Raw genomic sequence first — 54260 nt, forward strand, 5'->3', positions numbered from 1 at the left:
CGCTCGGCGGTCCGTTTCGCGGCGGTGATGCAGATCTTCTGCAACTCCGTGCCGCTGATCCGGGTCCGGTCGGCCTTCCACGCGGCTTTGCGCCGTGCGAGCGCGTCGTTCCACACCGCGCACACATCCGAACGTCCGCGCCAGCAGCTCCCGCTGGGGCGCGTCCGGGTACAGCCGGTAGTTGTAGCGCAGCTTCACCGAACACCACCCCCTCGCGACACGGGCGCCCCAGAACTCGAACAAGCTATCAACTGGCCTATGACACCGTCAGACGAATACCGGAACGGCAGGCACGTGGATTCCGTGATGCATGTCCATCTGGTGTTCGTGACCACGTATCGGCGGAACGTGTCCAATGACGAGAGGCTGCGCCGCTGCGAAAAGATCATGGTCGAGCTGTGCGACAGCTTCGAGGCCGAACTGCGCGAATTCAACGGAAAAGACGACCGCATCCACCCTCTCATCCCCTACCCGCCAAAGGTCGCGCTCTCCAGGCTCGTTGACTGGCTCAAGGGGCGTCTCCTCGCTCTACCTGCGCAAGGAATTCACCGGCCACGTCAACCGCGCCGTCATGCACGACCCTTTCTGGTCGCTACTTCGCCGCCTCCTGCGGCGAGCACCGCTGACCATCATCAACGTCCACATCGAACAACAGCGCCGACCAGTCTCTTTGTCAGCAGGCTCTTAGATTTACGCCATGGCTCGTGTCCGTGTCGTCGTGCCGGTGCTGGATGACTGCCCGCTGTTCGAGCTGGCCGTACAGTGCGAGGTGTTCGGCCATGACCGGCGCGACCTCAACCCTGACTGGTACGAGTTGACCGTCTCGGCCGACTCCTGGGGCGCGAGCAGGTGCCCGTGCCCGAGCCGCCCGAGCTACGGGGAGCGCCGCAGCAGGGCGAGGGATCGATCGTCGTCGTCATGCTGGCCGACGCCCACATCACCCCGCTGTTCGACGCCGTCGTCGAAGCCACCGAGAAAGCCACCGAGGAAACCATCGTGAACGCCCTCGTCGCCGCGGATACGATGACGGGCCGCGACGGAGTCACCACACATGGACTGGACGGCCGACGCCTCAGCGCGCCGCTGACCTGACCCGCATGCGCCGGTCAGCAGCCTGTCGCGACGTGGGCGACGGCGTCACGGTGGCGGCGGACGGGGCGGGAGCGGCGGCGCCGCGTCGGCCGCTCCCGCTGCGGCGGCTAGTCGCGCCTGGGCGGTCTGGGGCCGCCGTAGACCGGGTTCTTGGCCAGCCGCTTCTCCGTCACCAGCAGCTTGACCGCGTCGGGCGCCAGCACCTCGGCGTCCCACACGATCCAGTCGTCGCCGACCTTCTCGGGCTGCCTGTTAGGGTTGTAGCCGAATCCGCCGCCCTCGTTGGGCTCGATCATCCAGATCACCGTCTTGACCCCGCGCTCGGCGGCGGCCCGCCGTACCTCGCCGACCGTGCGCTCGTCCACCTTGACGCCGTGCAGCGACTCGCCCTTCTCGGTGGCCGAGGCCGCGTTCTCGTATCGCTCACCGGGCTTGGCGGGACGACCGAGGGAGATCACTCCCGTGCCCGTGAAGTCCACCGCCACGGTGACCGCCAGCGAGCACCCCGGCGAGCCCAGCTCGCAGCCGTCCGGCTCGACGCCGCCGCCGAGGCCGCCCTTGCTCGGGGTGGTCTTCCCGCTGAAGCCCATCCGCACGACGTTGCCGACGCCGCTCGGCGACGCCGGCAGCAGGTTGAGGCTGACGTCCAGGCCCACCGCCTTGAACGCCTCGCCGTACAGGGCGTGGTCGGCGTACGGGTCCTTGACCCTGGCCACCCACAGGTCGCCGCGCCGCTCGATCTCGATGGCGGAGTTGGCGTAGGAGGTGGCCACCCCCTTGCCGCCCTCGATCAGCCCCGGGCCGATCACCGCGGCCGCGGCCAGCGCCGACACCGCCACCGCGGCCACCGCCAGCCTGCGCACCGGACGGGCCGGGCCGCGCCGTACCGCGGGCTCGTGTACCTGCCCGGCTGCCATGATCGACTCCAGCAGGGTCCGCGCCCCCGCGCCGGACCCCCGCCCCGCCAGTTCCTCGTCCCTGACCCTGGCCAGGACGCCGACCTGCTCCTCGATGTTCTTCACTGCTGCCTCCCCACGAGAACGAGCTGATTGACCGGGATGCCCGCCGCCTGCAGCGCGCGGGCGAAACGCTTGCGTGCTCGATGCAGCCTGATCCGTACGGCGTTGCGCGAGCAGCCGAGCACGGCGGCTATCTCGCCGCGTTCCAGGCCCTCCCACGCGACCAGGCCGAGGAGTTCGCGGTCGTCGTCCTGAAGGTCCTGGAAGGCTCGGGCTATGGCACCGAACTCCACCGTGGAGTCGGGCGTGCTGGCGTAGAGGTCCGCCAGGTCGGCGTCGAGCTCGACCGTGCGGGCATGGTGCCTGGTGGTGCTTCTGCGGTGGTTGGCCAGCACGTTGCGGGCCACGCCGTACAGCCACAGGCGGGCCTCCGCGCCCTGCGGCAGCTGGTCGATCTTGCGCCAGGCGATGGCGAAGGTCTCCGCGACCACGTCAGCGGCGTCGTCGGGCGAGGGGCAACGGCGTACGGCGTAGCCGAGGATCTGTTCGTAGGTTCCGGCGTAGACGGCCTCGAACCTGGCCCTCCTGTGGTCAGCCACGGGCGGTCCCCATGGTCGGCCTCCTTGGTCGGGGATGTCGGACACCCTCTCCATGTCGGAAGTCGACCCAGCATTTCAAACCCTGGCCTGAGCGGCTGCGATCAGGGCGTTCGCGCCGGGCTGGGTCAGCTCGACGAGGTAGCGGGGTGACGGCCGCGTCGACGCACGACGAGATGCCGAAGCCGCAGAGGTGTGACCGAAGCCGTAGACCAGCCCCGCCTCGCCGGTGTCGCCCCCGGCCGTGGCGGCCATGGAGTCGTCGCAGGTCAGCAGCTGGGCGGATTCTTGTCAGCCCCTCGCACGAATAGGTCCTCGGCCCCCTCGCACGGGTAGTCCTCTGGCCCCCCGCACGGGAAAGGCCAGGGCGAGACGCCCTGCGGATCCCTCCCTGGGCGCGGCCCCGGTTCGGCACTCGTCGCGGCCAAGCCGGGAACCTGGGGTTGGTTTCCTGCCAGACAGGCAGTCCTGGCGGCTTCCGTCAGGCGGTGAGGAGGGCGGCGCTGCCGTACGAGCCGCCGAAGCCTGTCACCAGTGCGACCTCGGCGCCCGCCCGCACCTCGCGTACGGCCTGGGCGACGTTGTTGAGCCCGTGGACGTAGCCCTCCGACAGCAGTCCGCCGTGGGGGTTGACCCGCGCGTGTCCCCTCGCCAGCAGGTATGCGCCGAGGTCGGCTCGCGGGACCAGCCCGAAGTCCTCCAGTTGGCGCGGGATCAGCCACGAGTACGCGTCGTAGAGCAACGCCACCTGGACGTCGGTCGGCTGCATACGGGATACGGTCCACAGTATGGGGGCTACCTGCGACGAGAAGATGGACGTGACGTCCGGCGAGCGGTCCATCGTCGAGCATCCCGGCCCACCACCCCGCGCTACAGCGTGGATTCTGGGGCCTGGCAGGGAGCGGCTTACCACCAGCGCGCAGGCGCCGTCGGTCTCCTGACAACAGTCGACTGTACGCAGGGGACTGCATACAAAAGGCTTCTGCAGGTACTCGTCGAGCGGAAGCGGGTCGCGGCGCAACGCTCGCTCGTTGGTGGCGGCGTTCTCTCGGGACTGCGCGACGACGGCGTGGAGGTGCTCGGGGATGAGCCCCGTGTCGTACAGGTACCGGGTGGCGGCCATCGCGAACATCGGGATGGGGCCCGCCATGCCGTACGGGATCGTGAAACGCTCCTGGGGACCCGTCGAGACGGTGTTCATGCGCTTGCCGGAGCGGCCGTTGAGGGCGCGGTAGATGAGCACGTTGCGCGCGAGACCTGCCTCGATGAGCATCGCCGCGTCGCCGAGGATGGAGGCGGCCTGGGTGCCGCCGCCTGAGATGTCGTTGTGCCAGCCGAGCCTGTCGATCCGGAGTGCTCTGGCGACGTGGATGACGGGTGCGGAGTCGTTGAGGTGGTAGCTCAGGACGGCGTCGATCTCTCGGGGGTCCAGGCCCGCGTCGGCGCAGGCGAGCTGGGACGCCTCGACCGCCAACTCCAGTTCTGTTCTACCGGAGGCGCGGGTGAGGGGGGTCATTCCGATCCCGGCGATGGTGGCGCGCATGCTCCTCCCGAGCTACGGGGTGAGGGGGGGCCGTGGGCGGTGGGGCCGGTGGCGAGCGGTGGTGCGGGTGGGAGGTGGGGTCCGGGTGGCAGGGGGTGTGGGTGGCGAGGTGGGCGGGAGATCGCCCGCCCGTCACGGTAGTGCGGTGCCCGGCCTTGGGCAAGCGTTTGTTCGGGTAACTCGCCACCCCATGGCCGGTCGGCTGAGGATTGGGAGATGCTGGAGCGGGGCATCGTTCCCGTGCGCCCGCAGGTCCGGCTGAGCCCGCCGAGATGGCCAAGCCCCAAGCAGCATTGGGTAGTAGTACTATCCAATTATGCGCATGTCCCAGCTCAGCGCCGAGTCCGGCGTCGCCATCGCCACCATCAAGTACTACCTGCGAGAAGGCCTCCTCCACCAAGGCGAGCAGGTGGCGGCCACCCGCGCGGAGTACGACGAGTCGCACCTGCGAAGGCTCCGGCTGATCAGGGCGCTGCTGGAGGTCGGCCGCCTGCCGATCACCTCGATCAAGAAGGTCATCGAGGCGGTCGACGACGAGAGCCTGCCCGTGCACTTCATGCTCGGCACCGCCCACTACGCGATCAGTCCCGCCGTCGAGGCCGGCGAGGGCGAGGAGTGGACGGCGGCCCGCGCGCAGGCCGACCGCATGATCGACGACCTCGGCTGGCACGTCTCAGGGAGCGCCCCCGGCCGCGACGAGCTCGCCCAGACCCTCGTCAAGCTCCGCCAGCTCGGTCTGGAAACCGACCTGACCCCCTACGCCAAAGCCGCGCACCAGCTCGTCACCGAGGTCGAGATCGACACCATCCCGCTGGACGGCCCGCGTGACGCCGCCGTGGAGGCGCTGGTGCTCGGCACCGTCCTGTACGGCAGGGCGTTCGACTCGCTGCGCCGCCTGGCGCAGGAGTCGGAGTCGGCCCGCAAGCTGAAGGTCAGTCCCCCAGCACCAGAGGACGTTTGAGCAGCCAGAGCGCCGCCCGCTTGAGCAGCGCGCGATGCACCTCGTTGTCGTAGGCGCGGGTGTCGTGTCCGAGGGCGTCGTAGACGACGCGGCCCCGCCGTACCGGACGGGCCCAGAGCATGGGCTGGCCCTGCGCGGAGGCCAGCGGCCGCACGTCGGGCAGCACCTCCAGGTCGCTGTAGATCTCGTCCACCAGGTCGAAGTCCCGCAGCCCCTCGACGATCGGGTGGCCGCCGAGGACCCGGACGGTCGTCCAGCCCAGCTGCGGGTGGTGGGAGGTGCCCCGCACCCAGCGGCCGCCGAGGACGCGCGGCCAGCCCTGCCAGTCGTCGAAGCAGATCGCGGCGGCGTGCATGCACAGCAGGCCGCCGCCCTGCTCCAGGTGGTCGAGCAGCGTGGTGCGGGCCTGCGCCGGCAGCGTGAAGCCCTTGTCCTGCCTGCGCAGCGCGTTGACGGTGATGAGCTGGTACTCCGACGGCTCGCCGAGCGCTCCCGCGATGTCATCGGTGATCTCGGACTCCACCCCGACGTCGGCCAGCACCTCCGCGAGGGCCGCCGACGTGGCGTCGAAGTCGTGGAACAGGCCTCCTGAAAGAATCAGATTTCTCGCCACGTCACAACTTCATCACGAGTGACCCTGGAAAAGCCATGGCCATTCGCTGACCCGGCGCAGGGCACGATCCTTCGCATGAGAATCATCAAGATCGCGGCCCTGGCGACCGCGGCTTTCCTGTCCACGCCCGCGACCACCGTCTCAGCCGAGTCCGAGGCGTACTTCATGATCCAGGTCGTCGTTCCCGACGCCCGGTCGCGGGCGGTGAGCCTGACCTGCGCCCCCGACGGCGGCGCCCATCCGCGGCCCGCCGCCTCCTGCGCGCTACTGGAAAGCGTCGAAGGCGACATGTCGCGCTATCCGGGCGAGGTTGGCGCCTGCACCAGGGAGTACCAGCCGTACCGGGTCTCGTTGAGGGGGCAGTGGGCGGGCAGAGGGATCTCCTACTGGAGGACCTTCGCCAACCACTGCGAGATGCTCCGCGCCACCGGGCCGGTGTTCGACCTGCGGCCGGTGTGATCCGGTTCACTGTCACAGCGCGCGTGCCCGCCCCGTCCAGTCATCGTGAGAGTTCTCGTAGCAGGAGCATCCGGAGTCATCGGGCGGCAGCTGGTGCCGCTGCTCACCGCCGTCGGTCACGAGGTGACCGCGATGTCCAGGTCCACGGGCGGGCCCGACATGCTCGACCGCGCCGCCACCGTCGAGGCGGTACGGCGGGCCGCCCCCGACGTCGTCGTCAACATGCTCACCGCCATCCCGAAGACCCTGAACCCGCGCAGGATCGCCCAGGACTTCGAGCCGACCAACCGGCTGCGCACCGAGGGCACCCGCAACCTCATCGCCGCCGCCCCCGACGCCAGGCACATCGCGCAGAGCGTCGCCTTCGCGTACGCGCCCGGCGAGGGCCTGGCCGACGAGGACGCGCCGCTGTGGCTGGAGGCGCCCAGGCAGTTCACCCCGAACATGCGGGCGCTGGTGGACCTGGAGCGCATGACCATGGAGGCGGGCGGTCTGGTGCTGCGTTACGGCCACCTCACCGGGCCCGGCTCGATCTACGACCAGGACGGTTCGACCACCCAGGCGGTGCTGGCCGGGAAGATGCCGATCGTCGGCGGCGGCGGTTCGGTGTTCTCCTTCACCCACGCGCATGACGCGGCGACGGCCGTCGTGGCCGCCCTCGATCGGAACGTCACCGGTGCGCTCAACGTGGTCGACGACACCCCGATGGCGCTCAGTGACTGGCTGCCCGCCTTCGCGCGTAAGATCGGCGCCCCCGCGCCCAAACGCGTTCCCGCCTTCGCGGCGCGGCTGGCGGTGGGGGAATTCGGGGTGGCGTACATGACCAGGTTGCGCGGCGCCGACAACAGCAGGGCGCGGCTGCGGCTCAACTGGCGTCCCAGGCACGCGTCCTTCCTCGACGATGCCGAGTGACGGAACGGCGCGACATGATACGAACCGTGGATTTCCAGACCTACCGTCCCATGCTGCTCGGGCTGGCCTACCGTCTGCTCGGCAGCATGTGGGACGCCGAGGACGTCGTCCAGGAGGCGTGGCTGCGCTGGAGCGGCACCGACCAGGCCAAGGTCGCCGAGCCGCGCGCCTTCCTGGTCACCGTCGTGTCCCGCCTGGCGCTCGACCAGCTCAGGTCCGCCAGGGTCAAGCGGGAGGCCTACACCGGCCCCTGGCTGCCCGAGCCCGTCCCGACCGGCGAGGTGGGGCCGCTCGACACGGCCGAGCTGCGCGACACCCTGTCGTACGCCACCCTGCACCTGATGGAGCGGCTCTCGCCGCCCGAACGGGCGGTGTTCGTGCTCAGGGAGGCGTTCGACCTGCCCTACGAGGAGATCGCCGAGATCGTCGGCGCGAGCCTGGTCAACTGCCGGCAGATGCACCACCGAGCCTCCGTACGGCTGGCCGACGGCAGGGACCGCTTCCAGCCGAGCGCCGAGGAGCACTCCAGGCTGCTGCTGCGCTTCCTCGACGCCGCGCAGGGCGGCGACCTGGCGGCGTTCACCTCGATGCTCAGCGAGGACGTGGTCGCCTGGACCGACGGCGGCGGCAGGGTCAGGGCCGCGCTCAACCCGGTCCACGGCCGCGACAGGGTGCTCGCCTTCCTGTCCGGGCTCGCCAGGAAGTACACGTTCGGGGAGGCCAGGGTCGTCGACGTCAACGGCGCTCCCGCGCTCAGTTTCATGGCCGAGGGCCGTGTTCAGGTGGCCTGCCTCGACTTCCGCGACGGCCTGGTCCACGGCATCTACGTGATGCTGAACCCCGACAAGCTCCGCGCGTTCCCCCGGTGACCGGCAGCGCGCGCTCGGTAGTCTCGCTCTCATGGATCTCGGCATCGCGGGCAAGGTCGCACTGGTCACCGGTGGCAGCGCGGGCATCGGGCTGGCCGCCGCCAAGGCGCTGGCGCGGGAGGGGTGCGACGTGTGCGTGTGCGCGCGCAGCCCCGAGCGGCTCGCCGACGCGGTGGTGGAGCTGCAGGAGTTCGGGCACCTGGTGCACGCCGTCCTGGCCGACGTGGAGGACCACGCGGCAGCCGAGCGGGTGGTGGCCGAGACGCGCGAGGTGCTGGGGCCGATCGACATCCTGGTCGCCAACGCGGGCGGGCCGCCCGCGGGCACGTTCGTCGAGGTGAGCCTGGCCGACTGGGAGGTGGCCGTGCAGCGCAACCTGCTGGGCACGGTCCGCCTGATGCGCGCGGTGCTGCCCGACATGCGCTCGCGCGGCTGGGGGCGCATCGTCACCGTGACGAGCAGGTCGGTGCGCGAGGTGATCGACGGTCTCGCGCTGTCCAACGCCACCCGTACGGCGGTCGCCGGCGTGGTGCGGACGCTGGCCAGGGAGGTCGGCGCCGACGGCGTCCTGGTGAACAACGTGCTTCCAGGCCCGATCGACACCGAGAGGCTGCGCTCGCTCGGCCACACGGGCACCACGCCGCTCGGGCGGATCGGCCGCCCCGAGGAGGTAGGCGACGTGATCGCATTCCTGGCCAGCGACCGGGCGTCGTTCGTCAACGGCGTATCCCTGCTGGTCGACGGCGGGGAGAGCCGGATCGTGGCCTGACCGCAGAATCCACCTTCCGGCAACCCATGACATCCTTCGTGTAAGTACCAAAAGGGGAAGGGCGTGGCATGGACAAGCCGGTCATCGTGACGGTTGACGACGACCCGGGCGTGTCGAGGGCTATCGCCCGCGACCTTCGGAAGAAGTACGGCCAGCAGTACCGCATCGTGCGCGCCGAAACGGCCGAGCAGGGCATGGACGCGGTCCGCGAGATGCGCCTGCGCGGCGACGAGGTGGCGGCGATCCTGGCCGACTACCGGATGCCGCAGATGAACGGCGTGCAGTTCCTCGAAGCGGCGATGGACATGTACCCGTTCGCGCGCAGGGTGCTGCTGACCGCCTACGCCGACACCGACGCCGCCATCCAGGCGATCAACGTGGTCGACCTCGACCACTATCTGCTCAAGCCGTGGGACCCGCCGGAGGAGAAGTTCTACCCGGTGATCGACGGCCAGCTCGACGCGTGGCAGCGTACCGACCGGCAGGTCAGGTCGGAGCTGCAGGTGGTGGGCGACCGCTGGTCGGCGCGCTCCTACCAGGTGCGCGACTTCCTGTCGCGCAACCACGTGCCCTACCAGTGGCTGCTGGCCGAGGACCCCGAGGGGCAGCAGCTGGTCGCGGCCGTGGGCGGCGACTGCGACCTCCCGCTGGTGATCACCGCGGAGGGCGAGCAGCTCCAGGCGCCCGACCAGCCGACGCTGGCCTCGGCCGTAGGCCTGTCCACGACGCCGTCGACCGACTTCTACGACCTCATCGTGGTCGGCGGCGGGCCCGCCGGCCTCGGCGCCGCCGTCTACGGCGCGTCGGAGGGGCTGCGCACGGTCCTGGTCGAGGCGCACGCCTCGGGCGGCCAGGCGGGGCAGAGCTCCCGGATCGAGAACTACCTGGGCTTTCCCGACGGCGTGTCCGGCGCGCAGCTGGCCGACAGGGCGCGCAGGCAGGCGCTGAAGTTCGGCGCGGAGCTGCTGTCCGCGCGCAAGGTCATGAGCCTGGAGGCGAAGGGCCAGGCCAGGGTCGTCGGCTTCAGGGACGGCGGGGAGATCGCCGCCCACGCGGTGATCCTGGCCACCGGCGTCACCTACCGCAGGCTGGAGGCTCCTGGGCTCGACGACTTCGTCGGCAGGGGCGTCTACTACGGCGCCGCGCTCACCGAAGCGCCCTCGTGCAAGGACACCGAGGTGTTCATCGTCGGCGCGGCCAACTCGGCCGGACAGGCGGCCGTCTACCTGGCGGGATTCGCGAGCAAGGTCCACTTGTTGGTGAGGGGTGACGGTTTGGAGAAGTCCATGTCCCACTACCTCATCGAGCAGATCGCGGCCATCCCGGCCATCGAGGTCCACTACGAGACCGAGGTGACCGGCGGCCAGGGCGACGACCACCTCGAACGGCTGACGCTGTCCACGAAGGGCGCCGAGTGGTCGGCCGACGCGCAGTGGCTGTTCGTCTTCATCGGGGCCGAGCCGTACACGTCGTGGCTGGGCGACGGCCTGGAGCGCGACGCCAAGGGGTTCGTCCTCACCGGGCCCGACCTGGTGGCCCACGGCGAGCGGCCGCGCAACTGGCCGCTGCGGCGGCAGCCGTACTTCCTGGAGACCAACATCCCTGGCGTGTTCGCCGCCGGTGACGTCCGCGCGGACTCGATCAAGAGAGTCGCCTCCGCCGTCGGCGAGGGCGCGATGGCCGTGGCCCTGGTGCACCGCTACCTGGAGAAGCAATGATCGACATAGACGAACTGCGCAAGCTGTTCCTCTTCGAGCGGCTGACCGACGAGCAGCTCGACCTGCTGGCCACCAAGGGCGAGGTCCGCTCCTACGACAGGGATGCGTTCGTCCTGCGCCAGGGCGAGCCGTCCGAGCACTTCTTCGTCCTCATCGAGGGCGAGGTGCAGATGATGACCGACACCAGCGCCGGGCCCGTCTCCCAGCCGCGCACCGCCCAGCCGGGCGTCTACGCCGGGGCAGTGCAGGCCTACCTGGGCAACCGCGCGCCCGACACCTACCAGCACTCGCTGCGCGCCACCGCGCCGTCCAGGATGTTCGTGCTGCCGGCCAAGAAGTTCGGCCACATCGTCACCGAGTGGTTCCCGATGGCCTTCCACCTGCTGGAGGGCATGACGTACGGCGGGCGGGCGGCCCGCGAGATCATCGACAGGCGTCAGCGGCTCACCGCGCTCGGCACGATCACCGCCGGGCTCACCCACGAGCTGAACAACCCCGCGGCGGCGGCCGTCAGAGCCGTGAGCGAGCTGCGCACGCTCATCAGGGCCTCACGCGTCCAACTGGCCGGGCTGGCGGCCGACGGGATACCGCCGCAGAAGCTGCTGCACCTCATCGAGATGTCCGACGCCTGCGCCCAGGCGGTCGGCACCCTTCCCCCTCGCAGCCCGCTGGAGATCTCCGACGCCGAGGACACCGTGGGCGAGGCGCTGGAGGAGCTGGGCGTCGACGACGCATGGGAGCTGGCGCCGTCGCTGGTCAACGCCGGGTTCACGCTCGACACGCTGGCCAGGATCCGGAACAAGGTGGGTGACGAGCACGCGGGCACGGCGCTGCGCTGGCTGGCGGAGGCCACGGAGATCTCCCAGATGCTGGGCGAGGTGACCGAGGCCACCGAGCGGATCAGCTCGCTGCTGGCCTCGGCCAAGCAGTACTCCCAGATGGACCGCGCTCCGTACAGCGTGATCGACGTGCACGAACTGCTCGACAGCACAGTGGCGATCTTCAGAGGGAAGATCCCGCCAGGGGTGACCGTGGTCACCGACTACGACCGGACGCTGCCGCCCATCCCCGCCTACGGCGGCGAGCTCAACCAGGTGTGGACGAACCTGATCCACAACTCGCTCGACGCGATGGGCGAGGAGGGCACGCTCACGATCCGCACCGCCCACGACGAGGACGAGGCGATCATCGAGATCGGCGACACAGGCCCCGGCGTGCCCGACGAGATCAAGGAGCGCATCTTCGAGCCGTTCTTCACCACCAAGACCGTGGGCAAGGGCACCGGGCTCGGGCTGGACATCTCCTACCGGATCGTGGCCGGCCGCCACAACGGCGAGCTGAAGGTGCGCTCGCGGCCCGGCGACACCTGGTTCGAGGTACGGCTCCCGCTGCGGGAGACGCCCGCCTAGTTCGGGTACGGCCCTGCCCCGGGAGACGCCCGCCTGGTTCGAGGTACGGCTCCCGCCGCGGGAGACACCCGCTTAGCTGCGGCCGGCGATCATGTCCATCAGCCGCGGCACCACACGGTCGGCGGCGACCCTGAACCCGTCGTGCTCGAACTCGTTGGTCACCCACGCGCGCGTATTGCCCACTCGGCCTGCCGTCTCCATCGAGAGGGCGGCGTCGACGTACATGTCGTCGTGGTACACAACGGCGGCCACCGGCACCTCGTTGGCGGCCAGCCGTACCGGGTCGTAGAGGTCGGGCCAGTCGGAACGGGACGCGAGCCACTCCGCCGCCTCCTTGAACGGCCGCAGCGAGCGGATCTCGTCGAACATCCACGGGTAGATCATCTCGCCGGTGAACATCTCGGGAGCGGCGAAGTCCTCCGGCATGACCCTGGCCGCCGCCCACGAGGTGGCCGCGCCGCCCTGCGCGTAGATCGGCTCGTGCAGGACGGCGTAGAGCGGATTGCCGACGAAGCCGGTGGCCGTCATGACCTCGTAAAGGAAGGCGTCGGACAGCTTGCCTTTTTTGGCGCCCGTGGCGCCCTCCCACGCGTCGTCGAGCAGCCAGTGCAGTGAGGCGGCGCCGTCGCCGGTGCCGAGCCTCATGCCGAGCGTCTTGAACCGCCTGGAGGTGAGGCGGTCGCCGTCAGGCAGCAGCACTCGCGTCTCGTCCAGGTGGGCGACGATCCGCCGCACCTTCTCGACGTCGTCGGGAAAGCCCCGGTAGTAGCGGGTGACCTTGTCGCGCACCCGCGCGTAGGTGCGGGTGTAGACGTCGTCGGCGCTCGCGTCGAGCCCCGGAAGGCCGCCGGTGATGTGGCAGGCCTTGAGCGCCTCCGGCGCCTGTGACAGGTAGGTGAGGGTGACGAAACCGCCGTAGCTCTGCCCCCAGGTCTCCCACTGCTCCACGCCGAGAGCGGCGCGAATGTGCTCACAGTCGGCGACGATGGCGTCGGCGCGGAAGTGGGCGAGGTAGGCGGCCAGGTCGTCGGGGTCGGCCGACGGGGACGCTACGGCAGGCGTGCTGCGGCCGGTGCCGCGCTGGTCGAGGAGCAGGACGCGGTGGGTCTTCAGGATGTGGGCGAAATGCGCGGGACCGGTCAGCCTGGGCGACCTGCCACCGGGGCCGCCCTGAAGGAACAGCGCCCACGGGAGGTCGGGGCGGGCGGGGTCGGCGATCTCGCGGGCGAAGACGGTGATGGTGGGGCCGCCTGGATCGGCGTGGTCGAGGGGGATGGTGAACTCGTGATCGACGGCACGCAGGCCCGGCAGAGTGACATTCACGTGCTTATGATCGCAGTTCGGGTCCGGACGGGGGGTTGGTGGCTTCCATGATCCAGGGACGATACTCGCTGGAGGGATATCTCGGGACACGCACTGTCGATTACTGGTTCCACCCGCCTGGGTTCTGGCGAGTCGAACTGGCGTCTCCCGATGTGGTGCGCGCCAGAATGGAACGCGACCTGCTGGTCAACGAGGCGTGGCCGACCATGTGCGGGTGGCGGGCGGGCCGATCGCGGCGATCTGACCTTCCATGGAGGTGGCGATCTGGACGTTCATGCCGGCGTAGCCGGCTTTGGCCGAGTACAGGTCGGGGATGTGCTTCCAGTCCCAGGTTGGGGTGATCGTGCCGTCGACTGGCAGCGTTCCGGCTCCGGCGATATCCCGCGGGCGCGGGATGAAGGACGCGACGGCCCGCCGGATGATCGGCCTCAGCAGGTCCCAGCGGCGGCTGACCGTGGACTGGCTGACACCGAAGACCGCACCCGCGACCTCCTGCGTGAGGTTCTTGCGCATCAGGCAGACCACCAGCATCACCGACTGGTACAGCCCGATCGCCGCGGGCCGTCCGCCCGGCCTCACGACCTCGCCGAGCAGCTCCGCACACCGCCCGTACAGCAGAACCCGTTGTCCGCTGTCGAGCCCCCGTGAGAGCATCAAGGTTCAACGGTCCGTCTCCTTTCGTTTACGCTTCACAACGCAAATGAAAGAGTGCGGGCCGTTGCCATGTCCACGGTTTTGAGCAATCCACCAAGATCTGCGAATGGCAGGTACCGTTTGATGTACACAACAGAGCTAACAGAAGCCTGCATCGAGGATGCGGGCAACACTTTGGTTGCGCCTTCGATGTTGCAAGATAATGACTTGATCAGGGATTTCTTCGGGTCCACAATCACGCCAGAGGACCTTGCTTCTGGTTCGCCCAACCTCGCGCAGAAGACCGTCTACCTGTGTGGCGATATATCCGGGATCAGCGGCCGCCAACTGCATGCGGCTGCCCGGGTATTCGTTATCCGAGAGCTATCACACGGTTACCACGAGGACGTCGACAAACCTTGGCCCCTCGTCGACCTCGGCCGAGTTCCCATCCGCGTACACGGCGTCGGCGTGTACTACCGCCGCTTTTTCGGACTCGGCGCCGATCACTTCGGACGGATCAGTGCGGAGCACGCGTTCCAGTCCCTGACGGAGTCCACCAAGCCTGGAACAGCCCATCGCAGCGGAATCTATCTGACGCCCGTCACACGAAACGGTGACGAACTACATTTCCGCCTGCTCCGGTGCTCCACGAATCTCTCGGGGCCGACCGAGAGCTTTCGCCCGACCGACACGCGCATCGTCGAGGCTCTGAACCGCGAGGCCGCCGCCGTCTTCCGGAACCAGGCACCGCTAAATCACGTCCTCGCTCAGATCTACCACAACACCCTTGCCACGGCCGAGCGCAAGCAGTCCAAGGCCAAGATCTCGGCCCATGCCGACAAGACCAAGGACATGCCCGTCAATGGCATCATGGCCTTCTGCACCTTCTATGACCGGCTCGACAAGCTGCAGCCCCTGGCCGAAGACGCCTTCGACTACGGTGTGAAGGGTGCCAGCGGGCTGACCAAACTCCACTTTCGCCTCAAGGAGCCGACCGAAGAACGCGACGGGGTCACGCTCCCCCCGCAGTTCACCCTGACTCTCTACCCCGGCTCGGTGTTCTTCATGCCGCTGTCCACCAACCGCCTGTATACGCACGAAATCCGGCCCTCAACGTTGGACGCCGAGTTGCTCCCGACCCGCCTGGGATACGTGGTGCGCTGTTCGAGCGCCGAAGCCGTTCACAAGAACGGCCACACGTTCCTCAAAGGCGCCGGAGATTTGGTAAAGCTGGAGCCACCCACACCGGCCGGCATGAACGAGCTGCGCAGGCTGTACGCCGAGGAGAACAGGACCTCGTCCTTCATTGATTACGGCGACGAATTTCTCTTCAGCATGAACACGGGAGACTACGTTGCCCCCCGAGTCTAGGATCTCGGATGAGATCCTCTCGTGCGCCTTGCCAACCGAGGAGAATCTCTTTGCGGAGCTGTCCGCGTCAGCTCGTTTGGAAGACGTAGGAAAAGGCCGGCGAGGCACCGCGCTTACCAAGATCGACAAGGCGGGTGGTGTGCCTCTCGTACGTACTACCACTCGATACAGCAGCCCGACGCAGCGTTTCCGGGCGGTGCACGAACGGCTGGCGCAACAGGTTCAAGAACGTGCGGCGCTTTCGGTCGGCTTCAACAACGCTCTCATCGAGAGCTACACGAACGCTTACACAACCATGGGCAGCCATTCCGACCAAGCCCTCGATCTGGCCAACGAGTCGTTTATCGCCGTCTTCTCCTGCTACCAACATCCTGAAGCGAGCCCGCCGAGGAAGCTGATCTTCGAATCAAAGGGGTCCGGTGGCGAGAAGTTCGAGATCCCCCTCGCCCACAACAGTATCGTCGCGTTTTCTGTCGACTCGAATCGGCGACTCAGGCACAAAATCGTATTAGACACGCCCGTCCAGACGGCGGACAACCAATGGTTGGGTGTAACCTTTCGAACGTCAAAGACCCTCGTTCGGTTTCGCGACGGACATGTATACCTCCCGCAGGGTGCGCGCCTCATGTCGGCCGACGATGAGCAGAGGCGCGAGTTCTACCAACTACGGCGCCGTGAGAACAATGAAACGGACTTCATCTACCCCCTGCTGACGTACACCATCAGCGAGAGCGATCTAATGCCGCCCGTCTGACCTTGAGGGCTTTTGAATAACCCTCAAGATATAGACGGTCTATTTGAATGGCCCGACTGGGAAGATCAGGTAGAGGGTTAGACGTTCACACTGCTCTTCGCGCGCGCTTCCGGGGCAGGGCCGAAGCGTTCTCATGTTGTCAGACCGAGCAGGTGGAGTCCGTCGGCAGAGTCTCTGCGGTAGTGCAGGGCGTCGGCGGTGGGTGAGGTCCGCGCGGACGGCGGGGGGCGAACGCGGGGATCTCGTTGCTCTGCTCTGCTCGCTGATCTGCTACGGCTGATCGCCTGTGGACGCTCGGCCTGCCGCCTGCGCATAAGGGGGTCCGTCGCTCGCCAGTGACGTGCATGACGGCGGCAAGCAGGTAGAACGGGGACAGAGACAGCAGGTACCCCACCGACAAGTTGCAGCTCTCCAGCCCCGACATCCCGATGTAGAGGCCCAGCCCGAAGATCGCCAGAGTTCCCGCTGACCGGGGTGTGATGCGTCGCATGTGTTCGCGGGGTAGCGCGAGAACGATGGCAGCCAGCAGAAGACCCCGACCGGAGTCCAGGACGTACTCGATCAACCGGTGTGCGTGACAGCCGTCCCTGTTGCCGTTGCGAGCCGCAGATGATCATCAACCTGGCGGAGATGCGAGCGGAATTCGCTGCGGCCAACCCAGCCGACGCGATCTGGTGTCTCGCGCTGGTCGAGGCCGCGCTGCCCGGCGGAGTCGCCTATCAAGATCGATTCTAGATATCAAGTCACGAAATCCCGTGACATGACGCGAGCCTCCCCGGCCAGATTCACTGGATGCAGAACTTCTCGAAATACGTGAGGCTCGAGATTACAATCGACGCCGCTGTCGCGATGTGGATCAGAAAGCCCCACGACTGGACTGACGTCCCGCCCTGCGATCATTACCTTATATGTATAGGGAGATACGCATGCAGACCATCGCCTTCGTGGCCGGACTCGCCGTGGTTGTCGGTGCAAATATCGCATACCCCTGGTATGCGTCGACTCGCAGTCAAGGGCAGCCCATACCGTTCTTCTTCCTCCGGCTCACGTTTGTTCCGTGGGGGATAGATTTGGTTTACTACGCGATCGTGGGTGTGGGGGCGGTTCTGATCCTCCTTCTCTCGCGGTTGCCGCTCGGCGTTGCTGTCGGCGTTTACGTGGCAGCAGTGTTTCTTCCATGGGAGCTGATGCGCCGCCGCCACAACCACCAGGTCTCCAGCAATCCCTGACTAGCCTAGCTCGCAGGCAGTTGGCCGGTCGAGGTCGCCAACGACGCCGTCTTGATCGGCCGCCTGGGGGCGGATATTTGAGTCCCACTCCTTCAACTCTGAAGTGGGCTTGTCATCCCTATCAGATTTCTGGATCCGTGATGGTGACGAGTGCCGGCCGACCTTGGCGTAGGCCGAGGAATCCGGCTCTCAGACGCTCCGTGCGGGCGGGGCCGAGGAATTGCTCCGCTTCCTCCGGGTGAACCCAACGGTGTTCAGCGATGTCGGGATCACGGGCGGTGATCCGGGCTGTGGTCGAATCGATGACTCCGAGGTCGAAGAGCATGATCTGGGTCGGGTGGTCCCATCCCGGGCTCGGGTGCTCGAACGAGATCGCGACCAGCGGCCCCACGAGGAGATCCAAATCTGTCTCCTCACGCAGTTCGCGGCCTGCGGCGTCCTGGGGAGTCTCATGGGCGTCGACCTGGCCGCCGGGGAGTTGGAAGGTGCGGCTCCGTGCGGGACGGACCAGCAAGATCCGGCCGTGCTGGTCCTGGACGAGTGCGTTGGCGCCGACGTGCCAGCGTGGCAGGCTGTGCTGCCACTCCTCGGCGTCCAGCTGTGGTTTCGATGGGGCGATGTGGCGGATCAGGTCGAGGGCTTCCTTTCTGACGGCAGGGAGGGCGTCAGCGTGTCGCCAGGTGTAGTCGTCGTGTTTGGCCGAAAGGACTACATCCGGACCTACGTCGGCGTGCGCATTGAACACCAGCTGTCGGCTCCTGATGCCATGAGCAGCGGTGTAGTCGTAGTGCCCTACGCATCTTGCGAGGCCAACATCAACCAGGCCCGTTTCCTCCTGGAGTCCACGTTTTGCCGCGTGCTGTGCGGACTCGCCGTCTTCCACCTGCCCACTGGGCATCTCCCACAAGCCCGGCAGAGCCCCGCCTGGCGCTCGACGTAGCAGGAGGACCCGCCCCTTGCCGTCGAAGACAGCGACCCCTGCAACAAGTTGTGTGATTCCGTCCCGGGCGGCCTCGCCAGCGAGCAGAGCGAAGTCCGTCATGATCTTCCTCCAGGCGGTATCCGATCGGGCCACGGCAAGCGGCCGCTGAGGCCGTGCTTCTGCGGCAATTGGTCGCATTCTGCTGCCGCGCGCGAATCTCAGGCAACGACCGCAGTGCTTCCGGCGTGCGCGTTATGGTGAAGCACCCTTCGCAGGCTCGGGGGGCACAAGCTCCCCCGAAACGGCTCGACTCGAGGTTCGACCGCACGAGATTGGATGACCATGGTTGGCAAGGAACGGCATGTTGCTGTGTTCGGTGCTGGCTACATCGGTCTGGTGACCGGTGCCTGCCTCGCCGAGCTCGGCCACCAGGTAGTGGTGCGCGACATCAACCCGGAGAAGATCACGCTTCTGCGGTCAGGCGATATACCCATCTACGAGCCGGGGCTTGGCGACATGATCGCTCGCAACAAGGAGCGCCTGACCTTCACCCTTGATCTTCAAGAGACCCTGGACGGGGCCGAGATCGCCTACGTGTGCGTGGACACGCCGCCGTCACCGTCCGGCGACGCCGACCTGTCTCGGGTCTGGTCGGTCGTGAAGTCGCTGGAGGGCGCGTCGAGTCTGCGGGCTGTGGTGATGAAGTCCACCGTGCCGGTGGGAACGGGTACGCGTGTGCGGGCCACGCTGGACGCGGCCGGACTCGAACACATTGGGTATGTCTCGAACCCGGAGTTCACCGCCGAAGGCACGGCGGTCGACGACTTCCTGCACCCCGACCGAATCGTCGTGGGTGCTTCCGACGAGGAGACTGCCCGCCTGATCGCGGAGTTGCATCAGGGTGTGGACGGCCCGGTCGTCGTGATGGATGTGCGGTCGGCCGAGATGGTGAAACTCGCGTCGAACGCCCTGCTCGCCACGAAGATCAGCTTTATCAACGAGATCGCCACACTGTGTGAGAAGACCGGTGCTGACGTCGAGGAGGTCGCCCGTGCGGTCGGCATGGATCACCGTCTCGGCGCTCACTTCCTGCGCCCCGGTATCGGCTGGGGCGGCTCCTGCTTCCCGAAAGACTCCGAGGCGTTGCGGCAGCTGGCCAGCAACACCGGCTACCACCTGCAGCTGCTGTCAGCCGTGATCGAGGTCAACAACCTGCAAAAGCGCAGGGCGATCCAGAAACTCAAGGACGAACTCGGCACTCTAGCGGGTGCGCGAGTGGCGCTGCTCGGGCTGACGTTCAAGCCGGGAACGGACGACATGCGGGAGGCGCCGAGCACGGTGCTGGCTGCCCGGCTGCTGGCCGAGGGCGCCGAGGTGCGCTGCTGGGATCCCATGGCTCGCCCGGCCGAGACGGAGCCGTGGACATCGACGAGCCGCCACACGACCCCGGAACTGGCGGTCGACGGGGCGGACGCGGCGATCGTGGTTACGGAGTGGCCGCAGCTCAAGGAGGTCGACTGGGCGCGGGCCGCCTCGGCGATGCGCAGGCCGGTGCTCTTCGACGGCCGGAACCTGCTGGACCCTGCCGGGATGCGCGCTCTTGGCTTCACCTACCTCAGCGTCGGCCGGCCATAGCCTGTCGCCGCTCATGGTGCTGCCCCGGGCTGCCGGAAGCTCCGGCTGCCCGGGGCAGCGATCTGGTGAGGATGTTCAGGTGAGGTCTGCCCGCTCGGCTACGGTCTCGACGTGCTGAGCGAGCAGGCCGAGCAGATCGGCCGGTTCCGGGTCGTCAGCGTGCAGGTGAGCCAGGGCCGCCAGGGCGGTCATCGCCACGTCCAGGAGTTCGTATTCGACAGCATCGAACCCGGCGGGCGACCGGCCTTTGCGCGGGTTTTGGCCCGTGGCGGCGATGAGCGCGGTAATCACCTCGCCTGCCTCCTCGGCGACCTTGGCGACCCTGCCCCACAGCAGCGCCTCCCGGTCGCGGTCGCGGTTGTCGGGCCAGTGGTCGATCCAGGTAGAGACGTCGCGGATGAGCCTGTTGGTCTGGTCGGGGTTCACTGGGCGGCGCCTTGCTCGCCGCCTGTGATATCGGCGATGACCAGCACGTGGGAGGAAAGGCCCAAGACGCTCGGTTCGGTCTCCAGCCGCCGGATCGCTGCCATGAGCTGCTGCGTGCTGGCCTGTTCTCGCATGCGGTCTGCGAGGTCGGGCAGCAGCTTGGCCGGACCTTCGACGGCTAGCAGCGCCCGCACGGTGAGGCCTGCGGCGGCGGCCTCACCGGCGAGCTCGTTCGGGTCGTGGAAGTAGGCCGTGGTCCACAGCCGCTGGTAGTCCCGGCCGGGGTTGCGGTGCTGCCCGGTGGCGATGTGCTGCTGCACGGCCTCCTGCGCGCCGGGCAGGTTCAGGGTGCCCTTGGAGAGCATCTCCCAGGTCGTGTAGTAGCGGGACGCCCCGGCCGCGACCACCGTGCCGCCTGGGCGCAGGACCCTGCGGGCCTCCGACCAGGCCCGGTGCCGGTCGGCGACGCTGGTCAGGTGGTAGAGCGGGCCGAGGAGGAGCACAGCGTCGGCGCAGGCGTCAGGCTGGTCGAGGTGGCGGGCATCTCCGAACATGATGCCCGCCAGATGGTGATCGACCGCCTCAGAACTGGCTTGGGCCTGCTCGATGTGCAGCGGGACGGGGTCGATGAGATGCACCTGGTAGCCCAGGGCGGCCAGCGCGAGCGCGTACCGGCCAGGCCCGCCGCCGACGTCGAGGACGGTCGCTGGCGGGGGAGGCAGGTGGCGTCGCAGGATGTCCATGGTGCGGTGGTATTCGATCGAGCGGTGCGGGTTCTTGAGCCGATCCTGCTCCAGGCCCAGTTCGTAGAAGTTGAGAATGTCGGGGTCGATCACCGGGTCCGCCTTTCTCACGGCCGAGGTCAGGCCGCGGTGCTGAATGCCGGGGTGAGGGTGTCGAGGTAGGCACGCTGAAATGCGGCTCGCCGTTCGCGGTCCGCGCTGGTCATCACGGGTCCACCAGTGCGATCGATGACGGAGGCGACAGCGCCGCCGATGGCGGGGCTGGACCCGATGTAGCTGACCAGCTTGAACTGCATGACCAGGTAGAGGCCGCCGTCATCCCGCAGGTCGTCGGCGCTGACGGTCTGAGCAGAGGTGAGGGCGATGTTGTAGCTCAGGCCGCCGAGGGTCAGGCAGCGGTTGGCCACCCAGGGGCGGTCGGCCAGGAAGCGCATTTCGCGGTCGGTCACGTCTCGCAGGACGTGACGCAGATGCAGCAGTTTCGAGCGGGAAGCCTCCGACAGCCACGGCAGCGCGTCGAGGTTGAGCCGCACCTCGGCGGGAGGCAGCAGCCGGGGACGGCTCCAGAGGGCCGGGGCGTCGCCGAAGCCGGTGAAGGCGGTCAGCAGTGCCTGGTAGCTGGTGGCCGCGGTGGTGTGGAGGCAGCGGAGCAGGGCTCGGCACGGCGCGGTGGTGACAAAGCGCCAGCCGGGCAGGCGAAGTTTGAGGCCGACCGGCAGGCCCTGGGCCGCGTCGCGCCGCAAGTCCGGGACGAGCAGTTCGCACCCGGTGGGCAGGGATGCGCCGTGCAGGGCATCGGCCATGACGCGGTGCGCGAGGTGGGCGACGGGGTCGACGAGGGAGCGGCGGGTGGTGGTGTCGGCGATCTCGGCGAGGCGTACGGGGCGGACCGTCGCTTGGACGGCAGCGGTCCAGCAGTTGAGGTGGAGGTGCAGGCGCTTGTCCCACCACTGCCCGTTGTCGCGGTCGCGGGTGGGGTCGTGGTTCCAGCCGATGCTGAGCTTGCTGCCCACAAGGCCGAAGGTGCGCTGGACAGTGGCGTCGGTGGTGAAGTCGATGAAGCCGCGGGCCGCGCGCAGCAAGGCGGCGAGGACGGGGTCGGGCGTGTTGGCGACGTCGGTGCGTAGGACGTCATCGCGCCCGACCAGGAGCATGAGGTCGTACAGGCCGTGCGGGAACGCCTTGTCGATCGCGGCAATCCGCTCCACCTGACCCGGGACCGGGAATTCCCGGAGGATGAACGGCCCGTAGTGGTCCAGGTAGCCGGTCAGGTTGCGTCGCTCCTCGGGCGGCGCGGGCAGCCGGGGCGCCGGAAGTGCCGGGTTGACGGGCAGTTCCCAGGCGGCGGCCGGGTAGAGGCTGTCGAGACCGGCGGGCCGGGCCTGCAGGTCGGTGCTGCGTTCAGCGGCGGTGATGGCCATCGCGGTCACCTCTGCGCCAGGTGAGCCAGCTCATGCTCCACGATCGACGCCGTCGTGACGGCGTCGATGGCGCGCCCGGCGGCGATGCCCATCATGGCGGCCTGCACAATGCCCTGCGCGATACCGGCGGAGTCGCCGACCACGTAGACCGGCAGGCCAGGCACCTTGCAGTCGGCGTCGATCTGCGGCTTGTCCCACAGGAACTCCATCTCCGGGCCGACGACCAGGATGTCGTCCAGCACGTCGTCCACCGTCAGCGCTCTGCCGGAGTGGGCGAGGATCGCGCCCATGAACCGGCGGAAACCAGCGGTGAGGCTCGCGTGCTCGGCGTCGGTGAACAGCCGGTCGACCCGGCCAGCAGACAGGTCCTGGATGGACGGCTGGAATGGCATCCGCGCCTCCAGCTCCCGCCAGCTACCCAGGTCGCCGGTGCGGTCCAGGAACGCCCGCAGGCTCTGCGCGAACGGCCTGCCCTGGTTCAGCTGCCGGTAGGTAGCGATGAAGGAGTCCCGGGCCTCCAGCGCGTTGCCACGCCCCTGCACCTGGCACAGCAGGCCGAAGTTGGAAGCCAGGGGACGGTCGCCACACGGCCGCTCGGTGGTCTCATGTCCGTCCAGGGTGATCACGGGATCACCGAAGGCCGACTGGTAGTTCGTCAGCTTGATACGGCCACCGTTCGGGCCGCCGCAGAAGCAGAACGACTTGATCTTCTGCGCGTGGTCGAGCTGGCTGACCTTCAGATCGGGGTGCTCCTCCCCGATGGCCTCCAAGAGGCTGACCGCCATCTCCAGACGTACTCCCACGGAGATGTCGGGAAGCTCGGTTGGCACGCCGAGGCTTTGCAGCAGGGCGGTGGTGGAGGTGACGCCGCGGCGCCCGGTGGCCAGCACCAGGTGGTCGGCGGTCAGATACTGTTCCCGCCGGGCGGTGCGGACGGTCAGCCGCAGCCCGTTGCCGTACGGCTCGGCAGCGGTCAGCTCGGCGGTGTGCCACAGATCCAGTACGGGCTCCAAGTCGCCGTGCCAGCCCTCGATGACGGCGCGTAGATCGCTCTCGCCCAGGATGGCGACCGGATACTCGCGGATCTGGAGCTGGTTGGCCGCGAACGCGCTGAGCGCCCCCTCCGACAGGTGCTCACCCTGAAGCGTCGGCTTGATGGCGAGCGGAGCGGTCAGCCACTCGAACGCTGTGGCGCATAGCTCATGGGTACGTTCCTCCCCCAGATGCGGGACCAGCCGACGTCCGGAGGGCAGGAGGCTGAGCTTGGCGCCGTCGCCGTAGTGCATGGAGCCGCCGAATCCGCTGACGACGTTGCAGACGCCGGCGCAGCCCGTGCATCTGAGGCCGCGATCCACGGGGCAGGGGCGACGACGGTAAGGGCGTCCGGCTTCGAGGAGGAGGACGCGCAGGTCGGGACGCTCGGCCAGGATGGCTCGCGCGCAGGCGAGCCCGGCCGGGCCTGTGCCCGCGATGACGACGTTCATGTGCATCGAAACCCCCAAGGTCTCATTGAGGTGACTGCGTGCCGTCATCAGCACAACCTCCGACAGAGATCTCCGGGAGGGCACACAAGGGGGCTCACGGCTCACGTCGAAGGTTCACAAACAGTGCCGCTGCGCTTACCTTCGGTGCAGATCACCGAGAAGAATTCCCCGATCAGAGGAGCCGTGCTGTGGGCGACACGCACGTGCGTGAACGAATCCCTAACCTGGCCCTTGACCAGGTGATTGCGGCATCGGGCGCGAGTCACAAAGCGCTCGCGCACCGGATCAATGAGCTCGCCCTGCAGTGGGGACACGAAACCCACTACACCCACACGTCCGTAGCGAACTGGCTTCGCGGTATGACCCCGCAGTGGCCCGTGCCGATGTTGATCGCCACCGCGCTGCAAGAGCGTCTAGGCAGACGAGTGACTATGGCCGACATTGGGATGACCCATGCTGAGCCGATCGAAACGACCCTGGGGCTGGACTTCCCACGCGACCTGCCCTCTGCGGTCGTCGGAACAACCCAGTTCTGGAGCCACATGCACCGCCGAACGTTCATGGACGCCGTCTTCGCCGCAACAGCTCTGGCAACGCCAGTGGTGCGATGGCTGACACAACCAGCAGATCCGGAAGCCGAACATAGGGGTGGGCGCCGTGTCGGTCGGCGTGACATCGCCGAACTCCACGAAGCCGCTGAGCACGCCCGGCACTGGGACTCCAGATACGGAGGAGGCAGCTCGGGCGCGTCCCTGGTTACTCACGTCCTCCAGACCAAGGCCGCCCCGCTTCTCGAAGGCTCCTACCCCGATCAGATCGGCCGGGAGCTGTTTTCCGCCACCGCGCAACTGGCCCGCCTGGCCGGATTCGCCGCCGCCGACATGCACCGCCACGGCCTCGCGCAACGCCACTACACCCAAGCACTACGCCTGTCCCGCGCAGCAGGCGACGTCCCCCTGGGGGGATACGTCCTCGCCTCCATGGCCATGCAGGCCTCCCTGACGGGACACCTCACCGAAGCCATCGACATGGCCCAGGCCGCCACCGAACGCACCAAGCACGCCGCAACACCGCGCACCCTGGCCTTCTTCGCGCTGATCGAAGCCCGCGCGCACGCGCGAGCTGGCGACCGGAACCCCGCAGAACATGCATTCGCCAGATCCGAAAGGCTACTCGGCCGCGCCACCGGCGCCGACGACCCTCAATGGATCGACTTCTTCGGCTTTCCCCGCCTGGCGGCCGATGCCGCCGAGATCTACCGCGACCTTCGTATGCCGGGCCAGGTAATGCACTGGAACGCCTTGGCTGCTATGCCAACCGCCAAGTTCGTCCGCTCCCACGGACTGCGGCTGACGGTCATCGCGAGCAGCCACTCGCAGGCTGGCAATCTCGATGAGGCCCTGCACGCAGGCCACCAAGCCATCGACGTCCTCACCCCGGTAACGTCCCAACGATCCGTCCAGTACCTGGGAGACTTCCTCCAAGGGCTCACGCCATGGAGTCACGAGAAATCCGTACAAGAGATCAAACGTCGTGCTGCGCGTGAACTTGCCATCAGAGTCGCTTGAACGTCCCAACGCGGACACAAGGTCACCACCTTGACCCACGACATACGCTGCCGCGCCCGAGCGTGATCGTGGGCCCACAAATACGTAGGATGTCCGGGTCAGTCCTGGGTGCGCGTCATGAAGGCCATGACGGCGAGGGCGAGGCCGACGAACCCGGCGAAGCCAGCGATCCGGCACAGGCCGAGTGCGGGGACCAACTGCATGAATGGGTGGGCTCGGACAGTGACCTGGCCGGGTGGGCCGAGTACGGCTACTGCGCCAGCCACTCCCGATATTTCTGGGGGCTGCGGCTCCTGTGCACGCTGGGCGGGTTACCGGTGATGTTCGCCCTGACCGGCGCCAAGGCCGATGAGCGCCACATCCTGCTGGGGATGCTCGATGCCGCGCCGGAGGTGGTGGCCGACCGTCACGCTCTTGCGCATACCGTCGGCCGCACAGAAAAGATCAAGATCATTCAATATCTCAACGGCATTGGGCTTCCGAGGAGGGCGGCGAGCAGGCATGCGACCCCGGCGCGATCACCAGACATCAGCCACGTGGGGTGCGCGAGGGTTCTCCCTCGCCGGGGTGTGGGGCGAAGCCCCGCTGTCACAGCCTCGAGCGCAGCGAGAGACCGCGCCCTTAACCCTCATCAAAACGCCTTTAGTCCTTGTCCTTTCTGATGCGGCGTCCGGGCTGGTACGCTCCCAAGCGAGCGCTTGGTTCACCGGCCGAAGGGCAGACGCATGAGGTTCTCCACGTTCCACCTCTTCCACCGGTTCGACGGGCAGAGCTTCAAGGACGTCTACGACTACCACCTGGAGCTCATCGAGCTGGCCGAGGAGCTGGGCTTCGACGGAGTACGGCTGGCCGAGCACCACTTCCGCGACTACGGCGTGGTCCCGAACCTGTTCACGCTGCTGGCCCACGCCGCCGCCCGCACGGAGCGGATCCGGCTGGGCACCGGGATCGTCGTCCTCCCCCTGCACAACCCGGTCCACGTGGCCGAGGAGGCCGCGCTCGTCGACGTCCTGTCGGGCGGCAGGCTCGACCTGGGGATCGGCCGGGGCTACCAGAGCTTCGAGTTCGAGGGCTTCGGGATCGACCTGGCCGAGGCGCGCGACCGCTTCAACGAGGCCCTGGAGGTGATCCTGGGCCTGTGGACCCAGGAGTCCTTCCAGCACGAGGGCAAGTTCTACCGGACGGGTGAGGTGTCGCTGACGCCCAGGCCGGTGCAGGCGCCGTACCCGCCGATCCACGTCGCCGCCGTCTCCCCCGAGACCGTCACCATGTACGGCGAGCGGGGCCTGCCGATTCTGGCCGACCCCGCCGCGCCGTTCCGCAAGGTCGTGAAGGCGGCGCAGGCCTGGCGCGAGGCCGCAGGGGGCGCCGAGGCCGACCTGGTCGTGGCGCGGAGCGTGCACGTGGCGCCGACCGTCGAGCAGGCCCGTGAAGACCAGGCCAGGTTCGAGGCGGCCTTCGACCGGTCGCGGATCTTCAACGAACGCAGCGCGCCCATCGACCCGAAGACGGGCAGGGCCGCGCAGGGCTTCGAGTACTACCAGGACCGCTACCTCAAGGGCGGCTCGGTCTCCAACGACTTCCGCTGGGAGCAACTGGAGGTCATCGGCGATCCCGCGCGCGTGATCGAGCAGATCGGCGTGCTGAAGGCGGCCGGGTTCTCCACGCTGCTGTGCGACTTCGGCAGCACACGTCCGATGCCGCTGGAGGAGATGAAGAAGGTCATGCGGTTCTTCGCGACCGAGGTGATACCCGCGTTCCAGGAGGCGTGATGATCCACTCGCTGACACTCTCCGACGTCCTGTCCGAGCACGCGCGCAGCCGCCCGCAGGTGACCGCGGTCGTCGACGGCGGGGTACGGCTCAGCTATCCCGAGCTCCACGCCCGGGTCACCCGCCTGGCCGGTGCGCTGGCGGGCCGGGGGGTGACGGCCGGGGAGCGGGTGCTGTGGCTCGGCCAGAACTCGCATGCCGTACTGGAACTGCTGCTGGCCTGCTCGCGCCTCGGGGCGGTCTTCTGCCCGGCCAACTGGCGCCAGTCCACCGACGAACTGCGGTTCGTCGTCGAGGACCTCTCCCCCGCAGTGGTGGTGTGGGAGCGGTCGCAGGCGGCCGCGCCGCTGGCGACCAACTCGTGGGTGGAGGACTACGCGGCGCTCGTCGAGGAAGGGGGCGCCGCGGAGTTCCCCGACGTACCGGACACGGCCCCGGCGCTCGCCCTCTACACCGCCGCCTTCGACGGCCGCCCGAACGCGGCCCTGCTCAGCAGCGCCGCGCTGCTGGCGCACAGCACGTCGCTGCTGGTGGTCAGGCAGATGGAGCCCGGCTTCACCTTCCTCAACAACGGGCCGCTCTTCCACGTGGGCACGATGATGTTCTGCCTGGCCACGCTGCAGATCGGCGGGACGAACGTCTTCACGCCCTCCTTCGAGGCCGAGGAGGTCTGCCGCCTGGTCGAGGCGGAGAAGGTGACGCAGGCGTTCCTGTTCGGGCAGATGATCGACGCGGTGGTGGCGGCGAACGCGGAGAGCAAGCACGACCTGTCGTCGCTGCGGTTCGTCGCGCACTCGGCGGAGTGGGACGAGATGACCACTCCCGACGACTCGCCGTGGTGCAGGTCGAAAATGGGCGGATACGGGCAGACCGAGGTGGGTGGCATGCTCACCTTCCTCGGCCTGGCGCCGGGCGCGGCGGGGTTCGCGGGCCGCCCCTCTCCCCTGGCGCAGGTGCGGATCCTGGCCGCCGACGGGAGTGAGGTGGCGCCGGGTGAGGTGGGCGAGATCTGCGCTCGCGGCAAGACCCTCTTTTCCGGATATTTCGCCCGGCCGGAGCTCAATGCCCAGAAATCCCTGTACGGCTGGCACCACACCGGCGACCTGGGCAAACGCGAGCCCGACGGCACGATCACGTTCATCGGCCCGAAGCTGCGGATGATCAAGTCAGGCAACGAGAACGTCTATCCCGCCGAGGTGGAGCGGGCGCTCAAGTCGCATCCGGCGGTGGCCGACGCCGCGGTGATCGGGGTGCCGAACGCGCGGTGGCACCAGACGGTCAAGGCGGTGGTGGCGCTGAAGGGCGAGGCGTCGGCGGAGGAACTGATCGAGCACGTCAGGGGGCTGCTGGCCAGCTACAAGAAGCCCCGGCACGTCGACTTCGTGCCGTCGATCCCGAAGAAGGGCTTCACGCCCGACTACGACGCCCTGGACGCGGCCCACGGCGGCGGCAACTACCCGGGCGCCTGACCCCGCCCGGCGTACGTCGGCAGACGCGTCCCCCGGGGGGCGGCCGTGGACGCCGCCAGGCTTCCCCACGGGGTCGGTCGGCGGCAGGCCGTCGCGCGGGCGACCCGTGCCATAGGGGCCCATGGGGTACGGCCGGTCACGAGGCGCGCAGGTGGGCCTCGTGGTCCTTGGCGAACTCGGCGAACGACCGCGCGGGCCGCCCGACGACCTCGGCGAAGTCGGGCGTGGTGTAGTCGCCCCACCCCGCCGAGTACGCCCTGCCGTACTCCAGGCTGACCTCGGCGTCCCACACCCGCATGCCCACGCCGATCATCGCGTCGTACGCGGCCTGCTCGGAGACGGGCTGGTAGCTCGCGCCGAGGGTGGCGGCCGCGGTGTGCAGGGAGATGCTCTCCGGCCCGGTGATCGTGTAGGTCCTGCCCGCGTGGGCCTTGGGGTCGGCGAGGACGGCTGCCCCGAAGGCTGCGATGTCCCGCGCGTCGATGAACCCGACCTTGCCCTCGCCCAAGGAGAAGTACAGGGTGTCGCCGTTGACCGACCCGAACAGGTTCTGCATGAAGAAGGCGGGCTTGATGATCGTCCAGTCGAGCCCTGACGCCTTCAACTCGTTGTCGGACAGTGCGTGCAACCGGCCGTTGCGGGTCGGCGCGTCATGGGCCGCCCCGATCGCCGACATCCTGACCACATGGCTCACGCCCGCCTCCTTGGCCGCCCACAGCGCGTTCATGCTCGCGTGGGGCGCCTGGGGGCCCATCGCGGTCAGCAGCCACAGCGTGTCGACGCCGCGGAAGGCCTCGACCAGCGTCTTCGGGTGGTCGAGGTCGCCCACGGCCACCTCGACGCCGGAGGGGGCCTTCGACTGATCGCGCACGAGGACCCTGACATCCTGCTTGGTAGTGAGGGAGTCGAGCAGGGCCGTGGAAACCGTACCGGTCGCACCGGTGATGAGAATCGTCATGAGAAGAACGATATAGTAAGAATAAGTGACCGTCAATATTAGTGACTATATGGAGCTTCGTTGAACCGCGCCGAACGCAAGCAGGCCGACCCCGATCTGGGCGTCATGGCAGGTCAAGTGCTGTTCTCCCTCCAGAAGGAGCTGTTCGACACGCTGGCCGCGCAGGGCCATCCAGGGCTGCGCCCGCGCCACGGCGCGGTCCTGGCCTACCTCGACGAGGCGGGCAGCAGGGCCACCGACCTGGCCCAGCAGTCCGGCCAGCACAAACAGGTGATCGGCACGCTGCTGGACGAGCTGGTCGAGCTGGGCTACGTCCGCAGGGAGCCCGACCCGCGCGACCGCAGGGCCAAACTGGTGGTGCCGACCAAGCTGGGTCTGGACGAGATGGCCAAGTCCGACGCGATCGTCGCCGACATCGAGCGGCGGCACGCCGAGGCCGTCGGCAAGGAGGCCTACGCCGCCTTCAAACAGGTCTTCCGGCAGGTGGCCGACAGGCAGCGCCGACGCCTGCATTGATCGGATGTAGCGTCGGGGCATGGGCAGGCCCAAGGAGTTCGATCCCGACCAGGCGTTACGGAAGGCGATGGAGCTGTTCTGGCGGCGGGGCTACGCGGCGACCTCCATGTCCGACCTGGTCCGGCATCTCGGCATCGGCAGGGCGAGCATCTACGCGACGTTCGGCGGCAAGCGGGAGCTCTACCTGCGCGCCTACGACCGCTACCTCGCACAGGGGATCGATATCGAGGGGTCGCTGTCGGCACCGGGGCCCGCGCTGCCCGCCGTACGGGATCTGGTCATGAGGTTCGCCGACGAGGCCGCGCACGACACCGAGCACCGCGGCTGCCTGGTCGTCAACACCGCGGTCGAGCTGGCTCCCCACGACGAGGACATGGCGCGGCGGGTGCAGGCGCACTGGGACCGCGTCGAGACCGCGCTCGCCGCCGCGCTGACCAGGGCCCGCGAGCAGGGCGAGCTGGGCGACGGCCAGGACCCTCGCGCGCTCTCCAGGTTCCTGCTGACGGTGCTGCAGGGGCTGCACGTGGTCGGCAAGGCATCGAACGACCCCGCCAGGTTGCGCGACAGCGCCACGCAGGCCCTGCGCGTCCTCGGCCTCACAGGACCGCCAGCGGGTTGATCGGGCTGCCGGTGCCGCCCTCGATCCGCAGCGGGGCCGCGACGAAGACGAAGTCGGCGGGCCCCGCCTGCGCCAGCTCCTCCAGCCACAGCATCTCGACCAGGTGGATGCCGTGGCGGTGCAGCAGGATGAGGTGGAGATCGTCCTGCAGGCTCTCGTCGGCGAGCTGGTCGGCGTTCAGGCCGCCGATCGCGGCGTTGTCGCTGGCCACGGCGGCGACGTCGCGCTCGGCCAGCCAGCGTCCCGCGTCCGCGGCCAGCCCAGGCTGCCCGGTCCAGTAGGTGTCCGGCCAGGTCAACGGCCAGCCGGTACGGATCACCGGCACGTCGCCCTGCCGTACGTCCGGGTTGATCTCCTCCAGCAACGCGGCCTCGATCCTGAAGTCCGCGGGCAGGTGCGCCAGGCCGAGGTGGCCGGGAACGTCGAACAGCACCCCGCGCGCCACCACGCCCCCGACCTGTTCGATGCCGCACCTTGTCGCGCCGTACGAGCGGACCCTTCCCGACGGATGCCCGTTGTAGAGCTGCTCGCCCTCCCACATGTGGCAGAGCGCGTCCATGTGCGTGGTGGTGCCGTGATGGGTGACGACCAGTGCGTCGTCGGCCATGCGCAGGCCCGCGCCGATCGCCCTGGCGCCCGCCGCGTAGTCGCCGCCGTCCACGGACATGAAGTGCTGAGGCAGCGGGCGGCCGCGCAGGTGCGGGACGGTGGTGGGGGCGGGCGAGGACGTGGCGCCCCTGATGGGCATCGACAGGCTGAGCACCCTGCCCGTCCTGGCCGCCGACAGGGCCCGCAGGACCACCTCGGGGGTGAGGAGGTTCAGCGTGCCGCGCTGGTCGTCTGGGCCGAAGCGGCCCCAGTTGTTAGGCTCGGTTACCAAGCAAGCGCTTCCTTCTTTGAGGAGAGTGGTCCATGCGGCTTGACGAGGTGTTCGCGCGGCACACCGAGCTCGGCGCGGCGTTCGCCGTACACGTGGGAGACGAGCTGGTGGCGGACCTGTGGGGCGGGATCGCCGACCGGCGCACGGGGCGCCCGTGGGAGCGCGACACGCCCGTCCTGTCCTACTCGTGCACCAAGGCGGTCACGGCGACCGTCACGATGCTCCTGGTCGAGCGGGGGCTGCTCGGGCTCTCGACGCCGGTGAAGGAGGTGTGGCCCGAGTTCGCCGCAGCCTCGGTCACCGTCGAACACCTCCTCACCCACCAGGCGGGGCTGCCGGTGATCGAGGAGCGGGTGCCCGTCGAGGAGTACGGCGACCACGCCGCCATCGCCGCCAGGCTGGCCGGGCAGTCGCCGTTGTGGGAGCCGGGCACCGCGCACGGTTACCACGCGCTGACCTACGGGTTCCTGATCGGCGAGGTAGTGCGCAGGGTCACGGGCAAGTCGGTGGCCGACCTGGTGGCCGCGGAGATCGCGGGGCCGCTCGGGCTGGACATGTGGCTGGGCGCGCCCGACGAGGTCATCCCAAGGGTCGCCAGGCTGTCGGCGGCTCCGCCTTCGCCCGCCCCTGGGGAGGCCGCGCCGCTCACCGCCGCTGAGAAGGCCGCGAGTGACCCGTACAGTCTCATGAACAGGGCGCTCGGCAACCCCGGCGTGCACCGGCTCAAGGGCGGCGCCAACCACCCCGACCTCCTGCGCGCCGGCTGGCCCGCCATGGGCCTGGTGACCACCGCGAGAGCGCTGTCCGGCTTCTACCGGGCGCTCATCGCGGGCGAGATCCTGCGGCCCGACACGCTGAGCGACGCCATCAGGCCCAGGGTCGGCGGCCACGACCGGGTGCTGCGGATCGGCACCTCGTTCGGCCTCGGTTTCATGACCTCCTCGGAGAGCTTCGCCCCGTTCGCCCCCTCCGCGTTCGGGCACACGGGCATGGGCGGCTTCCTCGGCCTCGGCGACCCCGAGCGCGGCGTGGCCATCGCCTACACCATGAACAGGCTCTCCACCGCCTTCGCCGCGACCACTCCCGCATGGGAACTGGCCGCCGCGGTCTACGACGCGCTCTGACCTCACTGCATCGTCACCCCGCCGCTGACCGACAGGGTCTGGCCCGTGATGTAGGCCGCCCTGTCGGTGCACAGGTACGCCACCAGGCCCGCGACATCCTCCGGCGTACCCAGCCTGCGCAGCGGGATCCCCTTGGCGATCTTGTCGACCAGGCCCGGCTTCTCGGCGTCCACCCTGCGCAGCATCGGGGTGTCCGTCGGGCCAGGACAGACCACGTTGGAGGTCACCTGGCCCCTGGCCGCCTCCCTCGCCAGCGTCTTGGCCAGCCCGAACAGGCCCGCCTTCGTCGCCGCGTAGGCGCCCTCGCCGCCCGAGCCGGCCCGCGCCCCGTCGGAGGAGACGAACACCAGCCGACCCCAGCCGCGCCCGACCATGCCGGGCAGCAGGAGCTTGGTCATGAGCATGGGCGCCCGCAGGTTGACCAGCCACATGAGGTCCCAGTGGGCGGGGTCGCCGGTGGTGAAGGGCTCGACGATCGACACGCCCGCGTTGTTGACCAGGATGTCCACCGGTCCGGCCTGGGCGCAGAAGTCCGCGATGGATGTGGGATCGGCGAGGTCGACGCGGCCGGCCGTACCGGAGCCCAGGGTTTGGGCCACCTCCACCGCGCCCTCCTCGTTCACGTCCGCGACCACCACCCGCGCGCCGAGGGCGTCGAGGTCCGCGCAGATCGCGGCCCCGATCGCGCCCGCGCCCCCGGTCACCACCGCCGTCCTGCCATCCAGCCGCAGCCCGTCCATCAGGCGGCGCCCTCCCACACCTGCGCGGCCGTCACCCTGGTCGCCAGCAGGCTGATCGTGTGATCGAGTACGGCTTGCGCGTAGTCCTCGGGGATGCCCGCCACGGCGTCGGTGACGACCGTGACCCGGTAGCCGAGCGCGACCGCCTCGATGGCCAGGCCCTGGATGCCGAGGTTCAGCGAGACGCCCATCGCGACCACGCTCGTCACGCCGAGCGAGCGCAGCGTCATGTCCAGGCTGGTTCCGGTGAACGGCGAGAACCCATGGAAGCGGCGGATCTCCAGGTCTTGCTGGTCCCACAGCTCGGGCAGAACTTCGACGGCCGGGGTGCCGTCGAGCATGTGGGCGGGGTCTCTGAGCAGGTGGGAGAGGAAGGGGGTGTTACGGGTGTGCGAGCCCGCCCGGTCGGCGCGGAAGGCGGCGGTGCAGTGGATGACCGGGACGCCTTGGGCCCTCGCGCCCCTCAGCACGTGGGCGGCGTTGCGGATCACGTCGCGCTTGTCGCACGCCACCACCAGGTCCGGAAATTTCGCGATATCGCCGACAACGCCCCGCTGCATCTCCATCACCAGAACGGCCGTGCGATCCACCCCGCCACCTCCGCGCGATCGAGCGCTTGCTTGGTATGCGAGATTAGCACTTTCTTATACATGCTAGAAAGGTATGACGTGAGGTGACTCTTCGACGACAGAAAGTGTTCATTGCCCTGTCGTCAGCCGCTAGGGTTAGAACACCAGAACGGGACCTGAACGTCGATACCGTCCAGGTCCCTCCCCCACGGTAAGGGAGAAGTAGATGGGCATCAAGGAATCCGGCCTGCAGTTCGCCACCGACATCGAGAACGCGATCATCGATACTCGGGCGGACATGATGCAGGGCCTGGAGGACCTGACGCACCGGATCAACGGCATCGGGAACGACCTCAAGTCGTTCAGGACCGAGGTCACGAAGGAACTGACCGTCATCAAGGGCGATGTCCAGGAGCTCAAGGCCGGCCAAGCTGCGGCCATGGAGATCCTCATCGACCTGCAGCGCAGGATGAGCGCCGCCTGATCTCAGCAGGAGGGAGCCCCCCGGACCGACCGCCGCGTCCGGGGGGCTCCCTCATGTGCGGATGTCACTCCAGCGGCGAGCCCGACAGCAGCGACGGCGGGCACGTCCTGCGCGTTCGCTCCGACGACGACGTCCTCGGGCAGCCGCGGCGAAGGGCTTACTCCCAGGCGCGGAGGCTGACGTCGTCGCAGTAGCCCTGGCCGGTGTCCTTCCGCCAGCAGAAGATCGTCGCCTTCGTGATGTCCTTGCCGGTGGTGAACGTCATCGAGTAGTAGCCGTACTTCTTCCCCTTGTGCGCCCGCCAGCCGCCCCTGCGGGGGTCGGTGGTCTTGACGCCGAACACGGTCCGCCTGCCGTCGGAGCGGACCCAGCCGCTCAGCGTGTACTTCGTGTTGGGGCGCAGCTTGGCCACCTGCTCGGCGGCTGCGTCCATCCCCGCCGTGGCGGTCAACCAGAGCGCGCCCCAGCCGGTGCGCTGGCCACTGGTGACCTGCTTGACGGTGCCCCGCAGGTACCAGGGGGCCAGGTCGGCCCCGTTGAACCCGCTGTTCGCCAGGAGATTGCGCTCGGAGAGCCGCGCCTTCCTGACCGGCGGCCTGGTGATGGCGGTCGGGGTGGGCGTCGGCGTTCGCCTCTTCTTCGCTTTCGGCTTCGGCGATCCGCTCGGCGTCGGAGTGGACCACGCGTCGCGGTCGGGCACCGCGACGGGGAGCGTGCTCGGCTGGGGGTTCGCCTGCGCCCGCGCGCCGGTCTGCGGTGCGGTGCCGCCCGTGGAGAGCACGACCGCGGCGGTTACGGCACCGAGCACGGCGACCGTCGCTCCCGCCAGCACGGCGATCAGCCGTTTGTTGCCCTTCGGCGACCTGCCCTCCGCTCCCGGCACGCCGGGCGGTGGCGCCTGCGGCGGCAAGGTCGAATGCGGTGGGATGGTCGAGTGGGGTGGGATGGTCGAGGGGGGTGGGATGGTCGCCTGGTGACCGAAAGGCGCATATGGCGGACCGGGGGCCGCCGACTGCGGCGCGCCCGGAAGCGCCTGCGGGAGCGGCGACGCTTGCTGGGGCCCCGGTGACGCGTGCTGGGCGGGGGCTGCCGACTGCGGCGCACCCGGAAGCGCCTGCTGGAGCGGCACCACGTGCTGGGGCCCCGGGACGGCGTGCTGTGCGGCTGGGGCAGCATGCTGGGGCGTCGGGCCAGCCTGGCCGGACAACGAGGACTGCTGCATGGCCGGGGCAGCCTGCTGGGCCATCGGGACAGCTTGCCCGGGAAACGTGGACTGGTGAGGTGCCGGGGCAGTCTGGGTGCCAGGTGGTGACTGCTGCAGGTCGTGAGGCCCAGGCTGGAGGAACGGCGGCGGCTGGGGCTGGGATGACGACAGTGGCCGCGACGAGTGCGGAAGCGGCTGAGGTGGGGAAACGGGCTGAAGCGAGGGCGGCTGAGGTGAGGGCGGCGAAAGGTGCGGTGAGGGCGGAGGCTGCTGCGGTAACGGTTGCCGGGCGGGCGGCACCGGGGTGTGGGCCCCGCTCAGCTGGGCCACGAGCTGCTCGGCCGACGGCCTGCGTGCGGGATCCTTGGCCAGGCAGAGCGAGACCAGGTCACGCAGCCCTCCGGCGAGCACCCCGAGGTCCGGCTCCTCGTTCATGATCGAGTGCAGCAACCCGGGCAGGGTCTCGGTGAGGAACGCGGGCCTCCCGTTCGCCGCGAACACCATCGTCATCGCCCACGCGAACACGTCGGCGGGCGGTCCGACAGGGGCCTCCGCGAACTGCTCGGGCGCCATGTACCTGGGCGTGCCGAAGAACTGTCCCTGGTGCGTCATGCCCGGCAGCCCGCTGTCCAGCGCCCTGGCGATGCCGAAGTCGATCACGACGGGGCCGTCGGGCCCCAGCAGGATGTTGGCGGGCTTGAAGTCGCGGTGCAGCACGCCCGCCCGGTGGATGGCGGCCAGCGCCATCGCGGTGTTGAGGGCCAGCCGTTCGAGCGCCGCCCCCGTGCGGGCCCCTGCCTGCCGTACGGACTCCTCGAGCGAGGGCCCGGAAACGTACTCGCTGACGATGTAGGGGCTCTCGCCCACCACGCCGGTCGCCAGGATCTGGGCGGTGCAGAACCTGGCCACGCTGGTGGCGATCCGCACCTCGCGGACGAACCGCTCGCGCGCCTCCGCGTTGGCGGTCAGGTAGCCCTGCAGGATCTTGACGGCCACCCGTTGCCCGCCTGGCCCCTCGCCCAGGTAGACGATGCCCTGGCCACCCTCGCCCAGTCTCCCGAGGATGCGGTGTCCCCCGACCTCCGCTGGATCCTCAGGAATGAGCGGTCTCATCTCGACCACGATGCCCCTTTTCCCCCGTTAGCTCCCTAGAGAGGGCACCTGTATATCACCGAAAGGGAGCCCCAGATCATGGACTGCCCATACCCGTGGATCCGCGCACGTCAGAGATCGCGACCGACGTCCGCGACGAACCTGGCCAGCCCCGCCCGACGGCGGAACAGCTCGTGCAGCGCGGGCGTCGGCTCGTCACCGAGCCGATCGAGCGGCAGGGCCGTCCACGCGCCGCACAGCACCAGCGTCGCCGCGCACCCGAGCGCCACCTCGTCGGCGGCGAAGCCCGACCCCTCGACGTAGGCCGCCTTGATCGTCTCGTGTACGGCCGGCAGCTCCTCCGGCGCGAGCTCCCCCGTGTGTGCCCTGCCGACCAGGAGCTGCGACAGGTCGAAGCCCGCGCAGGTCGCCCACGGCCAGCTCCAGTCGATCGCCACGAACCGCGCGGAGCCGTCCGCGGGCACGAGCAGGTTGGCGGGGCACGCGTCGCCGTGCGAGAGCGTGTGCGACAGCTCGGCGACCGTCTCGACCAGCGACCCGATCCTGGAGGCGAGGGCAAGCAGATCCGAGCGCAGCTGCGGGTCGGCGTACGCGGCGACGAGGGGGTGCCGCCAGAGGTCGGGGTCGCGCAGCGCGGGCAGGAACAGGTGCTCGACGGGCCCGCCGAGAAAGTGGCGCAGCCCCTCGTTCGGCCCGGTGGCCGGATGCATGGCGGCCAGCCGCCCCAGCAGGGTGGCGGCGGAGCCGTACCTGTCGAGGTCCCAGGTGGCGTCGGCGGTCCGCACGTCCTCCAGCCACATCACGTGGCGGTCGGCACCCAGGTCCTCCACGTGATAGAGGCGCGGCAGGCGCATGCCTGCGGGCAGCGCGAAGCCCGCCAGGTAGGTGTCGAGATCGACCCGCCACGGGAAGTTCGCCGTTGTGTTCTCCAAGCCGGGGCGGCGTTCGGGCGACTCGATCGACTTGACGAAGAACGACCACGGCACGCCCGCCGTCGTGGTGCCGTGGAGCCTGCGCAGCGAGGTGGTGGACAGCGCGCCGAATCCATGGGCGGCCACGGGCTCGCTGCGCTGCTCGGCGATCTCGGCCAGCGGGTCGCCGAGGCTCCGCCGTACCAGGTCCGTCAGGTCCATGGCTCGATCCTGCGCTCCCTGGGGAGTTGACGCACCCTCATAAGGCTTCTATGGTTCATTACAGGAGTAATGAACCATAGAAGCGAGTAGCCATGTTCGACGACCGGAGCCCCATCTACCGGCAGATCGCGGACCGCATCAAGGCCGAGGTCATGAGCGGGGCGCTGCAGGGAGACGAGCAGGTCATGTCGACCAACCAGTACGCCGCCTTCTACCGGATCAACCCCGCCACGGCGCAGAAGGCGTTCCAGCAACTGGTCGACGAAGGCGTCCTCTACAAGAAACGAGGTATCGGCATGTTCGTCAGCCCTGCCGCCCGGGACACGCTCCGCGCGGAGCGCAGGGAGGGCTTCTTCACCGAGGTGGTCGACCCGATGGTGACCGAGGCCAAGGCCATCGGCATCCCGCTCGACGACGTCATCGACCGCATCAGGAACGCCCGATGAGGATCGACATCGAGGACCTTCGGGTGAGCTACGGCGAGGCCACCGCCATCGACGGGCTGTCCCTCACGCTCGACGGCGGCAAGATCTACGGCCTGCTCGGCCGTAACGGCGCGGGAAAGACGAGCCTGCTGTCGGTCCTGGCGGGCTTCCGCAAGCCGAGCGCGGGCGCCGTACGGGCCGACGACCGCCCGATCTTCGAGAACACCGCGATCACCAGGGAGATCTCGCTGATCCGCGACGCGGGCGAGACGATCGACCTGGGCACGGTGGAGGACGCGCTGTACTTCGCCGAGGACCTGCGCCCCCGCTGGGACGCCGCCTACGCGAAGGAGCTCATGGACCTGTTCGAGCTCGACCCCAAGAAGAACGTCAAGGCCATGTCGAAGGGCCAGCGTTCGGCCGTCGGCGTGGTCGTCGGGCTCGCCTCGCGGGCTCCGTTGACCATGTTCGACGAGTCGTATCTCGGCATGGACGCCCCCTCCAGGCAGGCCTTCTACGACGCGCTGCTGGCCGACTTCATGGCCCACCCGCGCACAATGATCCTGTCCACACACCTCATCGAGGAGGTCAGCGCCCTGTTCGAGGAAGTCGTGATCATCGACAGGGGCCGCCTCGTCGTCCACTCCCCCGCCGACGAACTCCAGTCCATGGGCACCTCCGTCACCGGACCCACCGAGCAGGTCGAATCCTTCACCAGGGACCTGACCGTCCTCGGCACCAAGCAGCTCGGCCCGACCAGCTCCGCCATGGTGTACGGCCCGCTCGACCGCGCCGCGGCCCGCAAGGCCGGGCTGGAGACCGGCCCCATCGCGATGCAGGAGCTCTTCATCCACCTGACGGGAGGCCCGGCCTCATGAGATTCCCCCGCCGGCTCCTGGCCGCCAACATGTTCCTCGCGGTCTTCGTCTGGCTGGCCTACCTCGTGGTCATCACGCTGGTCACCGTCGGCATCGCCATCTGGGGCGAGCTCGACCAGAGCGTGTGGGAGAAGGCCGTCCAGCTGACCCGCTGGTACGCGCTGTTCGTCGGCGCCGCTCTGGTCACGGAGTTCCTGCCGCTGTTCATCGCCCACGGGCAGAGCCGCCGCCAGTTCGGCTTCCAGGCCGCGGTCACCCTCGCGATCTTCGCCCCGTTCCTGTCGGTCCTGCTGGTGATCAGCTTCCTGGCGGAGTCCTTGCTGTACGGCATGGCGGGCTGGACCTGGGCGCTCGGCCAGACCCACCTGTACACCGCCCCCACGCAGGCTCCGCTGATCTTCCTCGAGTACACGGTGATGTTCCTGGCCTGGCTGGTGACCGGCGCCTTCGTCTCGGCGGCGTTCTACCGGTGGGGTGGCGGCGGGCTGCTGGCCGTACCCCTCGGCATCGTCATGATCCTCTTCGCGCAGAGCGCGATCGGCGACAAGATGCCGCTGCCGTTCATCACGTTCAGGCTCGGCTTCGACCTCGAGCAGTCGGTGCCGCTGGCGCTGACCGTGGGCGTGGCGACGTTCGCGGTAGGCCTCGGCCTCACGTGGCCGATCATCCGGGACGTCCCGCTGAAGAACAACGTGTCATGAGCTCCTCGAACGCGCCCGCCAACTCGGCGGGCCGTTCCAGATGGAGGTCGTGTCCCGTGTCGGGCACCGTGACGAACCGGGCGTCGGGCCGCAGGCGCCGCATCTCGGCCACCTCCCCGGCGGGCAGGATGCCCCGCTCGCCGAGGACGACGGTCGTCGGGCAGGTGATGCCCGCCCAGTCCGCCCAGTTCGGGTGGCCCGTGTGGGCGGCGATGACGTCGACGACGACCTCGCGGTGGAACGGCGGGCGCAGGCCGTCCGCCGTGGAGACCAGCCCTGAGGCCCAACCCTCGCCGACCGGCCCGTCGCCGAAGAAGCGCACCGCGTCCTGGCGGGTGGCGAAGGGGACCGGCCAGGAGCCGAGCCAGCCGTCGATGTGGCCCGGCACCTCGCTCCCACCGGGCGCCGCGCCCGATTCGACCAGCAGCAGGCCCCGGACGACGTCGGGGTGCGCGGCGGCGGTCTGGATCGCGGTGACCCCGCCGAGCGACTGCCCGACGAGGACCACAGGACCGACGCCGAGTTCGCGGATCACGGCGACGGCGTCGGCGACGAAGGCGCTCCTGGAGGTGTCGCCGGGCCGGGGCTCGCTGGCGCCGTGGCCGCGCTGGTCGAGCGCCAGGAGCCGGTAGCGGCCGCCGAGATGCTCGCCGAGCGGCTCCCACTCGCGGGACTGCCCGGCCAGCCCGTGAAGCAGGAGGACTGCGGGCCCCTGTCCTCCGCTGTCGCGGCAGACCAGGCGAACGCCGTCACGCTGAAGGGTCGTCGTGTTCCACATCGCGGGTCACTCTACGCAGCGATGCGAAAGTGGGGGCCTCCTGGGTAGGGGACGCGCATGACCCTCATGGACAAGGTGCGCGCGTACCTGCGCAGCCCGCAAGGCAAGCAGACGATCGAGAAGGCCAAGCGCATGGCCAACGACCCGCACAACCAGGAGAAGGCGCGGCGCTTCCTGAGCCGATTCCGCTCGAAGCGGCACTGACGACCGGCCACGCCGATCCAGGCCAGGAGGCCTTACTGGTCCCCCTGGCCTGCTCTGGCATGCCTGAATTCGGCAGATCCGATCATGTGGTCATGTTCCTGCACCTACTATGACGAATCGCCACGAGGGGTTCGTGGGGAGCAGGGGGAAGGAAGCCACATGGCAACGGGGATTCTTCGGCCTCGCGGTGATACCGCCAAGGTCGTGCCCATCGAGCTCTTCTTCGACCTCGTCTACGTCTTCGCGATCACCCAGCTCTCCCACCTGCTCCTCGCCCACCTCGACCTGGCCGGGGCCGCGCAGACGCTGCTGCTCACGCTGGCGGTGTGGTGGGCGTGGATGTACGCGACATGGACCACCAACGTCGGCAATCCCGACCATCCCGTGCTGCGGCTGACGTTGACCGGGATGATGCTCGCGGGCCTGGTCATGTCGGCGGCGCTGCCCCAGGCGTTCGGTGATCGGGCGCTGTGGTTCGCGGGCGCGTACGTCGCCATCCAGGTCGGGCGGGCGCTGGCGATGGCCGTCTCGACGCGGACCGTCCCGATCGGGCACACCTACCGGCTGATCCTGGCCTGGCACGTCGTGGCCGGGGCGCTGTGGATCGCCGGCGCCGTCCTCGGCGGCGTGGCCCAGGTGACGCTGTGGGTCGCCGCGCTAGCCGTGGAGTACGGCGGGCCGTGGGCCGGATACCGCACGCCGTACCTCGGCAGGTCGTCGACCACCGACTGGACGATCGACGGCGCGCACATGGCCGAGCGCTGCCAGCTCTTCGTGATCATCGCGCTGGGCGAGTCGGTGCTGGTCACCGGGCTGACGCTGGCCGACAACGATCACCTGACCGCGGCCACCGTGGCAGCGTTCGTGATCGCCTTCCTGGGCAGCGTGGCGATGTGGTGGGTCTACTTCGACCGTACGGCGGAGGCCGCGGCCGAGGCGATCGCCGAGTCGGACGACGCGGGACGGCTGGGCAGGTCGGCCTACACCTACATCCACATCCCCATGGTCATGGGAATCATCATCACGGCGGTGGGCGACGAACTGGCGATCGCTCACCCGACGGGCGAGATCTCGCTGGGCACCGCGCTGACCGTGCTCGGCGGCCCGGCGCTGTTCCTGGCGGGGCACGCGCTGTTCAAGCGGGCGGTGTTCGGGGTCGTGCCCGCCAACCGGCTCATCGGGATCGCGGTGCTGGCGGCGGTGGCCGTACTCGTGATCCTGCTGCCCTCGCTGATGCCGCCGCTGGCCCTGGGCGTCGTCGCCACGCTGGTCGTGGGCGCCGTCGCGGCCACGGACGCGACGTTGGAACGCGCACGGAGCAGGCAGCTCCGCTAGGCGGGACCGCCGGAAGCAAGCAGCGCCGCCAGCTGGGACCGCCAGGGGCGAACACCGCTGTCACGCCGGACCGCCGGGTGCGAGCAGTGCCGCCAGCAGTAGTTCGACGGTGTCGTCGAGCGAGCTGTCGTGGCCGATCACGCGCTCGTCCGGGTGGGGCAGCAGGTCCCGCTCGATGTACCACTCTCTCGCAGCAGTTCCTCGCCGACCTCCGCGCTCAACGGCCTGGTGGCGTGGCGGCGCAGCGTCTCGTCGAGCGGCACCTCGAGGTAGAAGAAGTCCGCCCTGCCGGCGTAGTCGCGCGCCAGGCCCGCGAGCATGGCGCTGTAGCGGTCGGCCGTGAGGATGCCTTCGAGCACGACGTGGTGCCCGTGTTCCAGTGAATACCGGGTAATCGTGTCGATGAGGCCGATGTTCACGCCGTCGGGCCGGTCCCGCTCGCGCAGGAGGTCGCGGCGGATGGCGTCCTGGCCGACGATGGCCAGGCCGCGCCTGCCGTAGGCGGTGCGGAGCGCGCGGGCGGTGGTCGTCTTGCCCGAGCCCGAGTTGCCGCGCAGCACGATGAGCCGCGTGGGCGCCCTCACGGCAAGAACCCGTTGGCGGCCAGGGTCAGCAGGCGGTCCATGAGGTCGTCGCGACCTGGCGACTGCTCGACCGCCCAGGCGATGCCCGCGACGAGGGCGAGCAGCTCGGCGCCGGTGACTTCGGGACGCACCTCTCCCGCCTCCTGCGCCCTGGTCAGCAGCCTGCCGCCCGCCGTGCGCATGCCCTCGCAGGAGGCGTGCAGCTCCGAGCCCTCCTGCCGGAGCGCGGCCATCACGGACTCGGGCAGCCCCCGGTAGGTGGTCGACCGCACGGCGAACACGCGCAGCCATTCCAGCAGGGCCTGGCGGGGCGAGGGGGAGGTCAGCAGCTCGTCGGCGCGCTCGCGCATGGACTCGAAGCTCGCGCGCGTCAGCGCCTCCAGCAGCGCCTCCCGCGTGGGGAAATGCCGGTAGAGGGTGCCGATGCCCACGCCCGCGCGGCGGGCGACCTCGCGCAGGGAGGCGTCGGTGCCCTGCTCGGCGAACACCTCTCCGGCCACGTCCAGCAGGTGCTCGCGGTTGCGCCGCGCGTCGGCGCGGGTCAGGTCGGGCATGCGTCCCCCACTGGCAATCGGAGCATCGCTCCGCTTATTATCGGAGCACTGCTCCACATCCTACTGAAGGGGAACGCAGATGACACGGATCGTTCTGGTCACGGGCGCGACGGGAAAGCAGGGCGGCGCGACCGTCCGCCGGCTGCTGGCCGACGGCTGGCGGGTACGGGCGCTCGTGCGCGACCCCTCGGCGCCGGCCGCGCGGGAGCTCGAAGCCGCCGGCGCCGAGCTCGTCGAGGGCGACATGGGCGACAGGGCCGCGCTCGACGCGGCCGCCGAGGGTGCCTACGGCGTCTTCAGCGTCCAGCCCACCGCGGGCTCGGCCGACTTCGACCACGAGGAGGTACGGCTCGGCGTCAACGTGACCGACGCCGCGCGCGAGGCCGGGGCGAAGCACCTCGTCTACACCTCGGTTGGCGCGCTCCATCGCACCCCTTACGTCCGGCAGTGGGCGCCCAAGCTGGACATCGAGCGACACGTACGCGGGAGCGGCGTGCCGTACACGATCCTGCGGCCCGTGCAGTTCATGTCGAACCACCTCGACCCGCGCTTCGGCGTCTTCGGCGAGACGGCGCTGGTCAGGATCATCCCGCGGGGGATGACGGTCCAGCTGATCGCCGTGGCCGACATCGGGGCGTTCGCCGGGCTCGCCTTCGGCGACCCCGACACCTATGTGGGAAGGGAGATCGACCTCGCGGGCGACGAACTGCCGCGCGACAGCCTGGTGGCGGCGATCGGCGAGGTGGTGGGCGTGCCGATCGACACCGCCCCGCTGCCGGCCGAGCTACGCGAACGGCTCGGCGGCTACGAGCCCGACCTGACGGGATCCTTCGCGGGGTGGAACGCGGACGTGCCCATGCTCAGGCGCCTGCACCCCGGCCTGATGGACTTCGCGACCTGGATGGAGCGTGAGGGCGCGGACGCGTTCAGGGCGCTGGCGGCGCAGCAGAGTGTCGGTGGCGCCTCCTAGAGTGGGCGCGTGCTTCCAGATCTACGTGAGCCCGTCATCAGGCAGCTCGCCGAGTCCGACCTGGCCCGCCACCACTGGCGGGCCGACGACGACGATGGCGGGGTGTGGCTGTTCGAGAGCGTCGAGGGCGACGGCGAGCACTGGGCGATCAGGCAGGTCGAGATCGGCGCCGATCGCTCCGTTCACCGCTACTGGTGGCGCCGGCTGCAGGACGAGCACGGCTTCCTCACCGACCAGCCGCTGGAGATCTGGGAGCTGACCGAGATCAGCCGGGAGGCGTTCGAGTCGGTGTGGGAGCTGGCGGAGTAGCCGGGTCAGCCCTGGGCGATTCGGTGTGGAAGCTGGCCGGGTAGCCCGGTCAGTTCTGGGCGGGGCGGTGTGGGAGCTGGCCGGGCAGCCCGGTCAGCTCGGGCCGAGCGGCACGGCGACGGAGATCTCACCGCCCAGCTTGTGGTCGAGCAGCAGGTCGAGGTCGTCGCCGCTCCAGAAGCGTCCGGGGTCGTACCAGTTGGGCCTGCGTCCCGTGGGCAGCAGCCCCATCTCCTCGTAGGTGACGGCGACGACCTCGGCGCAGTAGGCGCGCTCCAGCGCCCGCTCCCCCGCCTCGCGCCGCAGGCGCGGCACCCTGCCGCGCAGCCACCGTCCCGCCAGGCGCGCGGTCGAGGGGAACGGCGTACCGTCGAGCCTGGCGACCGTGCGCAGGGCGGCGTCCTCCATCTCGGCGGTGGCCTGGGGTTCGAGCTGGCGCAACCAGCCGCGCTGGCCGTACCTCTGACCCCACACGGTGACGGCCTCGCGCAGGTCGTGCAGCTGCACCCCGCGCTGATGGGTGCCCGACCACAGGTCGAGCAGCGACTTACCGAGCTCGGCGTGCCACATCATCGGCGGCAGGTCCTCGATGACGATCGACATGCCCACGTGGTTGACCGGGCTGTTGGTCACCGTCTGGATCGCCCGGTCCGGCACCGATCGTCCCCTGAACACCCAGAGGTCGCCGGTGCGGGTGAGGTTCACGGCCTGGTCGAGAGTCAGCACACCACTACCCTAGGCAGATGCGGACGAAGTGGTGGAAGATTCTGGGCCTGGCCGGCATGGCGGGGGTCGCCGCGACCGGCGTCGTCATGGCCCGCGCCGAACGGCGGCGCCGCGCCTACACGCCCGAGGAGATCAGGTCCAGGCTCCGCGAACGCATCGAGGCGCCGGACAAACAAGCCTGACAAGGGGCCGGACGAGCGGGCCGGACGAGCGGGCCGGACAAGCAAGCCTGAGTAGCGGGCTGGACGAGCGGGCCGGACAGGCACAAGCAGGGCCCGACCTCAGCCGACCGGGCGCAGGTCGTGGACGAAGACCACGTCGGGATAGGCCGGGTTGTCGCTGTAGCCCTGGACGCCGTTCAGGTAGACGCGCTGGTAGGTGACCACCCACGGCACCACGGCCGCCGCCTGGACGTCGAGCAGCCTCCTGGCGAGCTTGGCGTAGGCCTTCTGCGCCGCTGCGCGGTCGGTGGCGGTGAGCTCGGGCAGCGTGTCGATCAGCGCGTCGGCTTCGCGGTCCTTCAGGTAGGTCAGGTTGAAGTCGACGGTCTCCGCGCTCCTGAAGACGTTGCCGAACCAGGAGTAGGCGTCGGCGTAGTCGGGCCACCAGTACATGAGCAGGATGTGCTGGCCGCGCCGCTTGCCGCGGTCCCACTGCTCCTCCCAGGGCATCGCCCTGCCCATCAGCGTGATGTTGAGTGGTTTGAGGGTGGCGGCCAGGCGCTGGACGAAGACCCGCTGGTCTGCGTCGCCCTGGGCGTAGGTGAGGGTGAGGCGCAGCGGGCGGCGGCCGGGGCCGTACCCTGCCCGGGCGAGCAGGCGTGTCGCGCCCTGCAGGTCCTGTCGCGGCGTACGGTCGGCGACGTGGCCGGTCAGCCCCTCGGGAACGATGCCGGTCGCGGGAGAGGCGGCCCCGCGTAGCGCGCGCAGTGTGCCGGAGTAGTCGACGGCCTTGGCCAGCGCCCGGCGGACCCGCACGTCCGCCGTCGGCCCCGCGGCGGTGTTGAACAGCAGCATCGCCGTCTGGAACGACGGCATGGCCGCGGTCCGCACGCCCGGCGTCCTGCTCGCCCTGCGGTAGAGGGACGGGTTCAGCCGGTGCGCGAAGCTGGCCTCGCCGCGCTGCAGGCGGCGCCACCGCTCCTGGGTGTCGGGCACGACCGTGTACTTGACGGTGGTGTAGTGGGGCCGGTCCCAGCCACCCCAGTAGGGCCGGTAGGCCTTGAGCGTGAGTTCGTCGCTCTTGCCCTTGCGCCACCCGGCGACCGTGTAGGGGCCCGTGCCGGCGTCCCTGCCGCTCTCGAACCACTTCTTGAGGTCGGGGGCGGCAGCGGTGTCGTAGATGTAGGCGGCGTAGCCGGAGGAGGCGACGAGGTCGAGCGGCACGGCGTACTTCAGCCTGAACGTCACGGTGAGCGGGTCGTCGGCTCTGATGGCCTCGACCGCGTCCCAGATGTAGGAGGGTCCGCTCTTGGAGCGCATCGTCCGCTCGATCGACGCCTTGACCGCGGCGGCGTCCATGGGCCTGCCGGTGTGGAAGGTGACGCCGGAGCGGAGGGTGAAGGTCCAGGTCCTGCCGTCGGAGGAGGTGCGCCACGAGGTGGCCAGGCGCGGGCCCGCCTTCTTGGTGACCGGGTTGTAGGTCGTCAGCGACTCGTAGATGTTCTGCATCGCGATGATCTCGTTGGAGTAGGAGGTGGCCGGGTCCCAGTCGGTGACCACGTCGAGGCTCGCCACATAGACGAACGTGGACTCCTTCGCCAGCGGGCGCCGCTCCTGCCGTGCCTGCGGGGTCGAACAGCCCGCGAGGAGGAGCGCGAGCGCGGCCGCGATCAGCCGACGGCGCATCTGCCTCCCTCTACTCCCCGATTGTGCTGGCGAACCTACTGCATGATCACGAAAACACGCCGAAAATCCCGAAAAATCGGGAAAAAGTGTGGTGCAGTTGCTAGGCTCTCACCTGTCCCAAATCCGGGGTTCCGATACTAGGGACCGACCGGAGTGAGGTGCCATGGGCCGAAGCCGCACGATCAGAGTGAAGATCGTCGGCCTGCTGCTGGTTCCGCTGGTGTCGATGATCACTCTATGGGGTGTCATCGTGGCGGTGACCGCAGGCGAGAGTCTCGAGCTGCGCTCGTACAAGGAGCGCTGGACCAATCTACGCCAACCGGCCGGCCAGTTGATCGGCGAGCTCCAGCGCGAGCGCCTGACCTCGGCCAGGCTGGTGGCCCACCGACACGTCGCCGCCGACCAGGCCGACGCCTACGAGCAGCGGGCCAGGACCGACGCGGCCAGAGACCTGTTCCGCCGGCTCTCCGACCGTTCGCGTGGCTCGACCACCGAGGCGGTGCGCCGCCAGATCGACGCGGTCTCTACCCAGCTGTCGCGTCTGGAGGCGATCAGGGCCGAGGTCGACGCGGGCCTGTCGCCCAGGCTGCCGGTGGTCGAGGCCTACAACGCGATCTCCGACGCGCTCTTCGGTCTGCAGCGGAACGTCGCGCTGATCGACGACATCCCGATCTACGAGCAGTCGCGCCTGGTCATCAACCTCGGGTATGCCAAGGAGCTGCTGACCAGGGAGCAGGCCATCGCGGTCGGCGACCCGGCCGCCGAGGAGCGCAAGCTCTTCACCCAGCTCGTCGGCAACCGCCGCTTCCTCATCGACCAGGCGCTGGCCGAGCTGGACGCGCCGCTGCGCGAGATCCAGGTCGGCATCATCACCTCCCCCGCCTACCAGCGGCTGCGGATCATGGAGGAGCAGATCATCGCGGGCCGCGCGCCCGCCGACTGGCCGTCCACCTCCACCGCGCTGGCCAACGCCATCCAGAACGCGCAGAACGAGGCGAGCGTCATGCTCACCGAACGCGCCGAGCCCGTGGCCGACGCGGTGCTCGTGCGCGCGCTCGTCCTGGCGGGCACCGGCCTGCTGGTCGTGGTCGTGTCGATCGGGATCTCGCTGCGGATGGGCAACAGGCTGTCCAGGGAGCTGGCGGGGCTGCGCCAGGCGGCGCTCGACGTGGCCGAGAACAGGCTGCCGCTGGTGGTGCGCAAGCTCAGGCAGGGCGAGGAGGTCGAGGTGCCCGAGCTGACCGTGCCGGGCAGGACGGCCGAGATCGCCGACGTCGGCAAGGCCTTCGCCACCGTCCAGCAGACCGCCGTCGAGGCGGCCGTGGGCGAGGCGAAGCTGCGCGCGGGCGTCGGCCAGGTCTTCCGCAACCTCGCCAGGCGCAGCCAGGCGCTGCTGCACCGCCAGCGCATCCAGCTGGACGGCATGCAGCGCACCGCCACCGACCCGCAGGCCCTCGACGACCTGTTCCGCCTGGACCACCTGACCACGCGCATGCGCCGCCACGCCGAAGGCCTGATCATCCTGTCGGGCGCCGCTCCGGGCCGCGGCTGGCGCAAGCCGGTGCCGCTGCACGACGTGGTGCGCGGTGCCTCGGCCGAGGTCGAGGACTACCCCAGGGTGACCGTCTCCCCCATGCCCGCCCACTCGCTGGCCGGGCCCGTGGTCGGTGACGTCATCCACCTGATCGCCGAACTCATCGAGAACGCCACTGTCTTCTCCCCTCCGCACACCACCGTGACCGTGCGGGGCGAGCTCGCCGCGCACGGTTTCGTGGTGGAGGTGGAGGACCGGGGCCTTGGACTGGGCGAGGAGGAGCTGGCCGAGCTCAACGAGCGGCTGGCCAACCCGCCCGAGTTCGATCTCGCCGACAGCGAACGGCTCGGCCTGTTCGTCGTCGCCCGCCTGGCCGCCAGGCATGACATCCGCGTGACGTTGCGCGGTTCGCCATATGGAGGGACCACCGCCATCGTGCTGATCCCCGCAGAGCTCGTCGTTTCACCCGAGGAGCAGGAGCCGGAACCCGTGAGAAAGATGCGGGTGGTGACCAGTGAGTGAGGAGCGCTGGCTCGACGAGGACGCAGGTCCGATCGTCCCCGCCTACCTGCTGACCCGTGGTCGCACCGTGCCCGCGAGCGAGGCCATCGACCTCATCGCCGTGATCATCACGGCGGGCGGTCTCGCCATGCCCGTGGGCCTGGGCCCCGAGCATCTGATCATCCTGCAGCAGTGCACCAAGCCCACCAGACTGGTGGACGTGGCCGCCGAGCTGAACCTGCCGATCGGCGTCGTGCGCGTGCTGGTCGGCGACCTGCACGCGCAGAAGCTGGTCGAGGTCGAGAAGCCGCCGCCCGCGCCCGACGCCAAGGTGATGCTGGAGGTGATCAACGGGCTCCGCGCCCTGTGATCACCTATCGGGCCGCGAGGCCGGTCATGACCAGCTCCGCCCGGTGGCAGGCGACCGTCCTGCCTGCCACCTGGCGCGGCTCGGGCGCGCTCTCGCACTCGGGTACGGCCAGCGGGCACCGCAGCCTGAACGGGCACCCGGTGCCCGCGGGCGCCGACTCCGCCTTCCCCCTTGCCACCGGCGGCGGCCCGCCCAGCCTCGGCACCGCGTCGCGCAGCGCCAGCGTGTAGGGGTGGGCGGGCCGCCGCAGCAGGTCCTCCGTCGGCCCCGACTCGACGATCCGCCCGGCGAACAGCACATGAGAGGTACGGCACAGCCGCCCCACCACCGCCAGGTTGTGCGTGATGAGCAGCCGTTCGGTGCCCACGCTTTCCAGCAGGTCGAGGATCCTGGCCTGGACGGTGACGTCGAGCGCGCTGGTGGGCTCGTCGAGGATGAGCAGTTCGGGCCGCACGGCCAGCGCTCTGGCGATGACCACGCGCTGGCGCTGGCCGCCAGAGAGCTGGTGCGGTCTGCGCCCCGCCAGGGCGGGATCGAGGCCGACCTCCTCCATCAGCGCCGGCACCCCTGACATGTCGCGGCTGCCCTCGGCGATCGAGCGGCCGACGGACATCCTCGGGTCGAGCGACTCGGCCTGGAAGACGGGCTGGACGGCCTTCCTGAACGCCTTCATGTCGACCTGGCGCAGGTCCCGCCCGCCGTACGTGATGCGGCCTTTGACGGGTTTGAGCAGGCCGAGGAAGGCGCGGGCGAGCGTGGTCTTGCCCGAGCCTGACTCGCCGATGAGGCCGACGCCGCCCTCGGTGATGTCGAGTGTGACGTCGTGGACGACGGTGGCCTTGCCGTAGGCGAGCGTGACGCCCTCCGCGCGCATGATCAAGGGAGTGCCTCCAGCAGCTCGCGGGTGTAGGGGTGGCCTGGGCGGGTGAACACCTGCTCGGCCGGGCCCGCCTCCACGACCTGGCCGTCCTTCATGACCAGCACGCGGTCGGCGATCGTGGAGACGAGGGCGAGGTCGTGGGAGACGATCAGCAGGGCCAGGCCCCGTTCTTCGCGCAGCCTGCGCAGCACGCCGACGACCTCGGCCTGGACGGTGACGTCGAGGGCGCTGGTGGGCTCGTCGGCGAGGATCACCTCGGCGCCGAGCGCGATGGCCAGGGCGATGGCGAACCGCTGTGCCTGGCCGCCGGAGATCTCGTGCGGGTAGCGGCGCAGGATCATCGGATCGAGCATGACGGCCTCGCACGCCTGCGCCATCAGCCGTTCGATCCCGCCCGGCCCGGTGACGCCGTGGAGTTTGAGCGCCCTGCGCATCAGCACGCCGAGCCGCGTCGTCGGCGACAGCGCCGCCTGCGGTGACTGGATGACCAGCGCCGCCTTCGACCCCCTGATCGCCCGCAGCGCGCGCGGCCTGGCCCGCAGCACGTCCACCCCGCACACGCTCACCTCCCCCGACACCGTGGCCCCCTCGGTGAGCCCGAGCGCGGCCAGCAGCGTGGTGGACTTGCCCGACCCGCTCTCGCCCACGATCGCCACGCACTCCCCCGCCCCCACGTCGAGCGCGGGCACGTGCGCCACCACTCTGGGCCCGTAGGCGACCCGCAGGTCCCTGATGCTGATCACCTGACGGTCCTCCGCGGGTCGAGCGCGCCGCGCAGCCCCTCGCCGAGCACGTTGAACGCGAACGCCGTCAACAGGATCGCGAGGCCTGGGAAGGTGACCACCCACCAGTTCGTGGTGAAGAGCGCCTGCCCCTGCTGCACCATCAACCCCCATTCCGCGGTCGGCTCGTGCGCGCCGAGCCCCAGGTAGGACAGCGCCGCCGCGGTCAGGATCACGCCGCCCGCGTCGAGCGAGAGCTGCACGATGACGGGCGTCAGCGAGTTGGGCAGCACGTGCCGCCACACGATCACCGGGGCGGGCACGCCCAGACAGCGGGCCGCGTCCACGTAGCTCCTGGTGGCGACCGAGGCGGCCACCGAGGCCGACAGGCGGGCGTACCAGGGCCACCAGGTCACCGCGATCGCCAGGATCACCGTGGTCACGCTCGGCTGCAGCACGACGGCCAGGGCGAGCGAGAGCAGCAGCGCGGGGAAGGCCAGGAAGACGTCAGTGATCCGCATGATCACGTCACGGGCCCAACCGCCCGCGTATCCCGCGACGACCCCGAGCGTGACGCCGACCGTCGCGGACAGCGCCAGGACGGCGGCGGCGATCGCCAGCGAGGTGCGCCCGCCGTACAGGACCTGGGTGAGGATGTCGCGGCCGACGTGGTCGGTGCCGAACCAGTGGGCGCCGCCGGGCGGCAGCAGCGCCCGCAGCGGATCGACGTCGTTCTCCTCGTACGGCGCCAGCCACGGCGCGAAGAGCGCCGACAGCACGATGAGCACGAGCAGCACCGCCCCGAGGGCCGCGAAGCGGTCGGGGACCCGAAGCAGCCGCCTGCGCGGCTCGACGGCGGTCATCGCGCCCTCGCTCTCGGGTCGACGACGCCCTGGAGCAGGTCGACGACCAGGTTGGCCAGCACGTAGACGACGGCGACCAGCACGGTCACGCCCGCGATGCCCGGCGTGTCGGCCGAGGTGATCGCGTTGTAGGCGTAGCGGCCGAGCCCTGGCCAGTTGAAGACCGCCTCGACGAGGAAGCCGTTGACCAGGGAGTAGGCGAAGACGAGCGCGATCAGCGACAGCACGGGGTTGAGCGCGGGCCGCAGCGCGAAGCGCGTCAGGATGGCGCTCTCGCCGAAGCCCATGGCCCGTTCGAGCCGCACGTGGTCCTGGCCCGACTCCTCGATGAGCGCGGCGCGGGTCAGCTGGGCGATCACGCCCGCCGGGTAGGCGGCGACGACCAGCGCGGGCAGCACGAGGTGGTTCAGGGTGCTGGTGAAGATCGGCCAGTTGCCCGTGATGAGGGCGTCGACGATCGTGATGTTGGTCCAGAGCGTGAGGGGGCTGGTGGTGTCGAGCGTGGTGTCGTACTCGCCCGCGACGGGGAACCAGCCGAGGTGGCTGGCGAACACGGTCTGCAGGGCGAGCGCCAGCCAGAACACCGGGACGGAGACGGCCAGCATGGAGCCCAGCCGTACCGATAGATCCGGAAATTTCGTCTTGTAGCGGGCGGCTAGCACGCCCACCGGCACCCCCACCAGGATCGCGACGACCAGCGCCGCGCCCACCAGCTCCAGCGTCGCGGGGAAGGCGGTGAGGAGGTCGTCGACGACCGGCCTGCGGGTGCGCAGGCTGGTGCCCCAGTCGCCGGTGACGAGATCCCTGGCGTAGTTCCAGAGCTGGACGTAGAGGGGCCGGTCGAGGCCGAACTGCTCGCGCGCGGCGGCGAGTTGCTCGGGCGTCGCCTTCGGCCCCGCGTACGCCACGGCCGGATCGCCCGGCACCATGCGCATGACGACGAACGTGAGCGCGACCACGCCGGCCACGACCAGGAGGGCCTGGCCGAGCCGGCGTGCCAGATAACGCGTCACCCGGTGGGCTTCAGGTCGTAGAAGGAGACCACGTTCGGGTAGGCGGGGTTGTCGACGTAGCCCTGCACGTCCGCCGACAGCGCGCGCTGGTAGGTCTGCACGTACGGCACCGCGACCGCGGCCTTCTCCTCGATGATCTTCTTCTGCAGGTCCGCGTAGGACTGCTCGGCCGCCGCCCTGTCGGTCGCGGTCAGCTCGGGCAGCGCGTCGATCGCCTTGTCGACGGCCTCGTCCTTGAGGTAGGAGAGGTTGAAGGAGACGGGGTCGGCGCTGCGGAAGACGTTGACGAACCACGAGTAGGGGTCGGCGTAGTCGGGGAACCAGTACATGACGAAGATGTCCTGGCCCTTCTTCTTGCCGAGGTCCCACTGCGGGTTCCACTGCATCGGCTTGGCCCGCAGGCTGACGTTGAGCTTCTTCAGCTCCGTGCTGAGCAGCGTTACCAGCAGCTGCTGGTCGGCGTCACCTTGGGCGTAGGTGAGGTTGAGCTTCAGCTCGTTGAGGTCGGGGCCGTAGTCGGCGGCGGCCAGCAGTTCGGTCGCCTCCTGGAGGTCCTGCTTGGGCTCCAGGCCGGGGGTGAAGCCGAGCAGGCCCTGCGGCACCAGGCCCGAGCCCTTCTGCCCCGCGCCCTTGAGCGCGGCGGCCAGGCCGTCGTAGTCGAGGACCTTCTGCAGCGCCTGCCGGACGCGCACGTCCTTGAGCGGGCCGCTCTCGGTGTTGAACAGCAGCATCAGGTTCTGGAAGGACGGCGTCTGCGCCGCCTGCACGCCGTCGGTGCCGCCCGCCTGCGCGAACAGCTGAGGGTTGAGCCGCTGGACGAAGTTCACCTCGCCGTTCTTCAGCAGCTGCCAGGCGGTGTTCAGCTCGGGCGTGACGCGGAAGGCGACCTTCTTGTACTGCTCGGGCTTCCAGCCGCCCCAGTAGTCGGCGAAGGCCTTGAGCGTGAGCTCGGTCTCCTTGCCCTTCTCCCACGTGTCGATCGTGTAGGGGCCGGTGCCCGCGTCGGCCTTGCCGTCCTTCACCTGCTCGACCGCGCTGGTGTCGTAGATGTAGGAGGCGTAGCCGGAGGAGGC

At 69.3% G+C, this 54260-nt stretch carries 60 protein-coding genes (1 of these 60 running past the window's edge); 31 read left to right on the plus strand and 29 right to left on the minus strand.

Features of this window, described 5'->3' with window-relative positions; all coding sequences use genetic code 11:
• The coding region (locus tag ACFXJ8_RS28045) for a helix-turn-helix domain-containing protein (RefSeq protein ID WP_379646962.1) at positions 1–198 on the minus strand (198 nt) is incomplete at its 3' end.
• A 108-nt stretch (positions 199–306) separates the two neighbouring features.
• Here ACFXJ8_RS28045 and tnpA point away from each other — a divergent pair.
• Both tnpA and ACFXJ8_RS28055 read left to right on the plus strand, forming a co-directional pair.
• Positions 307–735: an IS200/IS605 family transposase gene (gene tnpA, locus ACFXJ8_RS28050; protein WP_379647082.1), complete on the plus strand. Its 429-nt coding sequence runs from the start codon at positions 307–309 to the stop codon at positions 733–735.
• A gap of 120 nt (positions 736–855) precedes the next feature.
• Positions 856–1092, plus strand: coding sequence for a P1 family peptidase (locus ACFXJ8_RS28055; protein WP_379646963.1), 237 nt, complete (start codon positions 856–858; stop codon positions 1090–1092).
• 107 nt (positions 1093–1199) lie between these two features.
• On the opposite strand, the gene ACFXJ8_RS28060 is transcribed toward ACFXJ8_RS28055, so the two are convergent.
• The 3 genes from ACFXJ8_RS28060 to ACFXJ8_RS28070 all read right to left on the minus strand — a co-directional run bounded on the left by ACFXJ8_RS28060 (position 1200) and on the right by ACFXJ8_RS28070 (position 4190).
• Positions 1200–2114 carry a hypothetical protein gene (locus tag ACFXJ8_RS28060; protein ID WP_379646964.1) on the minus strand — a complete coding sequence of 305 codons (915 nt, stop codon included), beginning with the start codon at positions 2112–2114 and terminating at the stop codon, positions 1200–1202.
• Complete coding sequence (locus tag ACFXJ8_RS28065; protein WP_379646965.1) at positions 2111–2650, minus strand: RNA polymerase sigma factor; 540 nt, start codon at positions 2648–2650, stop codon at positions 2111–2113. Before ACFXJ8_RS28065 ends, ACFXJ8_RS28060 begins: the two co-directional genes overlap by 4 nt.
• A gap of 478 nt (positions 2651–3128) precedes the next feature.
• Complete coding sequence (locus ACFXJ8_RS28070; protein ID WP_379646966.1) at positions 3129–4190, minus strand: acetyl-CoA acetyltransferase; 1062 nt, start codon at positions 4188–4190, stop codon at positions 3129–3131.
• 316 nt (positions 4191–4506) lie between these two features.
• On the opposite strand from ACFXJ8_RS28070, the gene ACFXJ8_RS28075 reads away from it, so the two are divergent.
• Positions 4507–5151, plus strand: coding sequence for a MerR family transcriptional regulator (locus ACFXJ8_RS28075; protein ID WP_379646967.1), 645 nt, complete (start codon positions 4507–4509; stop codon positions 5149–5151).
• Here the strand turns inward: ACFXJ8_RS28075 and ACFXJ8_RS28080 are convergent.
• Entirely contained in the window at positions 5123–5764 is a 642-nt protein-coding gene (locus ACFXJ8_RS28080; RefSeq protein ID WP_379646968.1) for a ThuA domain-containing protein, read from the minus strand. The two genes, ACFXJ8_RS28075 and ACFXJ8_RS28080, sit on opposite strands and share 29 nt — an antisense overlap.
• Positions 5765–5839: 75 nt before the next feature.
• On the opposite strand from ACFXJ8_RS28080, the gene ACFXJ8_RS28085 reads away from it, so the two are divergent.
• The 6 genes from ACFXJ8_RS28085 (at position 5840) to ACFXJ8_RS28110 (ending at position 11900) form a co-directional block, all read left to right on the plus strand.
• Positions 5840–6223, plus strand: a complete 384-nt coding sequence (locus ACFXJ8_RS28085; RefSeq protein ID WP_379646969.1) for an SSI family serine proteinase inhibitor — start codon at positions 5840–5842, stop codon at positions 6221–6223.
• Between the two features lie 45 nt (positions 6224–6268).
• Positions 6269–7135 carry an NAD-dependent epimerase/dehydratase family protein gene (locus ACFXJ8_RS28090; protein ID WP_379646970.1) on the plus strand — a complete coding sequence of 289 codons (867 nt, stop codon included), beginning with the start codon at positions 6269–6271 and terminating at the stop codon, positions 7133–7135.
• A gap of 26 nt (positions 7136–7161) precedes the next feature.
• Positions 7162–8004 carry an RNA polymerase sigma-70 factor gene (locus ACFXJ8_RS28095; protein WP_379646971.1) on the plus strand — a complete coding sequence of 281 codons (843 nt, stop codon included), beginning with the start codon at positions 7162–7164 and terminating at the stop codon, positions 8002–8004.
• A 31-nt stretch (positions 8005–8035) separates the two neighbouring features.
• On the plus strand, positions 8036–8773 hold the full coding sequence (locus ACFXJ8_RS28100; protein WP_379646972.1) for an SDR family oxidoreductase: 738 nt from the start codon (positions 8036–8038) through the stop codon (positions 8771–8773).
• Between the two features lie 68 nt (positions 8774–8841).
• Positions 8842–10491, plus strand: coding sequence for an FAD-dependent oxidoreductase (locus ACFXJ8_RS28105; protein WP_379646973.1), 1650 nt, complete (start codon positions 8842–8844; stop codon positions 10489–10491).
• Positions 10488–11900, plus strand: a complete 1413-nt coding sequence (locus tag ACFXJ8_RS28110) for an ATP-binding protein (protein ID WP_379646974.1) — start codon at positions 10488–10490, stop codon at positions 11898–11900. The genes ACFXJ8_RS28105 and ACFXJ8_RS28110 overlap by 4 nt, the downstream gene beginning before the upstream one ends.
• Positions 11901–11972: 72 nt before the next feature.
• On the opposite strand, the gene ACFXJ8_RS28115 is transcribed toward ACFXJ8_RS28110, so the two are convergent.
• Both ACFXJ8_RS28115 and ACFXJ8_RS28120 read right to left on the minus strand, forming a co-directional pair.
• The gene (locus ACFXJ8_RS28115; RefSeq protein WP_379646975.1) at positions 11973–13223 is read right to left on the minus strand and encodes an alpha/beta fold hydrolase; all 1251 of its coding nucleotides are present in this window, start codon (positions 13221–13223) and stop codon (positions 11973–11975) included.
• A 186-nt stretch (positions 13224–13409) separates the two neighbouring features.
• Entirely contained in the window at positions 13410–13877 is a 468-nt protein-coding gene (locus ACFXJ8_RS28120) for a transposase family protein (RefSeq protein WP_379647083.1), read from the minus strand.
• Positions 13878–14000: 123 nt separating this feature from the next.
• Between ACFXJ8_RS28120 and ACFXJ8_RS28125 the strand changes: the two genes are divergently transcribed.
• The 4 genes from ACFXJ8_RS28125 to ACFXJ8_RS28140 all read left to right on the plus strand — a co-directional run bounded on the left by ACFXJ8_RS28125 (position 14001) and on the right by ACFXJ8_RS28140 (position 17213).
• Positions 14001–15230, plus strand: coding sequence for a hypothetical protein (locus ACFXJ8_RS28125; protein WP_379646976.1), 1230 nt, complete (start codon positions 14001–14003; stop codon positions 15228–15230).
• 28 nt (positions 15231–15258) lie between these two features.
• Positions 15259–15984: a hypothetical protein gene (locus ACFXJ8_RS28130; protein WP_379646977.1), complete on the plus strand. Its 726-nt coding sequence runs from the start codon at positions 15259–15261 to the stop codon at positions 15982–15984.
• 609 nt (positions 15985–16593) lie between these two features.
• Positions 16594–16719 carry a hypothetical protein gene (locus ACFXJ8_RS28135; protein WP_379646978.1) on the plus strand — a complete coding sequence of 42 codons (126 nt, stop codon included), beginning with the start codon at positions 16594–16596 and terminating at the stop codon, positions 16717–16719.
• 191 nt (positions 16720–16910) lie between these two features.
• Positions 16911–17213 carry a hypothetical protein gene (locus tag ACFXJ8_RS28140; protein WP_379646979.1) on the plus strand — a complete coding sequence of 101 codons (303 nt, stop codon included), beginning with the start codon at positions 16911–16913 and terminating at the stop codon, positions 17211–17213.
• A 121-nt stretch (positions 17214–17334) separates the two neighbouring features.
• Here ACFXJ8_RS28140 and ACFXJ8_RS28145 read toward each other — a convergent pair whose 3' ends face one another.
• Complete coding sequence (locus ACFXJ8_RS28145) at positions 17335–18255, minus strand: NUDIX hydrolase (RefSeq protein ID WP_379646980.1); 921 nt, start codon at positions 18253–18255, stop codon at positions 17335–17337.
• Between the two features lie 216 nt (positions 18256–18471).
• Here ACFXJ8_RS28145 and ACFXJ8_RS28150 point away from each other — a divergent pair, with 216 nt between their 5' ends.
• Complete coding sequence (locus tag ACFXJ8_RS28150) at positions 18472–19770, plus strand: UDP-glucose dehydrogenase family protein (protein ID WP_379646981.1); 1299 nt, start codon at positions 18472–18474, stop codon at positions 19768–19770.
• Positions 19771–19845: 75 nt separating this feature from the next.
• Here ACFXJ8_RS28150 and ACFXJ8_RS28155 read toward each other — a convergent pair whose 3' ends face one another.
• The 4 genes from ACFXJ8_RS28155 to ACFXJ8_RS28170 are packed head-to-tail and all read right to left on the minus strand — an operon-like array spanning position 19846 to position 23844.
• On the minus strand, positions 19846–20196 hold the full coding sequence (locus ACFXJ8_RS28155; protein ID WP_379646982.1) for a MazG-like family protein: 351 nt from the start codon (positions 20194–20196) through the stop codon (positions 19846–19848).
• Complete coding sequence (locus tag ACFXJ8_RS28160) at positions 20193–21032, minus strand: class I SAM-dependent methyltransferase (RefSeq protein WP_379646983.1); 840 nt, start codon at positions 21030–21032, stop codon at positions 20193–20195. The genes ACFXJ8_RS28155 and ACFXJ8_RS28160 overlap by 4 nt, the downstream gene beginning before the upstream one ends.
• Positions 21033–21058: 26 nt before the next feature.
• The gene (locus ACFXJ8_RS28165; protein ID WP_379646984.1) at positions 21059–22360 is read right to left on the minus strand and encodes a hypothetical protein; all 1302 of its coding nucleotides are present in this window, start codon (positions 22358–22360) and stop codon (positions 21059–21061) included.
• A gap of 5 nt (positions 22361–22365) precedes the next feature.
• Positions 22366–23844, minus strand: a complete 1479-nt coding sequence (locus ACFXJ8_RS28170) for a hypothetical protein (protein WP_379646985.1) — start codon at positions 23842–23844, stop codon at positions 22366–22368.
• Positions 23845–24032: 188 nt separating this feature from the next.
• On the opposite strand from ACFXJ8_RS28170, the gene ACFXJ8_RS28175 reads away from it, so the two are divergent.
• A complete protein-coding gene (locus ACFXJ8_RS28175) occupies positions 24033–25412 on the plus strand; it encodes a sporulation protein (RefSeq protein WP_379646986.1) in 1380 nt (459 codons plus the stop codon).
• A 311-nt stretch (positions 25413–25723) separates the two neighbouring features.
• Here the strand turns inward: ACFXJ8_RS28175 and ACFXJ8_RS28180 are convergent, their stop codons facing one another.
• Positions 25724–25870 carry a hypothetical protein gene (locus ACFXJ8_RS28180; RefSeq protein WP_379646987.1) on the minus strand — a complete coding sequence of 49 codons (147 nt, stop codon included), beginning with the start codon at positions 25868–25870 and terminating at the stop codon, positions 25724–25726.
• A 267-nt stretch (positions 25871–26137) separates the two neighbouring features.
• Between ACFXJ8_RS28180 and ACFXJ8_RS28185 the strand changes: the two genes are divergently transcribed.
• Entirely contained in the window at positions 26138–27184 is a 1047-nt protein-coding gene (locus tag ACFXJ8_RS28185) for an LLM class flavin-dependent oxidoreductase (protein ID WP_379646988.1), read from the plus strand.
• On the plus strand, positions 27184–28653 hold the full coding sequence (locus ACFXJ8_RS28190; RefSeq protein ID WP_379646989.1) for an AMP-binding protein: 1470 nt from the start codon (positions 27184–27186) through the stop codon (positions 28651–28653). Before ACFXJ8_RS28185 ends, ACFXJ8_RS28190 begins: the two co-directional genes overlap by 1 nt.
• Positions 28654–28789: 136 nt before the next feature.
• Here the strand turns inward: ACFXJ8_RS28190 and ACFXJ8_RS28195 are convergent, their stop codons facing one another.
• Positions 28790–29611 carry an NAD(P)H-binding protein gene (locus tag ACFXJ8_RS28195; protein WP_379646990.1) on the minus strand — a complete coding sequence of 274 codons (822 nt, stop codon included), beginning with the start codon at positions 29609–29611 and terminating at the stop codon, positions 28790–28792.
• Between the two features lie 60 nt (positions 29612–29671).
• Here ACFXJ8_RS28195 and ACFXJ8_RS28200 point away from each other — a divergent pair, with 60 nt between their 5' ends.
• Complete coding sequence (locus ACFXJ8_RS28200) at positions 29672–30127, plus strand: MarR family transcriptional regulator (RefSeq protein WP_379646991.1); 456 nt, start codon at positions 29672–29674, stop codon at positions 30125–30127.
• Positions 30128–30146: 19 nt separating this feature from the next.
• A complete protein-coding gene (locus tag ACFXJ8_RS28205; RefSeq protein ID WP_379646992.1) occupies positions 30147–30746 on the plus strand; it encodes a TetR/AcrR family transcriptional regulator in 600 nt (199 codons plus the stop codon).
• Here ACFXJ8_RS28205 and ACFXJ8_RS28210 read toward each other — a convergent pair.
• Positions 30724–31626 (minus strand): cyclase family protein, encoded by a 903-nt coding sequence (locus ACFXJ8_RS28210; RefSeq protein ID WP_379646993.1) that lies wholly within the window; start codon positions 31624–31626, stop codon positions 30724–30726. The two genes, ACFXJ8_RS28205 and ACFXJ8_RS28210, sit on opposite strands and share 23 nt — an antisense overlap.
• A gap of 32 nt (positions 31627–31658) precedes the next feature.
• On the opposite strand from ACFXJ8_RS28210, the gene ACFXJ8_RS28215 reads away from it, so the two are divergent.
• Positions 31659–32750, plus strand: coding sequence for a serine hydrolase domain-containing protein (locus ACFXJ8_RS28215; RefSeq protein ID WP_379646994.1), 1092 nt, complete (start codon positions 31659–31661; stop codon positions 32748–32750).
• Between the two features lie 2 nt (positions 32751–32752).
• Here ACFXJ8_RS28215 and ACFXJ8_RS28220 read toward each other — a convergent pair whose 3' ends face one another.
• Together ACFXJ8_RS28220 and ACFXJ8_RS28225 are read right to left on the minus strand one after the other, a co-directional pair.
• The gene (locus ACFXJ8_RS28220; RefSeq protein ID WP_379647084.1) at positions 32753–33490 is read right to left on the minus strand and encodes an SDR family NAD(P)-dependent oxidoreductase; all 738 of its coding nucleotides are present in this window, start codon (positions 33488–33490) and stop codon (positions 32753–32755) included.
• Positions 33490–34080 (minus strand): cysteine hydrolase family protein, encoded by a 591-nt coding sequence (locus ACFXJ8_RS28225; protein WP_379646995.1) that lies wholly within the window; start codon positions 34078–34080, stop codon positions 33490–33492. Before ACFXJ8_RS28225 ends, ACFXJ8_RS28220 begins: the two co-directional genes overlap by 1 nt.
• Positions 34081–34285: 205 nt before the next feature.
• Here ACFXJ8_RS28225 and ACFXJ8_RS28230 point away from each other — a divergent pair, with 205 nt between their 5' ends.
• Positions 34286–34543 carry a hypothetical protein gene (locus ACFXJ8_RS28230; protein WP_379646996.1) on the plus strand — a complete coding sequence of 86 codons (258 nt, stop codon included), beginning with the start codon at positions 34286–34288 and terminating at the stop codon, positions 34541–34543.
• A gap of 157 nt (positions 34544–34700) precedes the next feature.
• Here ACFXJ8_RS28230 and ACFXJ8_RS28235 read toward each other — a convergent pair whose 3' ends face one another.
• Together ACFXJ8_RS28235 and ACFXJ8_RS28240 are read right to left on the minus strand one after the other, a co-directional pair.
• Positions 34701–36860, minus strand: coding sequence for a protein kinase (locus tag ACFXJ8_RS28235; protein WP_379646997.1), 2160 nt, complete (start codon positions 36858–36860; stop codon positions 34701–34703).
• Positions 36861–36970: 110 nt separating this feature from the next.
• Positions 36971–37993 carry a hypothetical protein gene (locus ACFXJ8_RS28240; protein ID WP_379646998.1) on the minus strand — a complete coding sequence of 341 codons (1023 nt, stop codon included), beginning with the start codon at positions 37991–37993 and terminating at the stop codon, positions 36971–36973.
• A 92-nt stretch (positions 37994–38085) separates the two neighbouring features.
• Between ACFXJ8_RS28240 and ACFXJ8_RS28245 the strand changes: the two genes are divergently transcribed.
• From ACFXJ8_RS28245 to ACFXJ8_RS28255, 3 genes are read left to right on the plus strand one after another with little or no spacing between them, the layout of a single operon-like run.
• A complete protein-coding gene (locus ACFXJ8_RS28245; RefSeq protein WP_379646999.1) occupies positions 38086–38439 on the plus strand; it encodes a GntR family transcriptional regulator in 354 nt (117 codons plus the stop codon).
• Positions 38436–39296, plus strand: a complete 861-nt coding sequence (locus ACFXJ8_RS28250; protein WP_379647000.1) for an ATP-binding cassette domain-containing protein — start codon at positions 38436–38438, stop codon at positions 39294–39296. Before ACFXJ8_RS28245 ends, ACFXJ8_RS28250 begins: the two co-directional genes overlap by 4 nt.
• Positions 39293–39997, plus strand: coding sequence for a hypothetical protein (locus ACFXJ8_RS28255; protein WP_379647001.1), 705 nt, complete (start codon positions 39293–39295; stop codon positions 39995–39997). Before ACFXJ8_RS28250 ends, ACFXJ8_RS28255 begins: the two co-directional genes overlap by 4 nt.
• Here ACFXJ8_RS28255 and ACFXJ8_RS28260 read toward each other — a convergent pair.
• Complete coding sequence (locus tag ACFXJ8_RS28260; protein ID WP_379647002.1) at positions 39960–40775, minus strand: alpha/beta fold hydrolase; 816 nt, start codon at positions 40773–40775, stop codon at positions 39960–39962. The genes ACFXJ8_RS28255 and ACFXJ8_RS28260 overlap by 38 nt on opposite strands.
• A 57-nt stretch (positions 40776–40832) precedes the next feature.
• Here ACFXJ8_RS28260 and ACFXJ8_RS28265 point away from each other — a divergent pair, with 57 nt between their 5' ends.
• Both ACFXJ8_RS28265 and ACFXJ8_RS28270 read left to right on the plus strand, forming a co-directional pair.
• Positions 40833–40979 (plus strand): hypothetical protein, encoded by a 147-nt coding sequence (locus ACFXJ8_RS28265; RefSeq protein ID WP_379647003.1) that lies wholly within the window; start codon positions 40833–40835, stop codon positions 40977–40979.
• Between the two features lie 204 nt (positions 40980–41183).
• On the plus strand, positions 41184–42314 hold the full coding sequence (locus ACFXJ8_RS28270) for a low temperature requirement protein A (protein WP_379647004.1): 1131 nt from the start codon (positions 41184–41186) through the stop codon (positions 42312–42314).
• A gap of 137 nt (positions 42315–42451) precedes the next feature.
• Here the strand turns inward: ACFXJ8_RS28270 and ACFXJ8_RS28275 are convergent, their stop codons facing one another.
• The gene (locus ACFXJ8_RS28275) at positions 42452–42898 is read right to left on the minus strand and encodes an AAA family ATPase (RefSeq protein ID WP_379647005.1); all 447 of its coding nucleotides are present in this window, start codon (positions 42896–42898) and stop codon (positions 42452–42454) included.
• Positions 42895–43452, minus strand: coding sequence for a TetR/AcrR family transcriptional regulator (locus ACFXJ8_RS28280; RefSeq protein ID WP_379647006.1), 558 nt, complete (start codon positions 43450–43452; stop codon positions 42895–42897). Before ACFXJ8_RS28280 ends, ACFXJ8_RS28275 begins: the two co-directional genes overlap by 4 nt.
• Positions 43453–43531: 79 nt before the next feature.
• On the opposite strand from ACFXJ8_RS28280, the gene ACFXJ8_RS28285 reads away from it, so the two are divergent.
• Both ACFXJ8_RS28285 and ACFXJ8_RS28290 read left to right on the plus strand, forming a co-directional pair.
• Positions 43532–44422, plus strand: a complete 891-nt coding sequence (locus ACFXJ8_RS28285; RefSeq protein ID WP_379647007.1) for an NmrA/HSCARG family protein — start codon at positions 43532–43534, stop codon at positions 44420–44422.
• 9 nt (positions 44423–44431) lie between these two features.
• Entirely contained in the window at positions 44432–44731 is a 300-nt protein-coding gene (locus ACFXJ8_RS28290) for a hypothetical protein (RefSeq protein ID WP_379647008.1), read from the plus strand.
• A gap of 93 nt (positions 44732–44824) precedes the next feature.
• Here the strand turns inward: ACFXJ8_RS28290 and ACFXJ8_RS28295 are convergent, their stop codons facing one another.
• A complete protein-coding gene (locus ACFXJ8_RS28295) occupies positions 44825–45454 on the minus strand; it encodes a hypothetical protein (RefSeq protein WP_379647085.1) in 630 nt (209 codons plus the stop codon).
• 20 nt (positions 45455–45474) lie between these two features.
• Here ACFXJ8_RS28295 and ACFXJ8_RS28300 point away from each other — a divergent pair, with 20 nt between their 5' ends.
• Positions 45475–45639, plus strand: a complete 165-nt coding sequence (locus tag ACFXJ8_RS28300; protein ID WP_379647009.1) for a hypothetical protein — start codon at positions 45475–45477, stop codon at positions 45637–45639.
• Positions 45640–45738: 99 nt separating this feature from the next.
• On the opposite strand, the gene ACFXJ8_RS28305 is transcribed toward ACFXJ8_RS28300, so the two are convergent.
• Complete coding sequence (locus ACFXJ8_RS28305; protein WP_379647010.1) at positions 45739–47304, minus strand: ABC transporter substrate-binding protein; 1566 nt, start codon at positions 47302–47304, stop codon at positions 45739–45741.
• A gap of 163 nt (positions 47305–47467) precedes the next feature.
• Between ACFXJ8_RS28305 and ACFXJ8_RS28310 the strand changes: the two genes are divergently transcribed.
• Positions 47468–49360 carry a nitrate- and nitrite sensing domain-containing protein gene (locus ACFXJ8_RS28310; protein WP_379647011.1) on the plus strand — a complete coding sequence of 631 codons (1893 nt, stop codon included), beginning with the start codon at positions 47468–47470 and terminating at the stop codon, positions 49358–49360.
• Positions 49353–49709: a DUF742 domain-containing protein gene (locus ACFXJ8_RS28315; RefSeq protein ID WP_354913508.1), complete on the plus strand. Its 357-nt coding sequence runs from the start codon at positions 49353–49355 to the stop codon at positions 49707–49709. Before ACFXJ8_RS28310 ends, ACFXJ8_RS28315 begins: the two co-directional genes overlap by 8 nt.
• Positions 49710–49713: 4 nt before the next feature.
• On the opposite strand, the gene ACFXJ8_RS28320 is transcribed toward ACFXJ8_RS28315, so the two are convergent.
• The 5 genes in view from ACFXJ8_RS28320 to ACFXJ8_RS28340 are tightly spaced (at most 2 nt apart) and all read right to left on the minus strand, a layout consistent with a single transcriptional unit that may run on beyond the window.
• The gene (locus ACFXJ8_RS28320) at positions 49714–50583 is read right to left on the minus strand and encodes an ABC transporter ATP-binding protein (protein WP_379647086.1); all 870 of its coding nucleotides are present in this window, start codon (positions 50581–50583) and stop codon (positions 49714–49716) included.
• Between the two features lie 2 nt (positions 50584–50585).
• Positions 50586–51332, minus strand: a complete 747-nt coding sequence (locus ACFXJ8_RS28325; RefSeq protein ID WP_379647012.1) for an ATP-binding cassette domain-containing protein — start codon at positions 51330–51332, stop codon at positions 50586–50588.
• A complete protein-coding gene (locus tag ACFXJ8_RS28330; RefSeq protein ID WP_379647013.1) occupies positions 51329–52174 on the minus strand; it encodes an ABC transporter permease in 846 nt (281 codons plus the stop codon). Before ACFXJ8_RS28330 ends, ACFXJ8_RS28325 begins: the two co-directional genes overlap by 4 nt.
• Positions 52171–53187 (minus strand): ABC transporter permease, encoded by a 1017-nt coding sequence (locus ACFXJ8_RS28335; protein ID WP_379647014.1) that lies wholly within the window; start codon positions 53185–53187, stop codon positions 52171–52173. Before ACFXJ8_RS28335 ends, ACFXJ8_RS28330 begins: the two co-directional genes overlap by 4 nt.
• On the minus strand, positions 53184–54260 hold the 3' portion of the coding sequence (locus tag ACFXJ8_RS28340) for an ABC transporter substrate-binding protein (RefSeq protein WP_379647015.1). The gene runs 561 nt beyond the window's last position; only the last 1077 of its 1638 coding nucleotides appear in the window; the start codon falls outside the window, past its right edge; the stop codon is at positions 53184–53186. Before ACFXJ8_RS28340 ends, ACFXJ8_RS28335 begins: the two co-directional genes overlap by 4 nt.

This window comes from Nonomuraea sp. NPDC059194 (genome assembly GCF_042754765.1).
Taxonomy (GTDB): Bacteria; Actinomycetota; Actinomycetes; order Streptosporangiales; family Streptosporangiaceae; genus Nonomuraea.

Excerpts from the sequence above, each read along its gene's own strand:
- ACFXJ8_RS28320 (WP_379647086.1), bottom strand. The coding sequence starts at position 50,583 with ATGCGCGCGGAGGGCGTCACGCTCGCCTACGGCAAGGCCACCGTCGTC.
- ACFXJ8_RS28140 (WP_379646979.1), top strand. The coding sequence starts at position 16,911 with ATGCAGACCATCGCCTTCGTGGCCGGACTCGCCGTGGTTGTCGGTGCA.
- ACFXJ8_RS28185 (WP_379646988.1), top strand. The coding sequence starts at position 26,138 with ATGAGGTTCTCCACGTTCCACCTCTTCCACCGGTTCGACGGGCAGAGC.
- ACFXJ8_RS28105 (WP_379646973.1), top strand. The coding sequence starts at position 8,842 with ATGGACAAGCCGGTCATCGTGACGGTTGACGACGACCCGGGCGTGTCG.
- ACFXJ8_RS28255 (WP_379647001.1), top strand. The coding sequence starts at position 39,293 with ATGAGATTCCCCCGCCGGCTCCTGGCCGCCAACATGTTCCTCGCGGTC.
- ACFXJ8_RS28135 (WP_379646978.1), top strand. The coding sequence starts at position 16,594 with ATGATCATCAACCTGGCGGAGATGCGAGCGGAATTCGCTGCGGCCAAC.
- ACFXJ8_RS28220 (WP_379647084.1), bottom strand. The coding sequence starts at position 33,490 with ATGGACGGGCTGCGGCTGGATGGCAGGACGGCGGTGGTGACCGGGGGC.
- ACFXJ8_RS28145 (WP_379646980.1), bottom strand. The coding sequence starts at position 18,255 with ATGACGGACTTCGCTCTGCTCGCTGGCGAGGCCGCCCGGGACGGAATC.
- ACFXJ8_RS28215 (WP_379646994.1), top strand. The coding sequence starts at position 31,659 with ATGCGGCTTGACGAGGTGTTCGCGCGGCACACCGAGCTCGGCGCGGCG.
- ACFXJ8_RS28195 (WP_379646990.1), bottom strand. The coding sequence starts at position 29,611 with ATGACGATTCTCATCACCGGTGCGACCGGTACGGTTTCCACGGCCCTG.
- ACFXJ8_RS28305 (WP_379647010.1), bottom strand. The coding sequence starts at position 47,304 with ATGCGCCGTCGGCTGATCGCGGCCGCGCTCGCGCTCCTCCTCGCGGGC.
- ACFXJ8_RS28285 (WP_379647007.1), top strand. The coding sequence starts at position 43,532 with ATGACACGGATCGTTCTGGTCACGGGCGCGACGGGAAAGCAGGGCGGC.
- ACFXJ8_RS28300 (WP_379647009.1), top strand. The coding sequence starts at position 45,475 with ATGCGGACGAAGTGGTGGAAGATTCTGGGCCTGGCCGGCATGGCGGGG.
- ACFXJ8_RS28100 (WP_379646972.1), top strand. The coding sequence starts at position 8,036 with ATGGATCTCGGCATCGCGGGCAAGGTCGCACTGGTCACCGGTGGCAGC.
- ACFXJ8_RS28070 (WP_379646966.1), bottom strand. The coding sequence starts at position 4,190 with ATGCGCGCCACCATCGCCGGGATCGGAATGACCCCCCTCACCCGCGCC.
- ACFXJ8_RS28230 (WP_379646996.1), top strand. The coding sequence starts at position 34,286 with ATGGGCATCAAGGAATCCGGCCTGCAGTTCGCCACCGACATCGAGAAC.
- ACFXJ8_RS28125 (WP_379646976.1), top strand. The coding sequence starts at position 14,001 with ATGTACACAACAGAGCTAACAGAAGCCTGCATCGAGGATGCGGGCAAC.
- ACFXJ8_RS28245 (WP_379646999.1), top strand. The coding sequence starts at position 38,086 with ATGTTCGACGACCGGAGCCCCATCTACCGGCAGATCGCGGACCGCATC.
- ACFXJ8_RS28165 (WP_379646984.1), bottom strand. The coding sequence starts at position 22,360 with ATGGCCATCACCGCCGCTGAACGCAGCACCGACCTGCAGGCCCGGCCC.
- ACFXJ8_RS28120 (WP_379647083.1), bottom strand. The coding sequence starts at position 13,877 with ATGCTCTCACGGGGGCTCGACAGCGGACAACGGGTTCTGCTGTACGGG.
- ACFXJ8_RS28075 (WP_379646967.1), top strand. The coding sequence starts at position 4,507 with ATGCGCATGTCCCAGCTCAGCGCCGAGTCCGGCGTCGCCATCGCCACC.
- ACFXJ8_RS28190 (WP_379646989.1), top strand. The coding sequence starts at position 27,184 with ATGATCCACTCGCTGACACTCTCCGACGTCCTGTCCGAGCACGCGCGC.
- ACFXJ8_RS28235 (WP_379646997.1), bottom strand. The coding sequence starts at position 36,860 with ATGAGACCGCTCATTCCTGAGGATCCAGCGGAGGTCGGGGGACACCGC.
- ACFXJ8_RS28150 (WP_379646981.1), top strand. The coding sequence starts at position 18,472 with ATGACCATGGTTGGCAAGGAACGGCATGTTGCTGTGTTCGGTGCTGGC.
- tnpA (WP_379647082.1), top strand. The coding sequence starts at position 307 with ATGCATGTCCATCTGGTGTTCGTGACCACGTATCGGCGGAACGTGTCC.
- ACFXJ8_RS28205 (WP_379646992.1), top strand. The coding sequence starts at position 30,147 with ATGGGCAGGCCCAAGGAGTTCGATCCCGACCAGGCGTTACGGAAGGCG.
- ACFXJ8_RS28265 (WP_379647003.1), top strand. The coding sequence starts at position 40,833 with ATGACCCTCATGGACAAGGTGCGCGCGTACCTGCGCAGCCCGCAAGGC.
- ACFXJ8_RS28110 (WP_379646974.1), top strand. The coding sequence starts at position 10,488 with ATGATCGACATAGACGAACTGCGCAAGCTGTTCCTCTTCGAGCGGCTG.
- ACFXJ8_RS28250 (WP_379647000.1), top strand. The coding sequence starts at position 38,436 with ATGAGGATCGACATCGAGGACCTTCGGGTGAGCTACGGCGAGGCCACC.
- ACFXJ8_RS28260 (WP_379647002.1), bottom strand. The coding sequence starts at position 40,775 with ATGTGGAACACGACGACCCTTCAGCGTGACGGCGTTCGCCTGGTCTGC.
- ACFXJ8_RS28240 (WP_379646998.1), bottom strand. The coding sequence starts at position 37,993 with ATGGACCTGACGGACCTGGTACGGCGGAGCCTCGGCGACCCGCTGGCC.
- ACFXJ8_RS28085 (WP_379646969.1), top strand. The coding sequence starts at position 5,840 with ATGAGAATCATCAAGATCGCGGCCCTGGCGACCGCGGCTTTCCTGTCC.
- ACFXJ8_RS28280 (WP_379647006.1), bottom strand. The coding sequence starts at position 43,452 with ATGCCCGACCTGACCCGCGCCGACGCGCGGCGCAACCGCGAGCACCTG.
- ACFXJ8_RS28170 (WP_379646985.1), bottom strand. The coding sequence starts at position 23,844 with ATGAACGTCGTCATCGCGGGCACAGGCCCGGCCGGGCTCGCCTGCGCG.
- ACFXJ8_RS28330 (WP_379647013.1), bottom strand. The coding sequence starts at position 52,174 with ATGACCGCCGTCGAGCCGCGCAGGCGGCTGCTTCGGGTCCCCGACCGC.
- ACFXJ8_RS28310 (WP_379647011.1), top strand. The coding sequence starts at position 47,468 with ATGGGCCGAAGCCGCACGATCAGAGTGAAGATCGTCGGCCTGCTGCTG.